Genomic DNA, 57671 nt, shown 5'->3' on the forward strand with positions numbered 1-57671 from the left:
GCTTTTATTGTAGGTTTTATAAAAAATAAATTTGAAGGAGACTTTCCAAATCATGACTGAACTCACTCTGAATCCTATGTTTGGGATTTTCCTATCTATTTTGGCTTATTATATTGGTTTATTACTATTTAGGCGTTTCCCACATCCTATAACAACCCCTCTTTTAGTTGCTACGGCTCTCGTTATTATTGGATTAAAGCTGCTTCATATTCCATATAAAAACTATTATGTTGGAGGAGCCTATCTCAATATGTTGATTGTTCCTTCGACCGTGGCTTTGGCTATTCCCTTGTATCGTAATTTCCATTTGATGCGACATCATTTTAGGAGTATCTTTTTGAGTATTACCCTTGCCACTATTATCAATACCCTCTACACTCTTTTAGTAGCAAAATATTTTGGAATGAAATACTTTTTAGCCATCTCTCTTATCCCAAAATCAGTGACAACCGCCATGGCAGTTGGAATGATTGATAAGATGCAAGGCATTACGACGGTGACCCTACTAGTTGTTGTCATCACAGGTATCCTAACCAGTGTGCTCGGTCCTGTTTTGCTCAAGTGGTTAAACATCAAAGACCCTATTGCTATTGGCGTTGCTTTAGGAGGAACAGGTCATGCCATCGGAACAGGGGCTGCTTTAAAATATGGACAAGTAGAGGGAGCAATTGCTGGCTTATCTATTGGAATTACGGGTATTCTTTATGTTATCGTCAGCCCTATCCTTGCTCAACTCATTTTATCCTAGCAAGTTGTAAATGTTGTCTCAAAGAATTATCTATCAAAAAACACAAAGTTTCAATGAAAGAAACTTTGTGTTTTTAGTAGCATTAATAATCAGCAAGTTGAATTCTATTTAAAATGACGTGTTCATTTTATCATTCGATTCTTAGCTACCAAGCAAGCCAATTATATTTGTGAAAGACTAAGATCAAAGACATTGATTTTGCTTGATTTCTTATAAAAATTTGTTCATCCAGACCTCATCACCAAAATGATACAGTGGTATAAAACTCAAACACTGTGGGATGATATATTCGATAGCTCTCAATTTGTTTTTTTATCTGTACTAGCTTTTAATCCCAATTGTACCATTTTACGACCTCCTTTAGATTCCATTACACCATTCCTTTTTCTTACATTTAGCAACCACTTTTCTTGCGACTTATTTGCTATTTTTGATACAATAAATCAGATCATTTTCAGAAAGGAATGACTTTTTTATGTCAAAAAACAAGCCAGCATCCCCTATATTGTTAGGAAGTAGTCTTTATCTCGTTCTTCTTTGGTTGATTGTTTTGTTCCAAACTTCTATTTTTCACAATTGGAGCATCAAACATTTTTACCTTGGGATTGACAGCATTCCAGCATTACTTGATGGCAATATCATAGACAACCTGTTATCCAAGGGAAAAAGCTGGCTCGTCATTAGCGCTATTTTCTTCTTACTTGAGATTATCCTTTACTTCTATCTGAATAACTTTTTCTTTAAAAAATTAAAAACGACGACTCAACGAGGTAGCCAAAGTTTGCGGTGGAGTTATCTGTTTTTAAATCTTGTCCCAATTTTTCTGTTGCTAGTTGGTGTAATCTCTAGTTTCCAAACGAGTCTAACCCTTTATCAAGACTACACTGCCTTTCGTAGTTTGGACTTAGACCAGGTGATAAAAGGGTTAAACCACGAAATCTCAACCATGCCACTCAACACTTTAAAAGATATTCAAGCCATCTTAGAAAGCCTGAAACGCTACATTCACGATAACAGTATCTTACTAAATATGTATAACTCCTTCTTTAAACAATATGATCTCGTTGCCAATCTTCTTGCTTGGTGGAACAATTGCTTCCTTCTCTTATTATCTTTGGCAAGTTTCTTACAGATACGTCTATTTTGGCGAAACAAAAGCTCCTTTAAACGTCTTAGCCTTACTATCACATATAAAAAAGACTAACCAAACTCTCTCAAATATAGAATTTGAGAGAGTTTTTCTTGTTTTCATCGTAAATAACTTCTATTTTTACTCAAAATTTATTATAATTTAACATTAGAGGTGAAAAAATGAAAAAACAAGCTTTTAGTTCCGAAAACTATTTAGATTTACAACGTGATCATATCCTTGAGCGCATTGAGCAATTCGGTGGAAAACTCTACCTTGAATTTGGTGGGAAGATGTTGGAAGACTTCCATGCCGCACGCGTCTTACCTGGATATGAGCCAAATAATAAAATCAAACTCCTTCACGAATTACGTGATCAAGTTGAAATTGTTATTGCCATCAATGCTAGTAATATTGAACATTCTAAAACTCGCGGTGACTTGGGGATTTCTTATGACCAGGAAGTATTTCGTCTGATTGACACTTTCAATGAACTCAACATTTTTGTTGGTTCTGTGGTCATTACGCAATATACTGGTCAGCCTGCAGCAGATGCTTTTCGTAAAGAGCTTGAAAAAAATGGCATCGCGTCTTACCTTCACTACCCAATCGCTGGTTACCCAACAGCTGTTGACCATATCATTTCACCAGAAGGCATGGGGAAAAACGACTACATCAAAACAAGTCGCAATCTAGTCGTTGTCACAGCGCCAGGACCAGGATCAGGTAAATTAGCAACCTGTCTATCCCAGCTCTACCATGATCAAGTGAATGGCGTGACCTCTGGTTATGCAAAATTTGAAACTTTCCCAGTTTGGAATTTACCACTCCATCACCCTGTCAACCTAGCTTATGAAGCTGCGACAGCAGACCTTGATGATGTTAATATGATTGACTCATTCCACCTAGAAGCTTACGGAGAAACAACTGTCAACTACAACCGTGACATTGAGATTTTCCCTGTAGTATCGCTCATGTTAGAGCGCATTCTAGGGAAATCACCCTACCAATCTCCAACAGATATGGGAGTCAATATGGTTGGCTTTGCGATCACAGATGATGAGGCTGCTCGTGACGCTTCTAAGCAAGAAATTATCCGTCGTTATTATCAGACTGTGGCAGACTACAAAGAAGATAAGGTGGCAAAATCTGCTATCACCAAGATTGAACTATTGATGAATAACCTTGGTATCACTCCACTTAATCGTCAAGTGACCGTCGTTGCTCGTCAAAAGGCTGAGGAAACTGGACAAGCTGCACTGGCTATGGAATTGCCTAATGGTCAAATTGTTACAGGTAAAACATCAGAACTCTTTGGTCCATCTGCTGCTGTCATCGTTAACGGGATTAAAGCTCTAGCAGGTATCGACAAGGACACACACCTCATCCAACCTGACTATGTCAAACCTATTCAAGATTTAAAAGTTGACCATCTCGGCAATCGCAACCCTCGTCTTCACTCAAGTGAACTGCTGATCGCTCTAGCCATCACTGCTATGACCGATAATAATGCCAAAAAAGCTATGGAAGAACTTGGAAATCTGAAAGGATCTGAAGTGCATTCCAGTGTTAGCTTACCTGAAGAAGACAAAAATGTTTTCCGTAAACTTGGTATCAATGTTACTGTTGATCCCAATAGACAAAGCGAGACACTTTATAAAAAGTAAACACATCACAAAAGAGCTGGGGGAATCAATTCTCTCTAGCTCTTTTGTTCTAAAACTATTAGCAACGAGGTTTTTATGAAAATCGTTACATTTTTAAAAAAGTCTATTTCTGTAGGTACTGCCGTCATGATGGCAATCTTGACTATTTCTTCTTTCCTTGTCCAAACGATTATTTATGTTGTTCGGTATGAATGGGCAGATATGATTAGTCCTAGACCCTGGGTCTATCTCTGCTTACTAGCTTTTTTCCCCTTAAGTATCATCATTAATAAGCTTCTTGACCACCTCACAAAAAAGCAACTCTTCATTTTGCTAGCGACACTCTTCAGCTTAGGTGGGCTACTTCTTATTGCCTTGACGACTGATATTACACGAGATGATGCAGCGACAGTCTTTCGTTCAGCTGTCAGTATCAATCAAGGTAACCTTTCCTCACTTAATGAAGGTGCCTACCTCTTTCGCTACCCTCACCAATTAGGGTTGGTTACATTTGAGCGTATTATCCTGACAATCATTCCGATTCCTAGTATGGTTGTTTTCTTCCTGCTTAATATCATTGCCATTCTTCTCACGAATGCTATGACTTGGAAAATAGCTGAACTCCTCTTTGATAATGACCGTGTCAGCAAGTGGACCATTTTTCTCAGCTTTACCTTTCTTCCTCAGTTTTTCAATATCCTATTTGTTTATGGTATTGTTTACAGTTTAGCCATAGCGAGCGTTGGCATTTATTTCTTTATCCGATACCTATCAAATCATCAGCGCAAAGATGCTCTAGTTAGCCTGTTGACTCTTGCAACTGCCTACTGGATAAGAAATAATAACATCATTCTCCTCATAACTGTTTCTGTTATTATCCTACTTGAAGCTGTTTATCAAAAGAATAAACGTTTGATTTGCTACCCCATTATTCTCTTTGGACTAGCGATCAGCTTTAACAAAGCAACTCTCAGCTACTATCAATATTTAGCTGGTCATGAATTAAAAGGTACGCCTAAAGTTGCTTGGCTAGCTATGGGGCTTCAGGATTTAAAAGATAATCACCGTCAACCTGGATGGTACACTTCTTATGTCAGAAATATTTATTTTGAAAAATCTGGAGACTACGATCAAATCAAAGAAGATGCTGATAAAATGGTTACCCATGAGATGCAAAAATTTTTTGAAAAACCAGCTTATGCTTGGACATTCTTTTCTACTAAATTTTTGACCACTTGGACAGAATCAACCTTCCAATCAATCTGGTCAGGACCTAGTAAACCTCAAAAGCAACCCCTTGATAATATTTATGCAGCCTCTATCTTTAATGGCAGATGGGGGTATCGTATCATTTACCAAGTGACACATGCTATGCTGATTCTTATCTACTTAGGGGCATTTCTCTATCTTATCTTTTCTAAAAATATGAATCTTATCATCCTCTATCCTTTCATCTACCTCGCAGGTGGCATTATATTCCACTTACTTTGGGAAACTAAGAGCCAATATGCAATCCCCTACGTGTATCTCTTAATTCCTTTTGTCGTAAAAGGTTGGGGAGAGACCTATCACTTCTTCAAACAAAAGAAAAACTTCAAGAACTAAGATGTCTTGAAGTTTTCTCTTTATTCTGATACTAGAAGCATGGATTTAATAGCTTTTCGGTCAGCCATATCTTGGTAAGCCTGATTGACATCATCTAGCTGATAGGTGTCTGTAAAGACTTTACCTGGATTGATATCGCCATTTAATACTGCTTGAAGAAGAACGGTTTTAACATAAGTCGTTACTGAAGCAGATCCGCCTCCAATGGTAAGGTTTTGCACAAAAGTTGAGCCAAGTGGACGGTTATTATAGTGCGGGACCCCAACGTAACCAATGCGACCACCATTATGAAGAACACCGATAGCTTGCTCGATAGCAGCCTCAGTTCCCACACATTCTAGGGCAGCATCTGCACCACCACCTAAAATCTCACGAACTTTGGCAATACCTTCTTCACCACGTTCAGCGACAACAGCTGTAGCACCAAGCTCTAAGGCTAATTTTTGACGATCTTCATGACGGCTCATCATGATGATTTGTGAAGCTCCTCGCATCTTAGCTGCAATGACAGCACATTGACCAACAGCACCGTCACCAATGACCACAACCTTATCCCCTTTTTCAACTTGAGCGACTCGTGCCGCATGGTAACCTGTTGGCATCACATCAGCTAGGGTTAAGAGGGATTTTAACATGCCTTCTGAATAATCTGATGGCTGACCAGGAACCTTAATCAAGGCCCAGTTTCCATAGTGGAAACGCAAATACTCTGCTTGGAAACCACCGCCCCAGTTCGTTGGTGCTGGGTGGTTGTCACAAGTCCCATCAAAACCTGCACGACAGGCCGCACACTCTCCACAACCATGTGTGAAAGGCGCAATCACAAAATCTCCTGGTACTAAGGTAGTGATGTCTGGACCGACCTCCTCAACAATGGCCAATGCCTCATGCCCTGAGTTATTAGTATGACTTTCCCGTGCATCTCCATGCGAATAGGACCATAAATCTGAGCCACACACACAAGCTCTCACAATGCGTAAAATCACATCATCACTGGCTTGAATCTTTGGCTTGTCAACTTCCTCAATAATCATTGACCCAGCTTTTTCAAAAATAGCAGTTTTCATTAGTTTCTATCCTTTCTATAGTGGCGCATCATTTGACAGCCCCTTTTGGTAAATGGCAATTTTATAATCTAAACGCTTAAGAGCAGCCTCCTGTTCCTTAAGACGTGCTTTCAGCTTGTCACGCTCGGTTTGTAAAATCTCCAAACGCTCAAGGCGTGTGCTATCTCCTTGACCATACAAGGTCATATAGGTTGTCAAAGAGTCAACAGACAAGCCCGCTGAACGAAAACATTTCACAAACTCTAAAGCCTCTAAATCCTTCTGCTGAAAATCACGAATACCTGATTTATTCCGTGTAATCGGTGGAACTAAGCCAATTTTTTCATAATAACGAATGGTGTCGGCAGATAAGCCCACCAGGTCAGCAGCAACTTTTATATTCATTCCCCACCTCCATCCTTGATAGCCCTATTATATACCCTAGAGTTAACTCTAAGTCAAGGAAAAAGATTATTTTAATTTTTTGACGATAAATTCAAAACTAAACAAGATCCCGACAGAAATCAAAATAGGTATCATATAAGATTCTTGAAATCCGATAAATGAGTAAACGATCATCCCAGCTGTAAAAGGAGCTCCCATTGTCACTCCTAAAAAACTACAGACAGAAATTATTATAAAAATCGGAGAATACTTTACCCAACCCAATACTCCCCCCAACAAAACAATAACCTCCCCAAAGACGGCACCAATTGAAATAGAAGGCGTCATCGTCCCACCATAAGAGCCAAATCGTAAGCAGAGTAAGACAATAATAAATTTTAATACAAATAGCGCCACTGCATCACTGAGTCGCATTCCATCCAAACTTGACTGAATCAAAAGAGAGCCATTTCCAAGTAAACTGGGGAAATAATAACTTAGTAGTGCTAGTAAAACAAAAACTATTGGTAATTGCCATAAAATTCGCCTATCTTTAGTTCGATGTTTACTGGCACTCTTACTGAGGCTAGTAAACACTTTAGCGGTAGGTATCGTTATCAACGTCATAAAACTACTGATAACAAGTATTGACCAATTTACTGGTTGACTGGCAACATGATACATGGGGGCATTACTAATTTCAATATTTGCAATAAATGTAGCACCATATGATGTGATAGCTATTATCAGGAAATTCAGAATCGTTAATGGAATACGGTATATCTCAAAAGCAAATAATATACTTGCAAATGGAATTTGATAAATCGCAGCCAAACCAGCAACCGTAGAAGCTGCTACCAATACTGACCGTTCTTCTGCTGTTATCGATACTTTTTTTGCTAAGTAAGCCGATAACAAACTCCCAAATTCTCTTGGAGCAACCTCTTTTCCTATAGGCGAACCCAAGCCTACTGTCACAATTTGTAAGAGAATATGTCCCATCTGTCTACCAAAATTGGGTAATTGTTCACTAGAGGTTTTAGGAAAAATCTGCTTCTTTAAAGAAATTATTCCATTGCTCTGTCTTTGAAGAAAATACCAGCCTACTGAACTAATAAGACCCGATACAATAACGAGTTGGCTACGCTGACCAGAAGTAGAGGTTTGCAAAATATCTGACCAGAAAAAATCAAAAACACAGTGTAGTATAATGGCACCCACTCCTACCATAATAGCTAGAGTAACAGTTAGTAACAGTAAACTTATATTGTTTTTACTCAAAAATGAGCGCATTGTATTTTACACCTTTCTAGAAAAGTTCCCTAATCCAAGTCAACGCCAAATACTTGTAAACTCTCTCGTTCTTGATTGGTTAAGGTTCTATATTCCCCTAATGCTAAGTTGGTATCTAAGCTTAGAGGTCCCATTGTTAAGCGCTTTAAATCAATAACCTCTTTGCCACAAGCTGCGACCATTCTTTTCACCTGATGGAATTTCCCTTCTTTTAAAGTAATATGCACTAAACTGGTTTCTTCCTCTTCATTACGTTCTAAAATATCAAGCTGAGCAGGTAGGCAAGTAAAATCTTTGAGGGCAATACCTCTTTCAAAAGCTGTTATATCTTCACTTGTCATAATACCTGCAACCTTAGCTTCATAACGCTTACTGACATGTTTTTTAGGTGATAGCATAGCATGAGCTAGTCCCCCATTATTTGTCAAAAGCAAAAGACCATGAGTATCAATATCAAGTCTCCCAACAGGAAAGACATCTTTATAGTGCGCCCGTTCATCTAGAAGATCTAGCACAGTTTTATGCTTACTATCTTCGGTTGCGGAAATCACGCCTTTGGGTTTGTTTAACATATAATACACAAAACGTTCATGATTCAGCACTTGTCCAGACACACTGATCTGATCCTGTTTAGGGTCAACTTGCCTTTTAGGAGAAGTCTCGACTACTTCATTAACTTTAACGGTTTTATTTTTTAAAATCTTTTTGACCTCAGTTCGTGACCCCACACCACAATCTACTAAAAATTTATCTAATCTCATATAACCTCTCTATGTTTTTCTAAGCGAAATAAACCTTCCTTGTCAGGATACTGCTCTCCTTTTTTGATGCTATAACCAAATTTTTGATAAAAGCCGACAGCCGTTATAGAAGATGGAATTTCAATTCGCTTACTTTTTATAAAATAGCTATCTTGTTCCAACGTTTTCATTATCAAAGAGCCCAATCCTTGTTTTTGATGGTCTGCCGCAACAAAAATCGTAAACAAACTCGCCTCATCTTCTTTATCCCAATAGGGACCTATTGCGCCACAAGCTACCAGAGTAGCATCTTTTTCAACCACATAAAAATGTGTCCATGAGGCACGTTTGATCAAAGCATCTGCAGATAAACTTTCTACAACCTGCTCAATATAAGCTGCCTCATAATCTTTTTGATTGATTTGGCGTAAACTTGCAGCAATCATTTTGGCTAATGGTTCCGCATCTTTTTCTTGAAATAATCGAATCATACTTACCCTCTCTTTTAATCATTATAGCACAGCTTTTACAAAAGAAAAAACGCTCAAAGAGCGTCAATTGTTAGCTATTAGAAATCTGAGATTGCTTTTTATAAGTGTAATCTTTTAGGATTTGATAGGCACTTGCTGAGACTGGAACCGCCACCAGCATCCCAAATACACCACCTAATGCGCCACCAAGAGTAATGGCAAGTAGGACCCACATCCCAGGTAGTCCGATTGAACCTCCGACAACACGTGGATAAATCAAGTTTCCTTCAAATTGTTGTAGTAACACGATAAAAATCAAAAAGATAAGGGCCTGTTTAAAATCTTGAGTTAAAATTAAGATCACTCCCACACTCGTTCCAATATAGGCACCGATCACAGGAATTAAGGCAGTAAAAGAAATCAGGACACCAATCGTTGCAGCATAGGGTAAACCAAGTAAGCTCATCCCAATAGCTGTCAAAGATCCTAAAATCATAGCTTCTAAAGTCTGACTAACAAAAAAACCGTGGAAACGTTGATTTAAAACGTCTAGGACATAATAAATCCCTTTGGCGTATGGTTTGAAAAAGGTATCGATTAAAAGTCGAAACTGACGCCCTAGAGTTTCCTTATTGACCAAAACATAAGCCGAGAAAATTAAGCTCACGACCAAATTTAGTAAGGTTGAAGCTATGGAGGTAACCGAGATTAAGATACTGGTTAGACTACTTAACAACTGGCTAAGAATCTGTTTGCTAAAATTGATCAAGGTATTCGTTACTTCTGCTTCTCCTCCAAGTGCATTGATAACGTTTGAGACGATCTCACTTTTTTGGATATGATTTAATAACTTCGCAATATCTTGAGGATTAATCGATAAAAGAGACTGTAAACTGGTAATCAAATCTGGTAATACAATAGTGAAAATCATATAAACGACAGCTGTAAAAGTCGCATAAGCTAATAATAAAGAAAAACTTCTTTTAAATTTTAAAATGTAATCAACCTTGATGAGTTTAACAAAAAGTTTTTCATAAGCACTCATCACAATATTGACAACAAAAGCCACTCCTGCCCCCACAATAAAGGGATGAGCTGCTTTGTAAATCGTTTGAAGTAAGGTAGCGCCGCTTGACCAATTACTTTGAATAAATAAACATGTCACAAAAATAAGAACTACTGAGCTAATCAGTCGTTTATCAAATTGCATGGTTGTCCTCGTTTCCAATCATCATTATCTATTTATTATACAGATAAAAATACTTTTTGTCACCTTTTCTAGCTACTGATCTCCTAAGTAGTTAATTCCTTGACATTATTTTATAAAAAACATATAATCTAGTTATCAATACTAGATAAAAGAGAGGTTGTGACATGATGAATACCATTCCCTACTGGGATGAGCTGCCAGATTTGGATTTATACCTTGATCAGATCTTACTGTATGTCAATCAATACACACAATATAGCCTAGATCCCAAGGATAAAGGTCTGACAGCCTCGATGATTAACAATTACGTTAAACACAAACACATTGATAAGCCCATCAAAAAAAAATATCAAAAACATCAACTTGCTCGTCTGATTGCTCTAAATAGCTTAAAGCATGTTTTTTCTATTCAAGAAATTAGCCATACTTTGAATCTATTGTCTGAAAAACAAGATTCAAAAACACTTTATAACCACTTTGTTGATTGTATGAGAAATCAGGAAAATAATGAGACACCAGAAATTATTAGGTGCGCCTGCCAAGCCCTCAAACTTTATTATAAAACCCGTCAATTAACCTTAGATTTAGAAGGAGAACACTCATGAATCACAGTCTAAAACTCAGTGCCCCACTCTCTTTTGGAGAAGAAGTCGCTAATAGTGTGACACATGCTATTGGGTCAGCTATCATGTTGAGCTTATTACCGATTACTGCTATCCATGCTTATCATGATTATAATAACACTGCAGTTGTAGGGATGTCTATTTTTGTCATCAGCCTATTTCTGATGTTTCTATCTTCAACCATCTACCACTCTATGCCTTATGATTCAACTCATAAATATGTCTTACGTATTATCGATCATAGTATGATTTATATTGCAATTGCAGGGAGTTATACACCTGTTGCTCTTTCTTTAGTTGGAGGATGGTTAGGTTATGCGATCATCACGCTACAATGGGGAATCACAATTTTTGGTATTCTTTATAAGATTTTTGCCAAACATATCAATGAAAAATTCAGCCTATTTCTTTATCTTTTTATGGGGTGGTTAGTCATTTTCATCATTCCAGCCATTTTGCAAAAGACTAGCATGACATTTGGACTTCTCATGCTAGCTGGTGGTTTATCTTACACAATAGGTGCTGTTTTCTACGCTAAAAAGAAACCCTATTTTCATATGATTTGGCATCTCTTCATTCTCTTAGCGTCGACTTTGCAATATATAGCCATTGTCTATTTTATGTTATAAAAGAACAACCGCAAGAATTTATCTTGCGGTTGTTCTTTTAGGTTAATTCATTAAAATCCCAAACATCATCTACCCAGCCTTGATAAAAATCTGGCTCATGGCAGACCATAAGGATAGAGCCTTTATAGGCTTTTAAAGCACGCTTTAATTCATCCTTTGCATCAACATCCAAATGATTGGTCGGCTCGTCTAACACTAAAACATTATTTTCGCGATTCATTAGTAAACAAAAACGAACTTTTGCCTGTTCTCCACCTGATAAAACCTGAATCTGACTTTCAATGTGTTTTGATGTTAAACCACATCTTGCTAGGGCTGCACGAACTTCAGCTTGATTTAAAGCAGGGAAAGCATCCCAAACTGCTTCAAGTGGCGTTTGGCGGTTACCCCCAGCTACTTCTTGCTCAAAATATCCCAACTCTAAATACTCACCTCGCTCAACTGAACCAGATAAGGGTGGGATGATGCCTAATAAACTCTTTAGAAGTGTTGATTTTCCGATACCATTGGCACCAACAATCGCAATCTTTTGGTTACGCTCAAATGTGAGATTGAGAGGTTTTCTGGTCAACACACGGTCATAGCCAATTTCTAAATCAGTTGTTTGAAAAATAAAACGGCTTGGTGTGCGTGCCATCTTAAAATCAAAAGATGGCTTAGGCTTTTCAGCTTGTAGCTCAATAATTTCCATTTTGTCCAACTTCTTTTGACGTGACATCGCCATATTACGCGTTGCCACACGTGCCTTGTTACGATTCACAAAATCTTGAAGGTCTGCAATTTCTTTTTGTTGGCGCTCATAAGCTGCTTCAAGTTGCGCTTTTTTCATAGCATGCACTTCTTGAAATTGATAATAATCTCCAGTATAACGCGTTAATAATTGATTTTCAACATGATATACAATATTAATCACATCGTTTAAAAATGGAATATCATGAGAGATTAGGACAAAGGCATTTTCATAATTTTGAAGGTAGCGTTTTAACCAGTCAATATGTTCGGCATCTAGATAGTTGGTTGGCTCATCCAATAACAAAATATCTGGCTTTTCTAAGAGAAGTTTAGCCAGTAGAACTTTAGTCCGCTGTCCTCCACTTAAAGCTGTGACGTCCTTATCCATCCCATAATCCATAACACCTAAAGCGCGTGCGACCTCATCGATCTTGGCATCTAGGGTATAAAAATCACGGCTTTCTAAGCGGTCTTGTAACTCACCAACCTCTTCCATAAGAGCATCCACATCAGCTCCCTCTTCTGCCATTGACATATAGATGTCATTGATGCGAGCTTCTGTTTTAAACAATTCATCAAAGGCTGTACGAAGAACATCTCTAACCGTTTGCCCCTCATTTAATACAGCATGTTGGTCCAAATAACCTGCTGTGACATACTTAGACCACTCCACCTTTCCTTCGTCTGGTTGCAATTGCCCTGTCACAATGCTCATAAAGGTAGATTTCCCTTCTCCATTTGCACCGACTAAGCCGATATGCTCTCCTTTCAACAAGCGAAAAGAGACATCCTCAAAAATAGCACGGTCCCCAAAACCATGACTAAGATTTTTTACTTCTAAAATACTCATACGCACTCCATCATATCAATTTTACTAAAAGTCAATAACTTCACTATTATAGCATAAAAAAGAGAGATTGGATAAACCAATCTCTCTTTTGATAGAGGAGAGACAATAATATTAAGATTGTTTCTGACCTGCTTTTCGTTTAGCTAGATAAAGTGCCGATCCCATGATAACACCACCTATCACCAAAAATAGAACAACCCCTTGTCCCCCTGTTGAAGGTAGCGTCGGAATTCGATGGTTTAAAACTTCTTTTTCAAGCACTTGACTAGCATTTTCTTTGGTATTGGTATGAATGGCTATCGGCTCTAGCAACTTGATATAGCCTTCCAATGCTTTGGTCTCAACAATCCAATAGTCTGCATCTACCTCAAGGTGACTAAAGCTGGCATAACCTTCCGAATCAGTTGTGACGTCATAATCACTAGCTTGGTCATAATCTGCCTCACCAGGCTTAATCACAGATAACACCTGACCACTAGCATCATATTTCACTCGAATAAAGCGATTGTTGTCGGCGTTCTCACGGCTATCTGCCAGTTTAAATTGGACACCTTCAAGAGCTTTCTGATTATTGGCATCTAATTTATGTAGTCTGATACTGGTTGTTGTCACATCGGAATAAAGGACAACACCTACGCGTTCTGGTTCTACCACTTGTAGATTATTAACAGTTCCCGCTACGGAGTTCCATGCCGCTTTATCAGCTTCTTCTGCTTGACTTGGATTTAACAAGTTTTTATCATCAATCCTTTCAGGTGCTTTCATAACAAAGTAAATGTCTTGACCTGACGAAACAGAGCTCACCCCATCTTTTAGTTTTAGCATGAAGCTATGGATGGCTTCCCAATTAGTGACTTGATCAGCTGTTCGCCAATTAGGCTCTTCTGCTCCTGCTGGATTTTCAGGTGCTGGGACACCAGATGGGTATTGTGCTTCTTGGTAAATTTGATCACGCTTAGGATTAGTGGACTCACTATAATAGACCTCTACCTTATCATCCCAAGCAACCGGGAGTGTAATGGGGCCTGTCATTAGCGGAGTAAAACGGCTTTGACGATCTTGGTTTGACAAAATAGTCAAATCTCCTACGGAAGGCAAGACGTCAATAAAGGCTAATTTGGTAAAATTGGTATGATCTGCATTTTCAACACGAATATGGTAACGAATCTCACCTCCAAGATCGGCATGCCCCATCTTGCTATACTCAGCATCTCTATTCCCTTTTACAGATTTTGTCAGCGTTAATAAATCATTTGAGACATAGTGATAGTTCGCACTACCCTTGACAATATTTTCCGAAGTATTTTGATTTCCATTAACATCATCAGCATCTAAAATGAGGTCATTTCCACTTGCAGCTTGCAATGGTGTAGAACTTGATCCATAGGCATCGACAGTAAGAAGTGATGGAATCTCCTGAGATAAGCTCACATCAACCTCAAAAGTCATGTATTTCCCTGGTTTTAATTGCTTATTACCATCTCCTTCCCATTGGTAACGAATCAATTGACGGTCTGTTCCATTAAAGTTATCAAGAATTTCAACCACTTGTCCACTAGATTGGCTGTAAGACCAGTTTGGTTGACTCTGGTTAACTGTTACTCCTTTTGGTAACAAAACAGAAGCCATTAGCGGACCATCTAGATTTTTTGTTGACGCATCAATATTAGAAAAGGTTACTCTTAAACGATTGCTTTCTGTAGAAGAGATGATATTGCCATCTCTTTGTAAAAATTCGGGAGTAATCTTAGCAATTGCTGGTGTGGTATCTTTTGCTGAAATCATCGCTGTACGTGGACCTAGTTCAGTATTGATAAGACCATTATCATCAGCTGCTCCAATAGGACGACGAACAAAAGGCTGGACGCGGGCACCTGTACCATTCAAATTAACGAGAGCTAACTCACCAAAAGTATGATTTTTATTCATGACCTTAACAGGCGAAGTGTTATTAAGATTGGGGTTAATTGTATAGTAATCTTCGACATAGGCTGTAAATCCAGCATTTAATATCTCTGATCGATCACGGCTACCATAAATAACATTAAATGAGTTAACATGCTCACCTGCTTCCAGACCCAATTGATCACGATTTAAACTGATGTAGGGATGATAGATAGTGTAATTTTGCCCATTAGGGTGAAATGGGCCACTTTGATGAACAGCATAATCCCCTGAGTTTAAGGTAATAGATTTATTTCCTTTAGAGGTATTCAACTCTATCGTAATAGTTGGGTAGTTCGCAGAGGTGCCATTGGCAATTTTTCCTCCAGGCAACTGATAATTTGCTCGGCCAAAAGCAAAGAAAGAACCAATAGATACATGGAGTTCATCCAATTCTAAATTTGCATCCACTTCACGATTTAATCCAACAAAATGGTAATCATTCTTAGTTGGATTATAATCCCCATAACCACTATTGTGACTCCAGCTAACATTCCAGTCTGGACCAATCCCTTCATGTGCATAAGAAAAATTGACACCATCATGGTTAGTGAGGTTGACATCAAAGGCTGGATGACGCGTACGTGTGCCGTTCCACTTGCCAGTATCATTAAAGAAATTTGTAGGAACAGTTAATTGAGCAGTTCCAAAATGCTGGCTTGCCCCATAAGTAATTTTTAAACCAGAACCATCAGTACTATTACCATTGTTATCAAATTGATAGGTTTTACTGGTTCCTTTATTAGTATCTTTTAAAATAACCTGACGGACACGACGTGGATGTGTTCCTTGATCCCATCCAATATCAACAGACAAGTTAAAAACTGTGCGACCATTATTTTGAATAGGACCAGTATAACCTGTTGATAAGGAATCATAAAAATCTCTAGAAATCAAAGGGGTGACATTGTAGTTCATGGTGAACCCTAGGCGCGTGTTGGGACTATTTGGCACTGTGGGATTTGGGTTGGCTTGACTCACAGCAGAAAAACCTGATGGTTTATTCCCATTTGCATCAGATGGGCCTAAATTTATGCTATAAGCCCATTGTCCCTTTGGCGCAGCAAGAGGATTATTTCCTTTACTAATACTACCACCAACTTGATTGGATTTTTGACTAATCTCTTCATCATTAATCGAGATAATATTTGCTGTAGCAGTATTTACAAACTCTCCTTCTGCACTAGGATCCATACTCTTGAAGGTAAGCTCCTTTGTCCAAATGATACCATTTTTACTCTCAGCCAAGGACTTTTGGTCTTCTATACTAGGTGCAGTAAAGCTCACACGACTATCACCGACCATCTGAAGATGAGATGGGTTATCATCTATAATGGTTATGGTAGATCCTGGTTTAAGATACTGCTTGGTAACAGATAAGCTTGGTTTAAAAGAGTGTACTTTAATCCCTATCTCACCACTATTGTAAACTGGACTGCCATCCACTAGAACAACAGCAGTCGCTAGCATATCAGATAAATTGGGAATAATGCCATTTGTGGAATTCACTTGAATCTGAGTTTGATACGTTTGACCTGTTACCATTTCAGGAATTTCCCAAGTCAAGAATTTTTCATCGGTACTCAAAGTAGGAGTGATCCCAGCGATTTTCATGCGACTTAAATCTGACGAAACCTTATAATAACTTTGGTTTTCAGGCAACTTTATCGTCACTTTCACGTTAGATACTTTATCAATCAGAGCGCCTGTTGACTTAATATAAAAATGATAAGTTCCTGTTTCTCCTGCCAAAATACTACTAGTGGCTTTATCAAAATAAGCGGACAACCCTTCCAAATTTTGTCCAGTGGCAGATCGTGCTGTAAAGAAGTCTGTCCACTTAGGAACCGAAGTGGCATCTGAAGAAGGTTTTTCAGTGTTTTTTACTGCATTCGCATCTGTCTCTAATTTCTCAGGAGTTTCAGATTCAGTAGAAGATACCTCTTTGGTATCTATGTTTTCCTCAGAGGTGATTGCTGATGCCTCTTCTTTATTCCCATCTAGCTCTGAACTATTAACCTTTGTTTCATCAACCACCTGATCCTCAACTACAGTAGCTTCTTCCATTACAGGTTCTGTTTTCGTTTCAATCTGAGAGTTAGGAACCTCTCCAGACTCCGATTGACTCATATCAGCTCTCTCATCTTGGTTTGAATCAACAGAAGTATCTGGGCTAGAAGTTTCGTTTTGTTGCTCTGAAACCTGTTCTTGATTAATTTGTTCTTCAGACGTTTGTTCTTGGCTAACTTCTTCCTCAGGTTTTTCAGAAACTTCTGTGACCTCCTGCTCATTTTCCTTTGGCTTAGCCAAAATCTTCATCGGATGGGTTTGAACTAAGTCATCTGCTACTGCCTCGTCTAAAGGCTTTTCTTTATCAGTAGAGGTATAAGCTAATAGTTGAAACTCCGCCTCTAAACTTGGCTTAAAAACTAAGACAAGTTGCATTTGATGCTCTTGAAAACTTAAACGTAAGCGCTTAGTTTGCCCATCATTTTCTAAATATTCTCTAACACTCGCATGAACATCTACCAATTCCTGTCCCTCAAACAATTGTTGTGACAGTAATTTTTGATTCGCCAAGAGTGTCTTATCGCTCAGATAGTCAAGACCTTGAGGGAATAAAACATCTACCTCTGTATGAAGTTTATCACTCCTTTCAACTATCAGCTCGATTTCATCATCCAAGAACGTCTCAAATACTCCTGCACTAGAAGTGGTCCATTCTATATTTTCATGTAAAATTTTCAGCTCTTGTGTGATAGGACTATCTGCAAAAACAATTTTTAGGCCTAACAAGGGCGTGACAAAGTTTGATAAGATTAAAACGAGCAATAAAAAGAGGCGCTGATTTAACCACTTTAATGTTTTAAACACATCTCTCCCCTCCTATCTTCTAAGTTCTTACGGATGGATTTCTTCCTAATTTTCTCTTTAAATACCTGATAGCTAATAGTAAGAAACTAAAAATAAAGAACGTTAGAATTATAGTTTTTGTAATCAAGTTTTCTTTAGCTTTTGACATGGATGACGTCGCTTTTGTTTTTGAATATGGGATTCTCTCTCCTGTCACTAATAAACGGTGACTATTTACCATATAAGGTGTACAGGTCAATAAGGTGACAAAATCTTTATTTTCTTTAATGGTTAAGGCAGAAATCTGTGTTGGTTCAATGACTTGAAGATGCGAGACTTGATAAGCTAGTGTTTCTTTCATATTCGTGACATAAAAGACATCCCCTTTTTTCAATTTATCCAAATCCGTAAATAACCGCGCTTTAGGTAATCCTCTATGCGCTGTTAAAACTGCTCTAGTATGTTCACCCCCAACTGGTAGAGAGGATCCCTCAAGATGTCCTACTCCTTTTTGTAAAACAGAATCACTTGTTCCAGCATAAATGGGAAGATCAATATTGATACTTGGAATACTAATATGCCCAATCATCTCCTTAACCTTAAGCATACGAGCATACTCTGCACGCCCTGCTTTTTGCAGATCGGTAAATGGATCTTGCAAACTATTTTCTTGGTAGCCAACCAAACTATCATTATAGGCTTGGGCTAATGCTATTCTTTTAGATATTAGCTCTGGCGTCATCTCTTTGAGCTCATTTTCATAGGTTTTTATTTTTTGATGAGATAGATAAAAGTGATAAACTTGAGCTCCTAAGGGATACAGAGTAAAACTAAGACCCAACACAAAGAGAAAAATAATAAAGATTGATTGGAAACAACTAGACACTATCAGTCTTCTTATTTTCCCCTTCATTCCTATTTCCTCCGTTTTTTCTTAAAGAGAATAAAAGTTAGCCCTAAAACAAGAACAACACTACTAATAACAATAATCCATAGAACCTGTCGGCCTTTTTCGACTGCAACCTTTTCTTCTTTCTCACTATAAGGAATACGGTAGCCTCGAACCAGTAAACGATGACTATTAATCATATACGGTGTACAGGTTATCAAGGTAACATAATCTTTTTGTTCTACAATTTTAATCTTTGATACATCTGTTGGCTCAACAACTACAATATCATCTATCTGATAAGCTAACACTTGATTTAAAATATGAAGATAGATTTTATCTCCTTTTTCAAGTTTATCTAAATCAGTAAAAAGGCGAGCCTTTGGTAAGCCTCTATGCCCCGTTAAAACAGTGTGGGTAAACTCACCTCCAACAGGAAGAGAACTCCCTTCCAAATGCCCGATCCCTTTTTGTAGAACATCTTCTGATACCCCTGCATAGATAGGGAGTTCTTGAGATATTTTAGGAATGGTCATGTAACCTAATTGTTCTTTAACCTCTAACATACGAGCATACTCAGCTTTTCCTTGATTTTTCATTTCTTCACTAAAAGGATCTTGATAAGTGACAGCTGAGCTAGCTGCTGTTACTAAAGAGGCATTGTAGGCTTGGGCTAATGCCATTTTTTTCTGAATGATTTCAGGTTCAAGTTGTGAAACAGCTTTTTCATAGGTCTTTATTTGTTGGTGTGATTGATAAAATGAAATAATTTGCCCTGATAAAGGATAGCTCAGTAGGGCAAATCCTATAAGAAAGAGAAATAAGAATCCCATATTAGACCGTTTTTGCTTTTTATCACCTACCCTCTTCATGACAACAATCGCCTCCTTTCTATCTTTTTTAGATAGAAATCTTATTGATGGCTTTCTTTATGATGCTGTTTTGTCCGATAATGTGATGTTAAGAAACCACAAATAGCAACAATAATCAACACAGCTCCTAGCCCTGTCGCTACCATTTGGATTTCACCGGCACTCGGTAAGCCTGGACGATTCGGTTTAGCAGGGATACTAGGTTTATTGGGAGGAGGAACTTGTGTGGTAGGAGGATCGTGAGGATCTTTAATATTTTTTACGACAAATTCCACCACCTTATCTCTAGAAACTTCCACAGCTAACTCTCTTGTTAGCAACTGGTATCCCGACAAGGTCTCTAATTCTTTAAAATAATATTGCCCTTCTTGCAAACCTTGCAGACTAATTTGTCCCTGCTGATCTGTTTTTAAGATTTGACTAGCTTGACTATCAGTCGTCAGTTGTCCCATCTCTGTAAATCGTAAAGGCTGTTGCTCACCTTCTCTAAACAGATGAAAAGTTACCCCTTCTAATAACTTTCCATCAGTATCTGACTCATTCTCAACCCCTAGCTTCTTCAACAAAATACCTCCAGTATTGGGGTATTGCTTGGTCATCACCAACTGAGGCATCCCATTTTCTCCAAAAGGAAAATTTAGTAAGATAGGTGCATAGCGACTATTTTCTTGATTAATATCTCTGATATAATAAATACCGTCTGCTAATCCTGATACTGTGACATTGCCATTTTCATCGGATACTGGAGATAACTGAGAAGTTGGAAAGCGACTATCTAGGTCAGCTACTGAGAGGTCTTTTAAATCATTACTTAACTTGATCATTTCATCCTGAGCTAGCGGGAATGACTGATCTGTAACGAACCAGATTTTATAAACCACTCCTGAAAGACCATCATAGCCCTTGATTTGAAGCGGTGATACTCCATCTTGAGCAATAACGGTTAACATTCCAATTGTAGAGACCATTAACAACCCTAAAACATAAAGTAGCCATCTCCAACTTTTATTAATGTGACACATCATGCTCTCTCCCTTCTAAAAGGTTATCATAATGAGCAGATAACCTTTTAGAGAAGAAAGAAACTTTCTTCTCTATTGACATTACTTCAAGTTATATCATGATGTCACTAGATAAATTATGCACGACGTGTTTTCATCTTGTAGCCTGCAAATGCCATCAACGCCAAACCAAATGCAACAAAAATGAGTGCACCGATACCACCAGTCATTGGTAATTCTGGAGTTTTATTGTTGAGGACTTGTTTAGCTTCTGCAACTGCTAAATCAACTGCTGTTGGATCTTGATAATAACTATTTTGATTAACAGTAAAATCAACCACTGAGTTAGCTGGTAAAGTATAACCCGTAGGAGCTTTTACTTCTTTCAAATAGTATGTGGAAGAGGCAGTCTCAGCAGTCTCACCTTTAGTACCATAAGAGAGCCCTTGGATTTCAAAAGCGCCATTTTCATCAGAAACAAGGATAACAGGACTACCCACTGCTACATCTTTAAATTTAGCAGCATTATCAGTTTGAGCCTTGTTGTCATCTATCAATTTTTGAGTCCATACAACAGCCGCTTTAATATCACTATCTGAATAAAGTTCAAATTCTGCACCAGCTAGTTTTTTTGTAGTAGTTGTGCCATCGACTTTTTCAAATCGCTTACCACCCTCATGAACTTTAGGTTCATCAGATTCTGGTGTTTCTTCAGGTCCACCATTTGGATCGTACGGATTTTCATAAATAATGGTTGTTTTGTTTCCAACTGGCTTACCTGGAACAGCTTTATCATTTAATACGGTATCTAATTCAACAGAAACAAACACTTTTGGTAGAGTCGCATCTTGAATGTCTGTGGAACTTGCATAATCCGCATTAGGGTTTTGATCACGATAATCAGCTAGTTTAGTAATCCCTGCAGCTGTCAATTTCACTAGTAAGGTACGAGTTGCTTCGGTGTATTCTACTGTATAATCAGTGGTTAGCGTTAAGGTTTCATTACCGACCTTCACACTCTTAACCTCTGAATAATCTAAAGCTTCGGAAAGAACATCTTTGAACCAGTAAGTTTTATAGTTACGGATATCAACTGGAACAGTTCCTTTTAAGAACCAAGTTACAGTATCACCAACACTCTGACCACTGGTATTATTTCCCTCTTCGACAACATCTTTACCAGTTGTAGGGGTCTCTGTTACGTTTTTTGGATAAACATGGACATTAGTACTGTATCCTGTTTCTGTCCCAAAAGGTAATGTGACTAACATAGGAACAGTACCTGTAACTTGCATAGCACCTGATGCTGCAACATCACCTGAAGCCAACTCTACAATCCAATATTTACCGTAATTAGCTTTATCAACTTGGATCGTTGCAATACCATCAGCATCTGTTGCTGCGGTTATACCAGTAGTGGTGTATGCCGCTTTTAACTGATCTAAGCTCATAGCAGATAAAGTGTCAACAGTATCATTATCACCTACTTTAAACCATTGGAATTTTACACCTTGCATTGGTGTGACGGTAAAGTCAAGTGAATTAATATCAATGGCTGAACCATCAGCGTTCGCTTGTAATTGATTTTCTTCAGGACGAGTAGCACCTGTGTTCAACTTATGAATGGTAATGGTCGTTGAATCTGGCACATTATCATTCGCAAGGACAAAAAGAGGTGCAAGGGCCATAAGAAAACTCACCACAAACGTGAAAAGTTTACTAAGCTTTTTCATTTTTCTCCTCCTATCTTCATGAAATAACTGAAGTAACCAAAAGTATGCGCTTTCAATTATTATGTTAATATTCTCAAAAAAACTTGTCAAATATTTATATTATATTTTATACTTTTATTATTAATCATTCATTTATTAAAAAACCTAAATGGTCAAATTAAGCTAGACATTTTCAAGTAACTCAGAAAAACTTTATATGATGTTTGATAATTCAAAGACTTTCTAGGAATCTTATTCCTCTTATCAACTATAGCTGATAAAAACTGCTGAGAAATATAGGTAAAGTCCATCTGTTTAGGCAATCCGTTTCATCTTAGTAAACCATTCGAGTGTTCATTGAGCCCTCGTTGTCCAGGACAACCTGGATCGGTAAAGAAAATATCGATGTCATGTGCATTCGAAATAGACTTCCAATTGGAAAATTCTTTCCCACAATCAAAAGTGCATCTTCATCTGTTACATCTACATTGTAAAGAAGAACTCCATAGTTTTGCAAATGCCATCCAGTGCCAACGTCAATTCATGAGGATGGTATTTTTTCCGCATTCGTTTATTCATCATTATTTTCCTTTCCATGTTTTTGAAACTTCCTTGATCAATCCTACGATAAAGACTACCCAAATCATCAAGATAAATGCAGCCAGCGCTGACAAAAATAAAAAGGAGATAAACTGCCATAACATCTCTAACATTTGTATCTCCTGTTTAAGAGTAACAAAAAAAGCACTTAGATTGCTCTAGGCGCTTGATTGTTTAGTAAGCAAAGTTTAGTTTTGATTTTATATCTTGATAAAGTTTTAAGATTTCAGGAGGAGTATCTTCACGGAAGATAAACTGTTTCTTTCCTGAAATAGTTTTATCGCCAACAATCCAGTGGCGGATTTGTTTTGTAAAAATCAAAACTTCTTTGCTCGGCATTGCCATTACTTCCATGATAATACCTCCTTAACTTTATTTAACAGATTTGGGTCTGTAGCTTTATCCCCCAATACCCCAACTTCAGCAACCAACTCATTGATGTTATCGTTGTAAAATGCAATAGCTGCATTATCGCTTATGTTATAAAGATAATTGTAGTCATGCTTCAATTGTTCTTTGACATACGACACCAAAGGGGAATTTAATTCAGACATTGCCTGTTCAACGTTATTATAACGTTTTTTATTTTCTTTGTAAAATGCTTTAGCAGAGTCCCAATGTTTTTTGTGAGTTAATTCATGTATCATGGTATCTTTAATGCTTTGAGCTGCAAAATAATTATCAGATAGAATTTTAGCAAATTCTTTTTCTGAATGAAGTGTATCGCTCACAAATAGAATATCTTGCTTGTAATCATAACCCGCAAAACCAGTTAATCTTGACTTTTTCAGAAAAACAATTGTCGGGACAGGATAATCTTTCAATTCGTTAAGACTAGACTGCACATTGAAAACAGTGTCCCTAATTTTCTTTGTATTGTCTTGTGCCCAAAAATCAAAATCAGTTCCATTCAATTTCTTTGTTTTGACTCTGATATCATTCCCAACTGTGAAAGAGCGCTGCTTAGCCATTAGGTCTATCATCGGAAAATCCTGATTATATATCCTGTTTTGAGATTTTTCAACAACTTTACCATCCTCACCATCAAACACCTCCGCAATTGCACATCGACAGTAAGGGTGAAAAGGGGGGCAGTTTCGCTAGTCATCATCGTATCGACGCGATACTTCTTTCCGGCTTTTGGCTTACAGACGCCACACGCTTTGGGCTCTGGCAGAACCTCATAATATTCAAAGCCATTCCGCAACATAGATTGTTTGGCAACTTCTATTTGCACTCTGGCATGTTCCGTAATAGCTAAACGCTTAGCGTCCGAAACATTAACGACAAAGTCTTTTCGTAAATTTCTAGCGATTACAAGACCGTTCTGGCCTCGAATAATAGCTTGATAGACTTCCTGAGCAACAATCGTACGCAACTTGTCTTGCCTATCCCAAATTGACTTAGACCAACTCGCTCCTTTAAAGTTAGCGTTGATAGTAGCTTCTGCAATATCACCAATTGCTTTAGGATTCGGTGAAGCTGGTGCTATCAAATTCGAAAACTACAATAAAGACAACCGTACCATCACTATCAACGGTACACTCGATCCAACTAAAAAAGGATCAGAAGGTGTAAAAACCACACCAAAGACAGCTGCATCTATCAGAACTGTAGATTTAACAAACAAAGAAATTGAAATCATTGAAGAATTCATCCAGCTACACGAACTCCGAAAAAACACCAACCCAAATTACAAAGATATGGGATTTATATTCGTATCAGACAACGGCATCCCCATAGGAAAGTCTTCAATTGGCAAGCTGATGAAAAATGCTAACGAGACCTTAAAAAAACCGATTCAAAAACCACTCCACCCTCACATTTTACGGCACACACTTATTAGCACACTAGCTGAACATAATATCCCCCTAAAAGCAATTACCCAACGTGTAGGACACAAAGATAACGGAAAAACAACCATGGAGATATACACCCATGTGACTAAAAATATTCAGTCACAAATTGTGAGTGTTCTAGATAATCTTTATCAATAGTTTGCCCCTTTTTTGCCCCTTTTCAGACAAAAAGAAAAACCGCTACTCCGAAGAATAGCGGTTTAATCATGTTTTTAAGCTACTTTAGTAGTTGCTCTATTATTTAAGAGTAACAATTACCTAATACCTACAAACGTTGATATAATTAGTATTATCTTGTCATATTTTAGTTTAGTGGGGTTTTGGTGGGGTTTGACGATACTCCAAACTTATGTAGTGCTTGGGTTATCTCTCTTCCACCACTGGCTTTTTGACTATCATACAAATGTGAATAAGTATTCAATGTTGTAGCTTTGTCAACCCTTCCTGAACGCTGAGAGACATACAGAACATCTTTTCCCATTACATTTATCAAAAAACTGTCGTGAGAATGTCGCAACCCTTTTCCAGTGATTACCTCTACTCCTGCTTTTTTAGCATGCCTCTTGAGAATACGACTCAAAGTACATTTACTTAATGGTTTTCCAAATCGTGCTAAAACATAACTATCGTTATTATTTTCCACTTGTACGGCTCTCCACTGTTGTAATACATCTACCGTTTCATCATCAAGTTCAATCCATCTCACACCAGCTTCTGTTTTAGTTTGATTTTTCCGAATGAAAATACCATTTCCCTCATATTCAAGCGTACTTTGGACATGAAGGAGCTTCCTCTCAAAATCAATATCAGACCAAATTAAGCTCAACCCCTCAGATACTCTAAGTCCAGTAAAGAAGTATAGCCAAATTGCAGTAAATCTATGCCTTTCTTCATAGTCCGATAGGTCAAAGGTTGCAATAACCTTTCTAAAGTCGTCCAGTGTCCAAAATTTTGTATTTGGTCGTGAACCTTTAGGGTTATCAAGTGATTTACAAGGAAAGTCATCAATGATTTGAAGACGTTCTGCATACCCCAAACATTGCTTAAAGCGAATCCACACACCTTTAGCATAATTAGGAGAGTATTTATCAATTAGATGAATTCTGAATTTCTCACACTCCCTAACCGTTATGGAAGATAATTTCTTTTGACCAAAAATTTCTATAAACATTTTATGGTGAGTCATAGCTGTCTTATACGTGACTGATTGGACTGTTTGTTTATAATATGGAAGATAAATCTCCTCCATATAATCAGCAAACGTCAAGTAATCACCATTCCTATTTTGTGATATTTGGAATTCTGCTCTTATCCGACATAACTCATCATATGCTTGTTTTTCACTCTTAAACGGATTTCCAAATTGGTCTTTATAACTTTTCTTCCGCTGACGCTTACCAGTTAAGTCATTTGCCTTAAACTCTGTTTGGTAGTATATTCTCCCTTTTTTATCACGAGATACTCCACGATATTTTTTACTTGCCATTTTCAGTTCCTTTCTATTCATCAAAAGGTAACTGAAAGCCTAGTAATTCTTCAACGATATACGTTGGTGCTAGGTCAAGTCTTGAATTTTCAAAGGGCGATTTCTTTAATTCTACCAAATTATCTGAAGAAGTTCTAGTTTTTTCAAATTTTGCTATTGCAATCATCTTTGCTTGATGAATAATATTCCTTGCCGTATGTTTTGGGAAACCTAATTCAACCAGTTTCTTATGATTTACCGTCTTACTCATAAACTATTACCTCACTTTATATTCATGTGATATAATAGAATCATCATAGGATAATTCCATTTCTTATGTTAACGCTCATCAGAATTGCTCGCCAAAGTATCTTCTGATGAGTTTTTTATTTTATCCAAAGACCATTTATTATTTAATGATACTTGAGCCAATAAAAATTCCAGTAACTCTTCTTTGGACATTTTCCCATTGTGTTTAAAATCGTAAATAAGAGATACTTCTACATCAGTTGATGGCACTTTTACTATACGATTCGCAACACTTTCCGATGAGGATTGAAGATACTCCACCGAACTCTTTGGAGTCTCTCTATACAGAGTAACTAAGCTATCTATTCGCCGAATGAATTGCGATAAATCCTCTTTTTCATTACCCTTGGTATGATAAAAGAATTCAAGGGGATGCTTGGTACTGGTGATAATAATGACTCTTGCAGATCCCATACGATTATGGTATCTTGCTGAAATCGGACTAATATTATAAGGGTCAAGTAATTTTAGCCAGTCAGATGCTGTTAAACTATCTCCTCTCACATCATCCAGCAATAGAATCTCTTCCCCATTAACCTCATCGAAAATATTAGTTCCAGCAGTTACAACGTCAGACCAACTATAGTTGTTAGTATTTGCTAGGCTGATAAGTTCTTTGACAAATGTTTTTGCAAAACGTGATTTTCCTACCCCACTATCCCCAGTTAAGAAAAAAATACTTTTCTGAAATTCTTCATTTTCAAGAGCCAGCTTTGTAGCGTTAGACTTAATTTCGCCAAGTGTCATAAAAGCCTCATTTATCTTTGTTTTGTTCAAAGCATAAAGAATTTGTAACTTAGGGTCTGATAATATTTCTTGCTTGGTTATTTGTTGGTTCAAAATTTGAAGGTAAATATCATCTAAAGAGGTATTGCTTTTAGAAATATCTTTCTTAGCCTTACCTTCCTTCCAACTCTTATACCTTTCTGTAACAACATCAAGGTAGTTTTTCCCGTGTAATGTAGTCACTTCATTAGGGTCGTACTGAAATTTATCACTGTCCTTGGCATGAATGAGATAGGCTAAAAAATTATCAAAAGCATATCTTCCTGATTTAGCCTTTTCAATGTACTGTGGCTCAATTCCAAGTTGCAAAGCGAGGCTAATCAGTGTCGCTCCTTTGGAAAATTTTAATAAAATGTGAGCATGGCTTTTTTCAGGTACCGTTTTGATTTCTCTAGTTTCCAAGTTATAAATCTCATTAACATCCTTGTCGTGAATAATCGCATAGGCATCTGATACCGTTGCAATTTCTGATACTTTATTTACCACCTCCTCAAGTAATGGGGACAAGTTCCCTTCTTTAGCACCATTGATTATGTCTTCATCCCAACCAAGCCAATATTCAGGTTCTAGTTGCTGTGTAATCATGATACAAGATAATTTCGCTTCTTTCTTACTCATGGAATAAATAGACCTCCTGTTTTAATTATTCTTTTAACTATTTAGGGTTAGACTCTGTTGACAAGCCCAGTCTAACCGCACGTAGAATAGTTAGAGTTGAAATGCAATATTTTTTCTTCTTGGGGCTTTGCCCCAAACCCCAGCCTCTCCTGCCCGATGAAACCTAAAATATCCAAAAATACGCTTGTCCACTGGACAAGGGACGGGGTAGTATTTTTCTTCGTTTCTCTCCCGCCTTAACGGCTCCGCTCCACTACGAAAAATCTCCACCCCTCAAGCCCTTGCAAGCCTCCATTTTCCTGCTAATCGAATCACGCCGACACTACACCGATGAAAAAACACCTAGATAGGTTACTGTCGTCAAAACTAGTGTAGCAGAAAAACCGCTCCCACTCACTCATAGCGAGAAAATAACTCTTGAATACGTTGATTTAATCGTTCTTCATCTTTAACTTGAATTGTCCGAAACAATTTAACTTCTTCACCCTCAAGCTGAAAATAACCATAACCTCTAGGTTTGACAATTACTTCATCTTTCTCCATATCAGGGAAAAGTAATTGGCGGTTATTAGCTGATTTTAAGAAAGTTGTTGATAGGGAAATGATACAGTTAAAATTGTAGCGACCAGGCAAGTCAGACATCAGGAAACGTTGACTGGATAGTATAATTCGTAAACCTAAGCTTCTTCCCATGCTGTTCATCATTAACATTTTGGATAAAATCTCTTTGTGCTTTTTCCTGTCTGTCTGCTCAAGATAAGCTAGAAAGGCTTGCCACTCATCAAAGATTAAGTAAACATTATGACTATTCGTTTCTGACTTGTTTAGCCTTGCTTCAAAGCGTTGAAATACCATTTCAAAGAGTTCGAGACAGTCAAATCCTCTTGCAATATGCCTACCAGTCATTGGAAACATTTCATCATCTGCTTTAAAGTCCATAAAATATGCTTCCGCAGTTGTATCATAAAATGAAATCAGACCGAGGCTTCTCCGAAGGAACCTTGATTTTCCAACTCCTGATGGACCTGCTATAATCCAAGCAAAGAATCGGTTTATATCAATAGAAACAGGGGTTGGTTGACCCCTGTTATTGATTTCAAAGACATTCTTAATCATGCTAAAAATCTTCCTCAACTTGATTTTTTTGCAAAAGCATTTCGTTTGCAGGCAATAACCGAACCTTAATAGCTAGGAAAGGTTCACGCTTAGAACGGCTAACAACACAGTCCGTGTAAGCATTAGAAATAAACTTGACTCTTTGTCGTACTTTAGTTTCAAAGTCCGAAAGTAGTTCATCAGAGATTTCTTTATCTAGATGAATGAAGAATACTCCTTGTTTATTATCAAAACACTCTACACCTTGCGAAAACTGCAAGGTAGAAACTGGTAGTTCTGCAACTCCAACTTCTGTGAGCCAATGGTAAACCGTTGTGACTAACGGATTTGCAGACGTTTGCTTACTCTTTTTATAACTTTCCCACATTGTTGAGAAGATTTCGCCGTCTGTGAAAACAAAGAGGAGGGATAAGATTGCTCCGATAAGTGGGACAATCCAAATTAAGAACCTGATAAGCAAGACAAGTAATAACAAAGCTACTAAGACAGATAAAACTTGATAGTACCACCTGAGTGAAAGAAAATATTGAAAAACTTCTTTAATTTTTTTCATATTAGATTTTTCCTATTTTACAGAAATATCAGCAAGGTCAAGAACTAGTGCCAAGCCTGTGGGCTGTTTATATTTGTCAAACAAAAATGCAACCTCATAATGATTGAATGAAATTTCCACATCTTGTAAATTGGACAAATCTTCTCCATGATAGTTGCGAAGTTTAACCTTGAAAGTAGGACAATGCTCTTCTTGACCTATACTTTCGAACCGTTCAAAAAGTTCAGTATCGACTCCAGTTAGATTAGCCTAATAGCGTTCATTTTCTTCGCCTTGGTTCAAAATACCTGTAGTGATACCAACGACCTTGATAAATTCAGAAACTTCCACTTCCGATGAGATTGCTTCTGTGAGTTTTTTGGGACTCCCAAAAAGTCCTAGTTTTAATGCCATTAGGCACCTCCTATAATTAAAAGCATGGTCAGAATTTCTATAAATGAAATGCTGACAAGTAAAAAAATCATATGCTCAATTTTCCTGCCGAGAGCTAGGCACTTATTAATGCATTGGTCTTCTCCTTTATTTTTATATTTTAAGTATACCTATCAATCAGTCAAAAAAACTCGCCAATTTTACTATATTTTTATCAAATCGGTTTGCAATTTTTTTTAATTTGTCAGGATTGTTCCAGAAATAATAGTTATACGCCTCTGTATAGAGTTTTTGAAAATTTTCATTCTCAATTATTCTATCTAAAAATTTGACATCTATCTTGTCACACCCAAAAATTCGTTGGAGAGTTCTTGAAGAAACTGACGCATAACCAGAAGCTTCCATAGGTATACCAAGTTCCCGACAATATTTTTCAGTGTTTGTAATAACATCATAAAATGACTGATGCTTTGGTATCCGCCCTTTTAACACCTTCTCCGAAAAATATTGAAAAGTCAGTGACACTTTGGTCAGCTTAGCAATGTAATCTGTGTTAAATGTTGACATTGTAAGCGGTACAATAACAGGTTTAAATCCCATTTGCTCAAATCTACTTTTAGTCATATGATTTTCCTCCAAATTTTAGTTCTTACATTCACTATATAGCAAGGGGAACATTCCTTATAGCAGGGGGAAAGTAAAAATGCATCCACTAATTGAGTCTAGTAAGGTTTAAATTAGTTCTAGTCAGGTAGCTAGCGCAATATCCAGGATAAGAGCTATATCCAGTGTTTATCATTTTAAGTAACGGAATATAGATCCAACACCAAGCTTTTTAGCAAGTTTAGTAGTAAGAATAGGATAATTTACAACGTATACCAGTTTTTAAACACAAAAAACCAAGTCATGTGACTTGGTTTTAATTATCTATGATTTATCTCTAACAGCTTTTATTAACAAGATAAAAGCATCTAGCAATTGCTTCTGACTAGACTCTGGTAACTCTTGGAGTTCTTCTAACATAAAATTTAGAGTATTATCTGAACTTTCAATCTTACTTTCAAAAAATTCTGACGAGGAAGTATCTAGCGCTAGTAATATTTTTTCCAGTGTATCAATCTTTATATTAGAACCCTTGTTTTCAAGGTTTGAAATATAATCAGTTCCTACTCCTGATACTTCACTCAATGCTTGCTGACTCATCCCTTTACTCTTGCGTAAAACTCTCACACGTTTTCCAACATATCTTTTTAGATTGTGTTCTTTCATCATAGTTACCGCCCTCATACAGTAACTATGATACAGAGATTTAAACTATAATATAACCAGTCTATAGACTAATTTTATTAAAATATTGGTTTATAGACTAAAAAATATGATAAAATAGTCTATAAGTAGGTATAGTCATAAAAAATATACTCTACAATATTTTTTTCAGGAGAAAGATAAAATGAAGAAAACAAAAGTTTTATCAGGTTTAGCTCTTGTTGCAGGGGCGGTCGCAATCAGCGCCAATGCCCAAGCAGAAGAGGTGACAGCACAAGTTACCACTGAAACACCTGTAACAACCGCTCAGGAAGCAACTGAGACAAAGGTGACGACAGAGGCGTTAGCGCAAGCCTCAGAGGTGGCGACAAGCACACAAGCAAATGCAGACAGTCAAGCAAGTGTGGTAGCGACAGCTTCATCAGAAGTTACCTCGCAATCAGTGGTGGTGTCTTCTCTTACCTCAGAAGTGGCAAAAGCCAATGTGACAGAGCAAGATTTGAGCAATGCTCAAGCTACTATTGAGAGCGCACAAGGACAGGTAACGGCAACCTCAGAAGCCTTAAAAACCGCTCAAGAGACAGAGACGACTGCACAAGCTAAGGTCTCTTCTCAAGAAAGCGTAGTAGCTGATGCTCAGACGAAGGCTAGCGAGACGGCTAGTGCGGTGGCTGAGGCTCAATCTAAGGTTGATGCTTTGAGTGGTTCTACGGATACTACGGCTCTTGAACAGAACGTTGCTGACCTTACAACTAAGGTAGCTAGCGACAAGGATGCGGTATCTTCTGCCCAGTCAGCTCTTGAGTCGGCTAAGTTGGCTGAGAGCAATAAGGCTGAAGCCGTATCTCAACAACAAAAGGTAGTAGCTGAGGCTGAACAAGCCGTAGATTCGTCTGCTAAGGCTCTTGTTGAGGCAACTTCTACTAAGGACAATGCCCAATCAGCTCTTTCAGAAGCTCAGTCAACCCTTGAAACTGCCAAAAAAGGTACTACGGTTACTGAAACTATTAAGACTGGCGAAACAACTAGCACTACAGGTGGTAAGACAACCATCAATGCAGATACTGTCCCTAGTGTAAAAGTAGGTAGAACTGAAACTGTAGAGGTGGACGGTATCTTCCTTACGGATGAGCTTATCTCTGCCTATAAAGCAGGTAGCGGGGTAGCTAGTGCAGCTAGCAGTTCTAAGTGGTTTGATGGGGATTTCTATCTATTTAGTCCTCAAAGAATGGCTTCACTAGTAAAATATCCTGACGGCAATACTTTATACGTTGATGATTTGTCTGATGCTACTATTACAGATTTGACTTTGTTTGCGGCAGCTCTTATTAACGATGCACGTGCTAAGGTTGGTACTGAACCACTTAAAGTTACTAGCGAGTCCGTGGCTAAAACTCGTCAGTGGTTAGATGCTTACTTTAAGGCTTATTACTCAGTTGGTGAGAACCAGTCTTGGAGCGAGGATGAACTAAAAAAAGTTGATTGGGGTTATCGTGATTTTACAACAATTTTTACAGTTTCTCAAGAAGAAGTTAGGAAACAGGCTAGTGATACGGTTTTAGGTTCTTCTGCTAAGGTTATTGAAGTTAACGAACAACTCCAAGGTAGCTACCTTACTGAATATGCGGGGTCTGGTAAGAAGCTTACTATTACTGAGGGTCAGCTTAAGGATACGGTTTTCCGTGCGGTTTCTAGTGCCTTATACTTTGATGGGGTATCTCTTGACTTGTTGGGTCTTACTAATTCTTCTAATAGTTTTGGGCTTGAGTTATTGCGTGAGGCTAGACATATTTATAAACGTGACGGATGGTTGACACCTTATTTAACCTTGATTAACTCTAGCGGGGAGGCCATTCCTAACCCTTACGAGACGGTTACTGGCGGTACTACGACGGTTACCCCTATCTATGAGACGGTTACTCGTACTGTCGTTGACCCTGTTCTTGTAGCTAATGCTCAATCTAGTCTTACTAAAGCTCAGGTAGATTTCGATAACGCCTTATCAGCTTATGAAACTGCCCGCACGGCTTACGAAACGGCTCAGGCTACGTTTACGTCTGCTCAGTCAACTTTAGCTGACCTTATCAATGGTACGGTTGATGTTGCATCTTTAGAAACAGCCCTTGCCGAAGCCCAAGCAACCCTATCTCAAGATGAGCAAGCTTTGCAGTCTGCTAAGGAAACCCTAGCTCTTGCTAAGGCTAGTGCTACTGATAAGGCTATTGCTCTTTCTAAGGCTCAGGCTAGTCTTACTTCTGCAAAAGAGGCTGATGTCCTTGCTCAATCAACTTTAGCTGAAGCTCAGGCTACTCTAGCTCAATTAAAAGCAGAACTCAGTCAAGCTCAAAGTGCTACCGCAGATGCTAAAACAGCTTACACCAATGCACAAGCTACTCTTGAGACAGCCAAAGCTCAACTAGAGGCTATGAAAACTGCTAAAGCTAACTTGCCAAGTCTAGTGGAACAACTCACTCAAGCACAGGCTAAATTAGAAGAGTTAGAGGCGCTCTTAGCTACAGAAGAGGCAAGTCTAGAAGACCTAGAAGCTATCGCAGATGAAGCACTTGCTATCTATGAAGCTCTGCTTGCTCAATACCAAACGCAAGAAGTCCAAGCTCAACGCGATGCCATCATCAAAAACGGTGGTCAACCAGTAGCTATCAAGGATGAAAACGGAGTTATTGTGGCTTATGTTGACGGCAGAGCGGACGAGAAACAAGCTATCCAAACAGCCTACAACAAAGCTGTCACGAAGCAAGTCTCAGCCAAAGTCCTAAAAGAAAAACCACAAGCAAACTATCAAGCTAAATCAGCTACCCTGCCAAACACAGGAGACGACCAAACTGCTATCTTCTCACTGATGGGACTGGCTATGCTAGGACTTGCAGGTGTGGGAGTTAAACGCAAGCTCTAAACCGTGAGCATAACGGAGGAAAGATAAATGACTAAATTAGCATTCAAATTAGGTTCTAGGTATGACAACATGAGCGCAAAAAGTGTCTATGATGCACACTTTTATCATGCTGATAATCATAACGGCAAGGTGTTATTCACAACACAAACAAAAATTGCTCAGGACATAGACAAACTAATACTTATGGAAGCACAAACTAATAATGCCTTTATTGCAAAAGTTAAACGTTTTGAAAGCTATTCAGAGGCTAGGGATAATGGGTATGAACTACCCTCACAATGGCATTTAGAATATAAGGCTAGCGAAAATGAACAAGAAACTTATCAAAAATTTGGTCTCAGTGAACTCCAAGTACTGAGTGAAAACGATTTAGCAAAATATATTAATATTAGGACAAAAAAACCTCTAATCAATAGTATATCTGGCGCTAATTCTAGAGTTTACGTCGATATTGATGACGTGGTCGATGTAAAATAAAACAAAAATCTTCTTACTTTTATAAGTAGGAAGATTTTTTTGATAAAAATTGATAAATTGATAAAAAATAAACCCCACTAGAATAAATCTTAGTGGGGTTTTGGTGGGGAATGAAACTATTTCCCACTCTATTAAATCGCCCTAAGCGACTTGAAAACCTTGATTTACTAGGCTTCCGCAATCAAATTGCAGTACTCTATTATTTAAGAGTAACAATTGCACAACCTGTTAAATGTGCAGTATCAAGGGGTTTGAGTTCATAAATTTGAAGTTTGGCAGGAATTTTGGCATAAAATTGAATCCAGTCCTGCACTTTTAATATTTTGTGTGATTTCTTCAGAAACTGTTTTATCTAAAGCATTAAACCAATGACTATATGTGTTCAAAGTTGTTGATTTATCAGCATGTCCCATTCGTCTTGCCACATATAAAATATCTTTTTTCAGAACATTTATTAGATAAGAAGCATGACTATGTCTAAGACCTTTACCTGTAATAACAGGAACTCCTACTTGTTGTGCCTTACGTTTGATGATGCGACAAATGGTTGATTTACAAAAAGGATCTCCAAATCTTGAAATGATAAAATCTGTATCTTGATTTGCAAACTGATTTTTTCGCCAAACTTGAAGTACTTCAATAGTTATATCATCCAATTCAATAAGTCGTTCACCTGCTGGAGTCTTTGTTTGGTCTTTACGATACCAATTTCCATTTTCATCTTTCTCCAAGGTTGTATGCACCTTTAGAAATTTTTTATCAAAATCAATATCCTCCCAACATAAAGATAAACCTTCACTCACTCGTACACCTGTCATATAATATAACCAGATGGCAGTAAATCGTTGTAATTCTTCATAATCATGTAAGTCAAATGATTTGATAAATGTCTGAAACTCCGCATAGGTCCAAAATGGAGTTTCTGGATGCTTACCTCTAGGATTATCTAATGCTTTACAAGGCATATCTGAAATATAGCCAAGTCTTTCTGCATAACCCATACAAGCTTTAAACCTTGACCATAAATTTTTCGCATAGTTTTCAGAATAATTTTCTATGATATGCAATCTAAAAGCCTCGCAATCTCTAGGAGTTATTGCTTTTAATGGCTTTGAACCAAAATATTGAATAAAAAGTTTATGATGAGGAAGAGCCGTCTTATATGTCACAGACTGAACTTTTTGCTTATACGCTCTTAAATAAATTTTGTTCATATAGTTTTCAAAAGTCATATTGTAATTTTCTAAACTGACTTTGTTGGCAAATTCATATTTTATACGAACTAATTCGTCATATGCTTCTTTCATTGTTTCAAAGGTTTTACCATATTGATTTTTTCTAGCTTTCTTTTGTACCCTTTTGCCAGTTACTGGGTCGATTCCAAGATCAATCTGATAAAATATCTTTCCCTTATTATCACAATAAACACCTTTGTATTTTTTACTACTTTTTGTTACCATTTGGATTCTCACTTTCTAAATGTTATTTAGATAGTGGAATCCCTATTAATTGTTCCACAATTTCTGCTGGTGCGATACCTAGTCTTCGATTGTCAAAGGGCGATTTACTTAATTGTACCGCATTATGGTCAACTTTGCGAGCTTCTTCAAACTTTTTTACAGCAATTCTTTTAGCTTCTCGAATAATGTCTCTAGAGGTATGTTCAGGAAATCCTAAATTCATTAAATCTTTATATGTAGCAGTTCTCATACACTTTTCTCCTCAAATCACTAAGTTTTTTTACACGCTAGATGAGATTTGAATGGTTAGTTCAATCATGGGAATTTCACCCGCTGTCCTTTTACGATGGCAGCCTGAACGGTCAGAAGTATCATTATCATTATTTGTGTCATGGCAGATAGGTTACCATCCTATTTTTGAATAAATGATTTTCGCTCATTTCCTGGCGCATTACATTCTATTGCTCAACAAATAAATAAAGTCCCACCTAGAATTATTCAATTGTCAATGAACAAATCAGGAGGGACTATTTTAAATTATTCTTTATTCGGTGGGGAAAGTCAGTTTGCCCCAACAAATAATCTGTACTGACGTTGTAAAGATTCGAGAGTTGTATTAGCACTTCAGCCGATAATGTATGTTCACCTCGCTCAATCTTTGCGTATGCTGAACGTGTAATACTAAGATAATCGGATACATTCTGCTGAGTTAAGTCATGATCCTCTCGTATATCTCTTATTCGCCGATACATTAAGCTTTCTCCTAAGAAAAAGTATACTGTACAAATTATAAAAAGACGGAAAATGGTCCAGCTTGGACCAAACAGATTATTAAAAAAGAGGAGTACCTCTCCTCTTTTTTAACTCCTATAAAAGCCTAGTGACTTGTATGTTATATAGAAGCGATTTATTTAAAACTAATTATTTTTTTCCAAAACATCTACTGTTAATTTATAAAAAAGGATAGAAAATATACTATTTACTACCAGAAAAATAGATAAATTACCAAAAGACATATCTGTTAATGCTCTACTTCGGAGTGCAACCATTGGCTGAGAATAAGGGAAAAATTTTGTTAAATCTTCATTGATAAAGATAAGTACAAAATTCAATACACTTCCAACTGTCGCAATTCCAATACTTTTACTGAAATTTCTTGTTTTCACTGTTATATACGATTGAAGAATAATTATTGGAACAGATGCTAAAAGTGACAATAATAGCCATTTAATATACGTCTGTAAACTCAAATCCAGAATAATTCCATCAGCATGAATTGCTATAATAAAAATAATTAATAATACTAGTTGAACTGGAAGAATAATGAAAAAACTACACAATAATTTACCAAAATACAATTTCCACATTGAGACTTGGTTTGCTTTCAACATTTCAAGGTTTTTTCGTTCAAATTCAGGTATAATCAGTAAACCAGCAATAATAGCAAGCATCGGAGGATAGAGCAAGGTGCTATTATAAAATGTTAATTGTCCCCATAAAACCAGTGATTGTGTTCCTTCAACTAAAACATCCCTATTAGAAAAATATATTCCTAACCCAATAAAACTAGAAAAAGTCAGAAAAGCCATTCCAATCAACAAAAGTTGGATTTTTCTAGCTTTTTTCCATTCTGCCTTAAAATAACTTCCCATCTTTATTCCCTCTCTTTCTCAAAACGAGATTGGCTATAGCATACAACAATAAACAATAAACAGAATAAATTATCAACTTCCAAAATAATTGACTATCAAAAATGTATGCAAACTCCCCGCCACCAAGAGACTGATATTTATAGGGTGCTAAGCTACCAAATCCTGTTATAGGATTAATCAAACTACTGAAGCCATAACTTCTTGGAGTCAAAACAATGCCTAAAAAACCACCTAACAAACCTAATGCCAATAATAGACCCTGTTTTTCTACTACTATAGCTAAGAATAAATAGATACAAATCAAAGAATATACTGAAAGAAATTGGGCAAAAAGTTGAAATAAAATAACTGAGAACGGGATTCTGATGCCTACTTGTTGACCAAAAATACAAATAGCAATGACTTCTAGAATTGACATGAAGCTAAAGATAATAACCATAAATAAGAATTTATTGGCAAAAATAGTTAGAAGATTATGACCATTTGAAAATTGCAACTTAAAAGTCTGACCCTCACGCTCATTCCATACAATGCGAGCAGCAAATACACAAACTGCTATAGGAAGCATGAGGAGGTTGACATTTTGATTGCTAAATAAAATTTCTACCCCTTTTAATTCTGGATGGGAAGAGAATGCAGAATTAAACGTAACGATATTCCATAGTGTCGCAACAATAATCAAAATAGTTACTATTGAAAAAGATTTTGTTCGTTTACTTTTTAACCATTCAATGTATATACCTCTCATGCTACACCTCCTTGGTTAACTCTAGAAAAATATCTTCTAGTGTTTCACTCTCTCTGACCACTCTAAAAATGCGATAACCACTCTTGGTTAAATAACTTACTACATCTGCTAATTTATCATTATCAATATCGCTTATTTTGACATAACTTGCAGTTGCACCTAATACTTCTACTGAACCGAACTCAACCAAACTCTGAACTATATTATTCTGAGAAAAATCTCCACCAATCTCCACCCACCTATTAGCTTTAATAGCTTCGATTTCTCCTTCATAAACCAAACGTCCGTGATTGATAATTCCAACTCTGTCTGCAATATACTCAATCTCTGTAAGAATATGACTAGAAATAAATACTGTCAATCCCTCTTCTTTAGCTAATTTAACAATTAATTCTCGAATTTCATGAATGCCGGCTGGATCAAGACCATTGGTCGGCTCATCAAGTAAAAGAATTTTGGGTTTCTTAACCAACGCAAAAGCAAGTGCTAGTCTTTGTTTCATACCAAGTGAATAATCCCTCACAAGTTTTTTCCGATTTTTTTCTTCTGACAATCCCACTAACTCTAATGTTGGCCAAATATTTTCTTTTGCGAATCCTACCATCTTCTGAAAGACCATTAAATTTTCATAACCTGTAAGATTAGGATAATAAGAAGGTTCCTCAATCATTGACCCAATTTGTTTTAGATAGCCTTTGCCATTTTGTATATTAGAGCCAGTTACTATGATTTCTCCCGAAGTAGGACTAATCAGAGACAATATCATTTTCATAGTTGTTGTTTTACCTGCCCCATTTGGTCCAAGAAAACCGTAAATTTCACCCTCTCGGACGGTAATCTTTTCTAAGTCTACCGTGGTAATATCTTTATACACTTTTGATAGTCTACGCAATTCAATTACATTTTTCATCTCTACATACCTAATATAAGCCTACTCTTAGGGCTCTTCCTCTCTTTTTTATTTCACTACTATTGTACTGTCACAAGTTAAAGATAACATTAAGAGAACTGGGGTTTACTTAAAAACTAGAACAAATAAATTTTCCATAATTTACATTTGTTTCCATGAGATTCTTATGACTATCTTTAATCACTTCACCAGACTCCTCATCAATGAATATAACATTGTCAACAAAATTCACAATATCTAAATGGTGACTTACAATCAGCATTGTTTTATCCGAATACCTAGAAGACTGTAATACATTTTCATAAATTCTATTTTTACTGTGTTCATCCAAATTACTAAACGCCTCATCCCAAAAAACAATGCCGTTATCTTTTATCAATGATTTTGCTATAAGTAATTTCTGAATTTGTCCACCTGATAAATTTTTCCCCTGTTTTAACAATTTAGAATATATTTTGTTAGGTAGCTGAGAGATTACTTCATCCGCTGCCGTATCTTTCAATATTTGATAAAGAGGAGATAAATCATTAGAAGTCCATTCAAGATTTTCTAAAATACTTCCTTTTCTAAGCGTCATATTCTGTAAAACCACACTTATATAATCCTCAAATCCTACGATTCCATATCTAATAGAGCCATTATAACGAAGCATGCCTGCTAGAAGTAACAGTAATGTAGATTTACCACTCCCCGATTTTCCTACAATAGCAATTTTTTCTCCTTTTTTGACTGTAAGATTAATATTTTTATAGATTGGTTTATTACCATAAGAAAAGTTTAAGTTATCAGTCTGTATTAAATAATCGTTTGATTCTGAACTCGGTACAGTAATTGGTGCTGAGTCTTTCAACAAATCACTTTGCTTTTCAGCGTAAATCTCCAATCGAAGTATTTCGAAAATTGCTCCTTTCACCTGTTCAATTGCCGAAATCAATAATGAAATGCTAGTTTGATATACAAGTAAGTCCGAAAGTGATACTTCTATATAGTTATTGTAATAAACTGATATAACTATAATAGAAGATAAACTGATGTAGTTAAATATAGTTCCAATCAATTGAGATAGATTTTCAATTCTCAAAATTTGAGAGTATTTTGTTGTGACTTTATTATTGACTGTCACCCAAGAATTGAAAATTTTATCTTCTTTTCTCATTATCTTTATATAGTCAATATCGTCCAAATCGGTTTGTAATTCCGAATTAAAATCGATAAGATATTGCAAATACGTTTGATTGTATTCGCTTTGTTTATAATATAACAGTATCGAAAATATACTATAGACAGAGATCATCACAACTAAAATCACTGTTAATTTTACAGAGATTGTCATTAAATAGATAAAAATTACCAAGGCTGAAATTAAACTTATAAACGACGGTATAATTTTTAATGTAACATTATCTCTTAATATTGATTTTAGATTAATCTTTTCAGAAACCCCACCACTTAAATGATTGCGAAAATATAACAAAGGCTTCTTTAAAAGCCTTATAAATAACTCTTTACTATAATATTTGTCAAAATCCCTATTATACTTATTCAGCGCCCTATTTTTTACAAAATATCCAAGCAGTTGAAAAACAAGAACAAAACTTAGTAAAAATAAATTTGCACTGAATTTGAACTCATCTGTTAGCATTTGTCTTAAATTTATTGAAAACAATAGTACACTTGCTTGAATAAATAACAAAGATAAAATAAATAAGGAAATGGGTTTGACCTGAAGTGTCTTCTTAAAATAACTCCAAAAAATGGGGTTATATCTTTCTGGCTTAAACTCGTTACCTTTATTTACCATAATCATCGTTCCAGAATAATGTTCCATAAACTCACTTTTATGGTATCTAATTCGGCCAATTGCAGGATCTACAATTAGGACTCGGTCAGTTTTAATTTTTTCTAGAACTACAAAATGATCGTTATTCCAGTGAATAATCATTCTTCTTTTGGTTTCTTCGTAAATTTTCAATAAATCATCAAATGAAGTTCGATAAGCATTTATAGTCACTCCAAATCTATCATTTAAAGTTAGTAGATAAGATAAACTTAGACCATCTGCTGGTAATGAATCTTTATTACAGACTTCATGTAAAGGGATTCGGTGTCCAAGGTCATTCAACATCATAGTATAACAAGCTAGAAGACAATCTTCTTCATTGTTTTGCAAAATAATCTTCATCGTCTTTCTTCCTTTCTGTAACTCATACGCTAGGAATAAGAATATCAAGCGATTTATCTTCTTTTAGATATTTAGCTGTAGAAAACAAAATTCCTGGAATCCCAGTCATTAAGCCATAAACATTATATTTTGTATTAAAGCTGCACATCCAGCCTTTTTCTAAACCAAATGAATGTAACTTTTTGTATTCTCGATCTACAATACCTTTGAGTTTTTTGGACTGGCAATTCTCCATATAATTTAAATAATAACTGAGAGCTAATAAATTTCCACTGGTACCATGGCACAGCGAAAAATTAGTCATATCAAAACCAATTTCAATAATTTGTTTTACAGCATGCTCTACATCTCTTCTCAATTCTTCTACCTCAGAATCAGATAAAATATTATATTTATCATTTAATTGCAGCTGTGCCAACCTTGCAACTAATACCCCTGTAGAACCGTGGCACCAATTCGCACTTGTTTCACCATTCCTTTTATCAATCCAGCCTTCACCTAGTTTTTGTTGATTTTCAAAAGTTCTAGCCTTATTAAATAGATCTAAGGCCTCTGAACGATTAGATTTATATGCTAAAAACAACAAGGCTACTTCTACTCCTAAATTCCCATGGGCAAGGCTGACATTATTTGCTTCTAATCGATTCCAACATATATAATCATTGTTATTGACACCTAATTCTTTAAGTTTAACTAGTGATTGAGCTAGATTCTCTATATTTGTGTCTGTATTCCTGAATGCAACAATTTCATTCGGAAAACTTGATAAAAAATCAGCTTGCGATGTATTTAAATTTAAACAATATTGATCTCTAATTTTAAATATATCATCTGGAAGTCTCTGACCTGTAATCAAGCTAATTCTAGAAATAGCAGAAAAAACTCCTAATTTTCCAACGAAGTATGTTGGATTTTCTATTTTAGTATATAAATTTAATAAAGTTGATAGTATTCGCTTCAAACAATCCATAATTCTCTCTTGTCTAGAAGGATCAACTAAATCATAAGCTTCAGATAAAGCAATAGCCATGCCAGCGATTCCTTCGTATACTGAATTATCCATTGGAACTAATTCAAAAGCGTCGTGATCATTAACTTTTAAAGTTAACCAATTTGTACTATCATCTTCCAATGAATATTTCTCATCATCCAAGATGATATCTACTAACGCATTAATACCTTCATTTAATATACCGTCATCAACACTAGTACAGTCATATTTTCTATATTCTTCTTGAAGCTCTGTACTATACAAAGCTTGTGTAGTTTTTAGTGAAAATTCTATCAAATCAATCTGTTCCTCAATTAATTCATCACTAAGCCTCTCTAACTTTTTAAGAGCCGTATTTAACGCTGAGATTTTTAATTTCCAAATTTTTCTCTCTCCATCTGTAATATCACAGCTATTAATGCTTGTGCTAAAATATGGAATATCCATGTTTAATAGCTGATTTTTTTCTGACTGGATTAACATATCACAGTCATATTCATTTAGTTTATTTGACATTTTTTCAAATAGCACTTTCGACTTATCGCAGTATACGGGAGATATTAGTAATTGTCGTATTAAACTATAATCCTTAGTGTTTCGAAATAAAATTCTAGTCTGAATATCGCTATGATTTAAATAAAGATTTTTAAGGTATTGTTTTTCCTTGACAAAAAAATTCCCCAATTCTCGGAATCCCTCTTTAATGAATTCAATATATTCTACCGCATTAAGATAATGCTTCTCTCCTCCTGAATTAAGAAAATAGGGTAAATGTTCTTGATTTTTTATCTGATATTTTTTCTTTTCGATACGGATGTCATCCCGATTATGATTAACAACAACTTTTACTTCCCCAAAGAATGTTCCCCCAAGAACTCCACTAGTATCCCCGCCAAAAACATCATCTGAGTCAGCAATTGGAAGAAGACCAGTGGAAAGTACGGAGTCTCTACTTTTTTCTATAATATGAAATGTTGCTTTATTACCAACCAACGTATCAAATGGTGAGATAGAAAAAATTGTTTCGACATCAACCAAAATAGGTGTAAGATTTGAAGAGATTAAATTTTCAAAATGTAAGTCTGAAATATTTAAAATGTAGGAATATCCTAATAAATAACCGATTCTACGATAAAATTCCTCAGCTTCATTTTTTGAATTAATAGGCTTACTAATTACGAATTTTTCCCAAAAATAATTTCCTTTATTCAAAAAACTAGGAATAAAATGAATTTCTTTATCTAGATAAGCACTGACTCTAGAATCTAATCGAGCCAAAAGTATGTTTGGTTTAGCTGATTTCTTTTTTAATACAACCTTTTGTCCTCGGTAAGATACAATACATACTCCGTCACCATTGTGAATATCTCCAGTAACATTAAGTTTGATATCACTTATGTTAGGAGTCACGCACGTACTATTAATGTACTTTTTTGCTACTAATTCTGAAAAGTCAGAAATAAATGTATTTTTTACAAATTCAACCAAACTTAAATATTTTTGAATACTGAGTACAACGCGATGATTTATTTCTGGGAAACGTTGCTCAATCTCATCCAATATTATACCTTTCCTACATAAGACATTATTAAAAAAGTCATAACGAATCTCTGGTGTAGACCCTACTAGACTTCCTTCAATCCGCTTCTCATTTATTAAATAAATTAGCGTCGGACGATAATAATCTAAAATCTTTTTCCCAATCTCATCAATGATATCACCATCCTCCAGTAATAGTTCTGGAAAGTATCTTTCAAGAACTACTTTTTGAAAAGTATTAAATTGGTTGTACAAAATTTCGCTACCCACCATACTGTTCCCCTCCAAAAACTAACAACATGTGAAGATTGCCTGTAAACTATTCCAACGACATTCCGCAGAAATAGTATTAACACCATGACCTGCTCCTCCTAAAAGAATATCCAGATCATCGATTTTTACTTCTTGTAGTGTAGCAACTGCTTCATAATTTATTTCTTTATTAGTTTTCGCATTCATAATTTTTTACCTTCTTTTTAATATTAGTTTAGTCAGTGCACTTCTCTATATGATAATTTTAGTACTCTTACTTAAAGATAAGTTTAAGAAATAATAAATTTTAAATAAATTTATACATTACAAAATATTCGTCACTTCTATGGCAACGATCAACTTCACATGAGACCTCTAGGGATAAGTCCTGCATCTTTCCTCGTTTACACAAGATATGAGCTCCCTAACTCTCACATTGCTAGGTAGGTTTCTAGGTATTTAGAATTTTTGGTCTTCTCATCCTCCATATATACCTTACATAACATTTCTGTTCAGAGAACCACCATTTCACTATTCCTCCCTATCCTTGCCACCTCATAATAGTCAGCATTTTGAGTCCTATTGGGTTACTCGCTAGCAGGTGTCCCCAGAGTACTTTCATCTTAAATGTAGCCATGCCCAGCGTTATCAAAAAAAGACAGACCAAAATAATTTTGAGTCTGTCTGTAAATTGTCAGAGGAAATCCTCCATTACGTAACTTCAAAGATATCTAAATGTATATATTTATGAACAACACGTAAATAGGAATTGCCATGAATTCATATGACATTCATGCGAAATAGTTTTAAAAACCCCATTTTTTCCAGCACCAATAATTTGATCCAACTCTTCAAGACTTACTTCTTGAATCGTACTCATTAATTCAATATCTTTTTTCATTTTAGTCGCCTCTCTTTGAAAAATTTTTTTACGAGCAACATGTGAATAAAAACTGCCATGAATTCATGTGACATTCATGTGAGATAGTTTTAAAAACTCCATTTTTTCCAGCACCAATAATCTGATCCAACTCTTCAAGACTTACTTCTTGAATCGTATTCATTAATTCATAGTTATCTTTCATAACATTTTCCTCTTTCTATTTTTTATTACCGACAATATCGATATCTTCTTTGTTACAAGTTCATCTTACAGGAGTATCTTAAAGTCTGTATAAAGAAAACATAAATTTAACTTTAAGATTTTTAATCTCCAAATATTTTAATTTAGTTAGTGAGGCCCTTGAAATAATATATTTTTATCTATAACTTGTTTTATTTTTCGAATTACAACATTAAATATTATTTCAATCTTTATTATATGATTGTCAAGTCATAAAATATTTGTATGCTTATTATATTTTCATTCTGAGTAAGGCTAAATAAACCCGATAACTTTATTGTATGATATAATTTATATAAACATTGGAGGTAAAAGTATGGGTTTTGAAATACAATTGTTGAATAAACATATACTAATTGTGGATGATGACATCGCATTAAGCGAATCAATCAAAGAAGTGCTCATGAGTCGTGGCTTCAAAAATATTAGTTTTGCTTATAGTATTAGCGAAGGTATTGATATTTTTTCAGTATCTCAAATTGATTTAATTATTCTAGATGTCATGTTACCAGATGGTGAAGGCTATTTACTTTCCAAATATGTAAGAAAGACATCTGATGTCCCAATTCTATTCTTAACTGCTAAAAATAATCCTGATGATGAAATAAATGGGCTTGACTCAGGAGGAGATGACTATGTTACAAAGCCATTTTTACCTAAATCTTTAACTTACCGTATAATGGCATTGTTGAGAAGAGCTTACCGAGATGAATCTGAACTCATTGAATTAACAGATTGCACAATTGACTTGAATAATGCAAGCGTAAAAAAAAGTAATCAAAATTTTTCACTGACCCCTACTGAAATTCAAATTCTTAGAAAGCTATTTACCAACAAAAATTACATCGTTTCCACAGAGACAATATGTGATACTATTTGGGGATTAGATAGCTTTGGATATGAAAAATCCTTAATGGTCCATATACGCAATATTCGAGAAAAAATCGAAATTATACCTTCCAAGCCAAAGCATCTAATTACCGTTAAAGGGCTTGGATATAAACTTGCTATTTAAACAATAAGAGATCTTATGAATATTTTCAAAAAGAATATATTAAAATTTATTTTATCGTTTATTTTCATCATAATGGTTGATATAGTACTTCTAACTGTAGCAGCAAACTATATACGTAGCCAACAGTCTGCCTCCAACATTATAGAAACAGTATCATCAGAAATTGTTTTATCTGATGGTAATTATACTGTCAGTCAAAAAGCCAAAGAATTAATCGATAATAATAACTTATGGATTATGATTATTGACAAAAATAGTGGAAAAGAAAAATTTAATATTGATAAACCTAAAGATATAGCTAATCAATTTGATTTTGCAGATGTTATTCGTTTCTCCAGATTTTATTTAAAAGACTATCCTGTATTTACTCAAATAAAAGAAAATGATCAGGATATATATATTATTGCATTCCCGAAAGATAGTATTATTCGCTATAGTAATAATTATTTTGATTTGAGCAGGATTCAAATTTTTCCCATCATTATCCTATCAATTATTTTTGCTAACATATTATTTTGCTTAATTTTATACATTTATAGTATTACTTTTCTAGATAGAAATATCAAGCCAATTATTTCTGCAATTGTAAAATTACCGAACGGTGTAAATACACAAGTTAAATCAGTAAAAGAACTAGATAAATTAACATTCGCCATTAATTCTGCCAATCAGAAACTTCGTGAAAATGAAGAGTTTAAAGAAGATTGGATTTCTGGAATTGCACACGACATAAAAACTCCTCTTTCAGTTATTGTATCCAACATATCTTTAGCCATTGAGAAAACTGATAACGACACTCTACTCAAATATTTAACTCCTACTTTAGTTGAAAGTCATTATATCCAGAACCTTCTCAATGACCTAAATATATTTGCTAGATTAACAAACGGAAATCTGATATTGAAACAAGAAATTATTTATATTATTCCATTTTTTAAAGATATAATCATTCAAATTATTAATCAAGAAATTTGGCACGATTTCAATTTTGAATTTACTGCCGATGAAAATTTATATAACAAAAAAATGTATGTCGAAAAATCTCTTGTTTCTAGGATAATCCATAATTTGATTTACAATTCTGTTTTACATAACCCCTCTGGATGTGATATTCAGATTATTCTTAAATCTCTGACCAATGACAGATTTTCAATTACTATACTAGATAATGGAGTGGGAACATCTGTGGATAGACTTAACAATATCAATAAAATTGAAGAATTTAATTTTGATATTTCTGGAGTTCGTAGGAGTGGTATAGGCTTAAAAATTACTAAGCAAATTGTTGATTTGCATGGTGGTGATATGTTTATATCTAGTCAACAGGGAGAATACTTCCAAACTACTATTACTTTAGATAGTATTGGTTGAAGATATTTTTGAGGATACCTTTATCAATCGCCCAATTATCAATTCTTTCGATAGATTTCTTCCTTATTTTTTATAGCAAAAACTCTCCTTGATTTTTATTAATTAAACCTATAGGTAATAGTTTATTCTAGTGAGACATTCTCTTGGAATTTCAAGTCTATATCTGTATTAAGAATTTTTACAAACCTTTCTATTCTACTTACCAGCCCTTCATACTCATCCAGATATAAGCTAAATTTTTCTTGTAATAGCTTAATTTCTTCAGTCACTTGTTCTAGTGTAATTGATTCTGTCAAATTTAGTTTTGAAAAGTCATACCTTGCTAGTTTTCGACTATTCGGATCATCACTCTTTAGGTTGATAAGCACTTCCGCCATCTTATTCAAGGTGGCGATTTTTTCATTGGTTTGATTTAGTTTGACATCTAGCTCTGCTATTTCTGCGACCAGTTCGTCTTTAACGTCTTGGTATCTTTTGTCTGTCTCTGTTAACTCAATCAAGAGGTTAATCTCAGTAATCTTTTCTTGAAGTCTTTCAACAGTCGGTCGTCTGTATGGTATTGCTCGACTATCGTTGGTTAGCTGTCTAATCAAGGTTCGTCCTTTTATATACTGATTCTTATCCGAATGTTCTTTGTTATAGATAAAGTATGAGGTTGTCTCACGGATATAGACTTTATATTTTGTCTGATTCTCTTCTTCAAGAATATCTAATTGATAGTTAGGAATGAAAATAAAACCGCTCTGCTTTACACCAAAAGACACCTTGATATAAACGCCCTCATCAACTAACTTCTCTATTTGGTGTCCTGCAAGTTCCACTTCAAATTCGTGAACGGCATCTCGTGTTTCCTTAAATGTCTCAAAGGCTTCCTCAATCTCTTTAGTGGATACCTTATCCTTATCTCGTTCTTCTTGAAAAGCATGGTACTGCTCCTTTAAATTCTCTAATCCTCCTGAATCACCTACTTCCTTATTTTTAAAGTAATCTTGAAAAAAATTGACATCATATAATTTCTTGTCACTTATTTTTTTATGATTCAGACATATCTGCTTTCCATTTTTTTCAAGTATGAAGGTTACATTCTTTTGTTTTAAGTCAATGGTTAGATTCAATTCTTTCGCTTTTGTCAGTAACTTTTCCAAAGAATTAACACGGTTCAACAAAAATTCTAATCGATTTTCAATCTCTAGCTTGGCAAAATATGTACGGAAAAAGTCTTCATCATATAGCTCTCGTTTACTGAGTTGGCGTCCTCGAATTGGCTTTGTCATGGATCTATCTGTCATCATGAATCGACTATGCTTCTGACTAAAATCAATATGAACATGTAGCTGCTCTGCTTTTTCTAAAAAATCATCAAAGGACTTTGACTGTTGCATCAAAAAATAAAGGCGCTGCTTCAATTCAAATTTATGACTAATCTTCCTATATTTTTGGTAGTCACGGTAAGAGAAACGCTTCTCAATAATTTTCGCTCCAGCCATTTTAGAAATGCGATCTGAAATCATGCGAAGGTTTCGTTCCAAGGCATAATTCCATATCAACTTTTTATCTGAATTGCGGTCAATAGCATTGATTAGGATGTGATTATGAACATGATCTTTGTCTGTATGAGTCGCTACGATGAAACGAAAACGACCTCCTGTTAATTCCATCATGGTCTCATAACCAATGCGGTTAATTTCTTCAGGTGTCAGATTATCCTCGGGAGAAAATGATTGTATGAGGTGATGGGCATGAATATTTTGTTGGTGTTTTTCTTGTCGGTCATTTCTAGATTCGTACAACTTGTCGTTATTGGTAAAGTTGACATTGTACATTTCTACCATTTCTTCATAGCTAGGAAAGTCTAAGTAATTGCTCATGCCAAAATCAGATACCAATTTCAAATTGTCTGTTTTACCGGGATTGAGGATATACTTAATCAGACGCCTACGGTATTTTTTCCCGTGCGTTGCAAAGTGTTTAGTGACTACCATGAAACTCCCTCAGTCTCTTCACTTCCACTTGAAATTCTTTCTCCACTCCAGTAATCAACTCACTAACTCCTTTACTTAATTCTTGTAACTGTTCTTGAGAAATCAGATGACTTTGATTAATCGCACGCGCAATTTGATTAATGTTATTTCCAATCCGTCTCAATTCAAATACTAACTGGTCATAGGTATCCGTGTTAATGGTGACAAATGACATATTGGGATTCAGCAACACTTTTCTAGCATATACTGAGAAATTTTGACAATGACTCTTAGCAATCCGTTCATTCAATTGATGTAATTCTGAATCTGTTAGAAATACTTTTTTGAGATTGGTACGATAACGATAAACCATAGTAGCCCCCTATCTCATATATTTTTCACGAAACTCACGACTGAGTGGCTGTACTTGATTGACTTCCGCAATCAATTCTTGAACGCAGGTCAATAAGATTGAAACGTGTTCTTGAGTCACTTGGTGATTTTCTCTTGCGACAACTAGAACTTCATGCACATCTCGACTAATTTGTTCAAACTTTTGAGACTGCCAAAGGGAAAACCAACTTTCAAAAATTCTATCCTGATAATTCTTTTTCAACAAATTTTGACGAAGAAATTCTGAGAAACTACCCACTTTTTGTTCCCTCATCATTTCTTTTATCTGTTTTTCTTCTTGTCTCGTGATTCTAAATTGCTTACGGATTAACTTAATTTCTTGTCCCATCCTACTATCCTTTCAACATGATATTTGTCTGACAATGTAAGGCTGCCTCACATTGTCAGTACGCTTCCTAAAGACTTCACTCTCTCCTTGTTCGGTCTTTGCGAGCTCAGATATTGTGTCCACAATATCCCCAAAATCATATCGCCAGCTGACCAAAACCTTTGAGTTTTGATAGCTGACGATAAGATAACTTGGTGGCTTCGCCCCCAAACCCCCAGTAGAAAATCAACACTTGATTTTCTTAGGAATGATATTAGGATAATAGAGGTGATTTGGAAAAAGTATCACAAAACAAAAAGTAGGATATTTCTAACCTACTTTTCATTTCCTTATATTATTCAGAAAGAGCTGTCTCATATATGGACATCTTATGTTTAAATGAGTCTCTTCCACCTTCCAATTGATTGATAATATGGTTTTTTATAAATTTTTCACTAACATATCCCTGTGATTCAATCCAAGCATGAGCCCCATCTGATTCCATAATTACCACTTGATCGGTCATGGAATTTGTTACAATTGTCGCATTATGGGTTGCTAAAATAATTTGTCGTTGAGCTTTCACGTCTCTAAACTGTTGAACTAAATGTCTGTATATATAGCGGTTATCCAAATTATCTTCAGGTTGATCAATAATTAATGGTCTGAAATCCTTTGAATAATCACTATATGCTAGTAAAAAATCTAACATCGCTACAACTTTTTGACCCAAACTTAATACACTAACTTCTTTATAAAGAATGTCAAGATGTTGTGATGTTTCTTTTGAGTTAATGTTAAACTCCAAAAAAAGTCTTTCATTGGCTACATGTTCTTTTAGCACTCTCTTTAACTCATCTAGTAAACTACTATTTGCGATTAAAGAATAAATACTAGTTTTTAAATAGGGTATGTTAGAATCATTAATCTCGGAATTATTTCTCCACTTATTCTCATGTTTTGCAAAATTCTCCTCAGAAATATTTTTTAATAATATAAAATACCTATTAGGAATATTTTGTTTCAAAATAACGTTAACAAATCCTTTTATTCCTAACTCCTGATAAACAAGGTATAGAATATCTGCAACATCCCGCTTACTAATTCTATAATTTTCAAATGAGAAATTGAGAGTTGAATTACTTTTGAAAAGAGTGCTTTCAAAATCTGGTACTTCCCATCTATCAATTTGCTCATAACAGATTCTTAACTTACCAACTTGAGTTTGATTGAAATCATCAATTATTTTGAGTATTGAATCCTTACGAACTCTCCTATATTTATCAAGTTCCTGTAGTTTAGCTTCGAATGATTCTAGAGTCTGAGTTCTTAAACCATAGTTTGGTCTCGGTAAATTTTTATTTTTTAGCATTAAGTCGGAAATAAATTCTGTAATTTTTTCTCCATCCGCTGTTCTAACCAACTCATTAACAGAATATCTCCTATCAAACATTTTTTCTAATATTCTAGTTTTATCAACTAATTTGAAAAATTTTCCCTCAACTTTGTATACTTTCGTATATTGAGAGCGTGTCCACTCTTTGATAGAGTCAGAATTGTAGTTATAAGGATATCCATACCTATTCTCACGATTTTGCCCATAATATTGTAAGATATTGTCCTTATTTTCCTGCAAGACATCTGGCAAACTAACCTCAATGATATATTCAGCATCCTCTAAAACATAGAGTACAAAAGCATTTGCATGGTTACATAGGAATTCTAATTTACTCTGCTTGTCGCAATCCTGAGAAAGTACAAATTGTAACATATCTATTAGTGTACTTTTCCCTGTACCTCTCCCTCCAATTAAACAGTTCATAGATGGTGAGAATGTTAAAAAGAAGTCTCTATCTTTTTCTAACTTATCACCTGTAAGAAAACTTCTATCGCCTCCACGACTTTGAATGTATAAACCTTTTATGTAAGACTTTTGTTCAAAATTTGGTTCAAATAAACTTACTGATACAGTGTAATCAAGCAAAGCTTCTTGGAACATTTTAAAAGAAATCTTTCCACCTTTTATCCACATATTATTCTTTCCGACTGAATCAATATCATGTGAATCATTATCTAATAAAAAATTTGGTTCACAATTAAAATCTGTCAATAAACGATTTTTCGATCCTTCAACAGAATTTATATTTTTTACACCAATAAATCGTGTATTTTCTTTTGTAAAAACTTGTCTCTTATATGCACCCGACAAGTGAGAACCTTTTTTCAAAATATTATAACTATTGAAATGAGCAATGTAGTTAATTATGTTTTGATTATTAAAATCTTTCATGATAGTCAACGAATGCTGATAACTTCCATCTTTTTCACTTATAATATTTTCACATAACCATTGATTAACCCAAGATTCTTTTTCATGATCGTATATACAAACAATATGTAACTTATCTGCTGCACTAATTTCTACTCCATGTAAAATATGAGGATGTATATTATAAGTCGGATAGGTTCTCGTTATAATTGAAACTGCTGTTTGAAGTTTTTTAATACCTTTGGTAGTATTATGATCAGTTACTACAACTATTTCTATTTCATTTTTTAAGATAGCTTCTGCTAACAAAAGAAAACTAATGTACTCTTTTGGGCTAGAAAAGACAACTTTATCAAAGCTACTAAAAAATTTTGTTTTATCAACTTTGATTTTCTTATTTTTGAAAAATATATCAAATAATTCATCTTCTGTACTTTTTCTATATTTCGTTGAAGTCCAGCTCGAAAATAGCTTATAATCATAAGAAACAGGTGTATGTAAATGAATCAAGGTCTTATGAAAACTACCGAATTTCTCTTTGGTATTTGTTAATTCTCGATAAACAGATTTTATCTTATTATTAAATCCTCGCAATTCTAACCCCCAAAAAATATTATCTTTAAAATCAATTATTTATTTTTCTCAAGTAATTCATTAAGTAGGAGTTCACTCTCCTTCACCATCTCCTCCTCTACCTTGCTCCATTTTCCAAAGAGACACTCTTGTAACACTTCTGCTGCGGAGCCTTCATCAATTGCAGAATCATAAATGCAAGTCCTGTCTCTTTGATAAATCTGAATCTGGTCAAAGAGTTGCTCTCTTTCTAACTCCCTTAGGTTATCAACCAAGTTCTCTACAATCCCATCATGGTGTTCTTTTGGCGTTGCTCTGGCCTGATTGGGATCGATGGCATAAAGCTCTTCGTAACGAATCAAAGTACTGAGATAGGACAATTCTGGTTTGGTGCCAATCACAGCTAAGGAAACCTGGTAGCCTTTTGATACTAATAATTGAGCAGTCTGACGAGGAACTTGAGTGGTTCGCAAAGTTCCCTCAATCAGCAAGTGATACCCCTGCGTGCTGAGTCCGTCAACCAGATGCTCTACCATTTTTCCTGCAAATCCCTTGGTATAGTCCACGCTGTCCTTGCCATACTTTTCTTGCAGGGCTAAGTAGTTGGGATGCTGAGAACGGTAGCTATCACCATCGATGATAATGATATTGCCTTGAAATTCTTTTTGCTTGATACGATGAATAGTCGTCTTACCTGCTCCGCTTTGTCCACCAAGCAAGATAGCTTTCGGTTGACCTGGAATCGTCTTTCCTCGGGTTAAGGCCCGAATGGTTCGCTGTAAGGCCTTCTGAAACTCAGCCTCACTGAATTCTTCCAACCTCATTAAGCCACCACCCGATGATGCACCATGTCTAACATCCGCTCGATACCGTCTAAATAGCCATTGTAACGCTCTATTTCATCGAAAGTATCGACAAGGTAAATTTTTGTGTTAATCAATTCGGCCAAGTCATCACTCATCAAAATCCAAGGGTTGGATTCATCATCAAAAGCAATATCTTGACTATCCTGGTATCTATAAAGCTGTGATAAAATGGCAGCTCCACGTTCTTTTATCACTTCTACTTTTAAAGTCAGTTGGTAATCTTCAACAGGTGTTAACATCTTATCCTCCCCTACAATATCGACATAAGAAACGTTAAATTTCTGACAAATACGGTCGATGAGTTCAGTTGAAACTGTACTAGTCCCATTTTCATAACGACTTAAGCTATTGCGTGAAATACCAACCATTTTCGCAAATTCTGGTTGTGTTAAATCATGTGTTCGGCGTAGCGACTTGATATTGTCTCCAATCATAGATAAAGACCTCCTCATATTTGCTTTCATTATACCATAAAAAACGGATAACGCACCAAATATGGTGCGTTATCCGTTTTTAGGTTTCTTCGCCTGCTTAAACTGTTCGATTCGTTTCTCCAGTTGTTCCGTCTTAAGTTTATTTTTCGCTTCTTGGATCGACTTATCAAGACTTTGTTCCTCATCGGTTATAACGCTTTGAGATAATTCAACGTTCTTATCAGGCTTAAAATTTGTATCAAAAACCACATCTAGGAGTTGTTCTACTTTGGTTAGTTCAGTATCTGACATCTCAGATAGTCGATGAATCAGTCGTTTAAATTGATCCTGGTTCTGTTTTTTCTTTTGAAAAAATTTCATTATCTTCTCCTTCAATTGTAAAAAGGTAGCCTTCATAGGACTACCTGACTTATAAATCATCAATGGCTACTGAAATAGCCTGCAACTTTTTATTTTGGATTTTCTTTTCATCAATCAATTGATGAAGTTCTTCAATTTGCTTCTGACAGGCGGAAATATCCTTGTTGTTTTGTGCAATGGTATCAGCCAAGTGTTGTTTATAGTCACTTGTGATATTTACCTTCTTCGGCTGACTTTGTTTAACGGTTGATGCGAGCGTTTGTACATCTTTAGATTCTGACTCCTTTTGTTGCTGTTCAAAAGCAGCCACATAATCTACTTCTTCAATTGGTTTTTCATCCTGTTTATGGAAAAGTGCTGCAATTTTTGCTCGTTCTTCATGGGAAGATGTTGGTTTCACATCATCTAGTGGCTGATCAAAATTCCAAGTTTTACTCATTTTATATCCTCATTTCTGTAATCTGAGTGTAGTGTGGTTTCTTTACCAAAGGCTTGCTCTAGTGCTTCATGAAATGACAACTGACTAGATTGTTGCCGTTTGATAAAGGTACTGTACATAGCTGTTTGTAGTTGGTCTCGATAGTGTTCCAATTTCTCAGTCTCACGTGAGACTTTTTCTTCTTGTCTAGCTACTTTTTCAGCCAGACGTTCAATCACACTCATAGGGTGTCCTCCTTGTCACTTTCTAGATTATGATAGTGGACTTGATTTTGTTATCACAATTCCATAGCACGCTCTCGTTTAGGTGGAGGATGATTCTTATTAACTTGTGCTTGGGCTGTTTGGATACAATCACTTAAGGATAGTTCACTCTGCTGTTTCACAATATCATTCCAATCTGACTTTGTTTCAAGTCCTTGCAATGGTGGTAAATCTTGAGAAAGCGGAAGTCCTTTATCTGACAGTTTCTGACAAAATTCTCTTCCTGCCTCATCGTTATCAACAGCCAATGTTAATGCATTTGAATGAGTTTGGTAGAAGGTTGTCGTCTCTTGTATTGCCTGAAGATAATGACTAAGTCTGCTTGGATTTACTGTATCTAGAAATGCCAATTTCCCCTGTTCCTCTGCTGCTAGACGCAAGGTCTGATAAGCAATCACAGAAAGTTTTAAACCTTCCATTGAAATCAGGCGAACATCGGATAATTGCTTTTGGTAAAGCTGATAATAACTCATCATATCGATAACTGATTCACAAAAAATGAGTCGCTTAGGATCCCCAATATCGAAACTAATACCGACATGGCCATGAGATCCTTTCATGATTTTTTTGAGATAACCTCGATCGTGCTTTTCTTCATTTTTGACGAGACCTTGAAGGCTTGCGGCCTGTAAGATCCCATTATGGTCAAAGCTTTTAAACACTAATGCTGACTCCGAATGATAAGTAGCTTGAGCAAGCAATCCTTGTCTACCAAAGGTATTTATAGTCTCATCACTTAGGCCACGAACTTCATTCAAGTAAGTAAGTGCTTGCTGAAAGGGTTCTTCATGCAAATAATATTGAAACGGTTGATAAGTTTCTTCTATCAACTTAGCTTGTTCAAAATCCCCAGTTTCAAGATAGGATACAGCCTCTTTGAAAGTAACGCCTGCCACTAATTGAACAAAGTCTATCACATCCCCTTGTATATCTCTTGAAAACCATTTGAAAGTATTGGTATCCGCAAAAATCCGAAAGGAATCATGGTCTGGGTGTTCATAAATGTGTCCTGATAAACGTCTGAAGGAATAACCCAGACTTTCAGCCACATTTAAAATGGCCTTTTGTTTTACTGCTTTAATTCGTGTCATCTTGTCTCCCTATAAAAAAAGCAGAAGAATGTCTCCTGCTAGTTGTTCTCACTTGTTGTAGTTCAGTCGGTCATTTTTTGCGGACAGTTCATACATGCTATCCTTTTCTGTTCTCTGCTCCTGCGTTTGCTCTCGTTTGATTTCTCCCTCCGTATCTTCTTGGCACAAGCAGGACAATACCTTGATGCACCAGAGCCCGGGACATATTCAACGCCGCACACCGTACAATTTTTAGCGGGCATTGCTGCCCACCGTTTTGTAGGTATGATATCATCTGCACTGGTGCTTTTGGCACGATACGCTTTCTCTTTTTATCTGCTTTCTTATCCTCGCCCATACTTAAATCTTCCTTTCCAGACAGGGCAGGGAAGAGTTTGGAAATGTCCCCGCCCTGCCAATCAGATACCATTAATCCTCGCTGTTTAATTCTTTCTGTAATGCTTTAAGGAGTGCCGCCGCTTCATCAGCGTTCAGCGTGATTCCCTTGCCGCACTTTTCACGGTTCGGGGAAAAGCTGCGGATGTCATACTTCGGCTCTTTCCCATTCCATGAAATGAGATTGATTTCCTTTGTGTAGCCACTGTCGCCCGTAGACAATACTGCGATTTCCTTTACGATTTCATACTGGATTTCTCTCATTCTCCATACCTCAACTCTCTGTATTTACTTCCCGAAAAAAGAAGATTAGCGGCTGTCACGGTTGCGTTTCCTCTGCAACTCACGCTCCAAAAGTTTGATGA

60 protein-coding genes and 2 pseudogenes (2 of these 62 only partly in view) are annotated in these 57671 nt (G+C 36.0%); 12 read left to right on the top strand and 50 right to left on the bottom strand.

Going from position 1 to position 57671, the window contains the following annotated elements; translation table 11 throughout:
• The 5 genes from ACEE75_RS05620 to ACEE75_RS05640 all read left to right on the top strand — a co-directional run.
• Positions 1–60, top strand: the final stretch of a protein-coding gene (locus tag ACEE75_RS05620) for a CidA/LrgA family protein (RefSeq protein WP_427895398.1). 309 nt of this gene lie to the left of the window's left edge; 60 of the gene's 369 nt are visible here — the last part of the coding sequence; its start codon lies off the left edge, out of view; it ends in the stop codon at positions 58–60.
• Positions 53–748 (top strand): LrgB family protein, encoded by a 696-nt coding sequence (locus ACEE75_RS05625; protein ID WP_447575013.1) that lies wholly within the window; start codon positions 53–55, stop codon positions 746–748. The genes ACEE75_RS05620 and ACEE75_RS05625 overlap by 8 nt, the downstream gene beginning before the upstream one ends.
• Before the next feature lie 475 nt (positions 749–1223).
• Entirely contained in the window at positions 1224–1952 is a 729-nt protein-coding gene (locus ACEE75_RS05630) for a hypothetical protein (RefSeq protein ID WP_447575015.1), read from the top strand.
• 107 nt (positions 1953–2059) lie between these two features.
• The gene (locus ACEE75_RS05635; protein ID WP_447575017.1) at positions 2060–3544 is read left to right on the top strand and encodes a DUF1846 domain-containing protein; all 1485 of its coding nucleotides are present in this window, start codon (positions 2060–2062) and stop codon (positions 3542–3544) included.
• A 75-nt stretch (positions 3545–3619) separates the two neighbouring features.
• Positions 3620–5128 (top strand): hypothetical protein, encoded by a 1509-nt coding sequence (locus tag ACEE75_RS05640; RefSeq protein WP_447575018.1) that lies wholly within the window; start codon positions 3620–3622, stop codon positions 5126–5128.
• A gap of 20 nt (positions 5129–5148) precedes the next feature.
• Here the strand turns inward: ACEE75_RS05640 and ACEE75_RS05645 are convergent, their stop codons facing one another.
• The 6 genes from ACEE75_RS05645 to ACEE75_RS05670 all read right to left on the bottom strand — a co-directional run bounded on the left by ACEE75_RS05645 (position 5149) and on the right by ACEE75_RS05670 (position 10271).
• Entirely contained in the window at positions 5149–6195 is a 1047-nt protein-coding gene (locus tag ACEE75_RS05645) for a zinc-binding dehydrogenase (protein WP_427895408.1), read from the bottom strand.
• 15 nt (positions 6196–6210) lie between these two features.
• On the bottom strand, positions 6211–6579 hold the full coding sequence (gene nmlR / locus ACEE75_RS05650; protein WP_427895410.1) for a stress response transcriptional regulator NmlR: 369 nt from the start codon (positions 6577–6579) through the stop codon (positions 6211–6213).
• Positions 6580–6645: 66 nt separating this feature from the next.
• Complete coding sequence (locus ACEE75_RS05655; RefSeq protein ID WP_449164863.1) at positions 6646–7851, bottom strand: chloride channel protein; 1206 nt, start codon at positions 7849–7851, stop codon at positions 6646–6648.
• A gap of 29 nt (positions 7852–7880) precedes the next feature.
• On the bottom strand, positions 7881–8612 hold the full coding sequence (locus ACEE75_RS05660; protein ID WP_447575023.1) for a pseudouridine synthase: 732 nt from the start codon (positions 8610–8612) through the stop codon (positions 7881–7883).
• On the bottom strand, positions 8609–9082 hold the full coding sequence (locus ACEE75_RS05665; protein WP_447575024.1) for a GNAT family N-acetyltransferase: 474 nt from the start codon (positions 9080–9082) through the stop codon (positions 8609–8611). The genes ACEE75_RS05660 and ACEE75_RS05665 overlap by 4 nt, the downstream gene beginning before the upstream one ends.
• Before the next feature lie 70 nt (positions 9083–9152).
• Positions 9153–10271 carry an AI-2E family transporter gene (locus ACEE75_RS05670; RefSeq protein ID WP_447575026.1) on the bottom strand — a complete coding sequence of 373 codons (1119 nt, stop codon included), beginning with the start codon at positions 10269–10271 and terminating at the stop codon, positions 9153–9155.
• Positions 10272–10435: 164 nt separating this feature from the next.
• Here ACEE75_RS05670 and ACEE75_RS05675 point away from each other — a divergent pair, with 164 nt between their 5' ends.
• Positions 10436–10876 (top strand): DUF1836 domain-containing protein, encoded by a 441-nt coding sequence (locus tag ACEE75_RS05675; protein ID WP_447575028.1) that lies wholly within the window; start codon positions 10436–10438, stop codon positions 10874–10876.
• Entirely contained in the window at positions 10873–11523 is a 651-nt protein-coding gene (gene trhA, locus ACEE75_RS05680; protein ID WP_447575030.1) for a PAQR family membrane homeostasis protein TrhA, read from the top strand. The genes ACEE75_RS05675 and trhA overlap by 4 nt, the downstream gene beginning before the upstream one ends.
• 37 nt (positions 11524–11560) lie before the next feature.
• Here the strand turns inward: trhA and ACEE75_RS05685 are convergent, their stop codons facing one another.
• The 11 genes and pseudogenes from ACEE75_RS05685 to ACEE75_RS05735 all read right to left on the bottom strand — a co-directional run bounded on the left by ACEE75_RS05685 (position 11561) and on the right by ACEE75_RS05735 (position 24354).
• Entirely contained in the window at positions 11561–13105 is a 1545-nt protein-coding gene (locus ACEE75_RS05685; protein ID WP_447575032.1) for an ABC-F family ATP-binding cassette domain-containing protein, read from the bottom strand.
• A gap of 111 nt (positions 13106–13216) precedes the next feature.
• Positions 13217–17923: a SpaA isopeptide-forming pilin-related protein gene (locus ACEE75_RS05690; protein WP_447575034.1), complete on the bottom strand. Its 4707-nt coding sequence runs from the start codon at positions 17921–17923 to the stop codon at positions 13217–13219.
• Between the two features lie 19 nt (positions 17924–17942).
• Positions 17943–18815, bottom strand: a complete 873-nt coding sequence (locus ACEE75_RS05695; RefSeq protein ID WP_447575036.1) for a class C sortase — start codon at positions 18813–18815, stop codon at positions 17943–17945.
• 2 nt (positions 18816–18817) lie between these two features.
• The gene (locus ACEE75_RS05700) at positions 18818–19663 is read right to left on the bottom strand and encodes a class C sortase (RefSeq protein ID WP_447575038.1); all 846 of its coding nucleotides are present in this window, start codon (positions 19661–19663) and stop codon (positions 18818–18820) included.
• Positions 19664–19704: 41 nt separating this feature from the next.
• Positions 19705–20688: an MSCRAMM family protein gene (locus ACEE75_RS05705; RefSeq protein ID WP_447575040.1), complete on the bottom strand. Its 984-nt coding sequence runs from the start codon at positions 20686–20688 to the stop codon at positions 19705–19707.
• Between the two features lie 113 nt (positions 20689–20801).
• Complete coding sequence (locus ACEE75_RS05710) at positions 20802–22397, bottom strand: SpaH/EbpB family LPXTG-anchored major pilin (RefSeq protein WP_447575042.1); 1596 nt, start codon at positions 22395–22397, stop codon at positions 20802–20804.
• Positions 22398–22549: 152 nt separating this feature from the next.
• A pseudogene (locus ACEE75_RS05715) lies at positions 22550–22840 on the bottom strand (IS30 family transposase); the annotation flags it as partial.
• A gap of 117 nt (positions 22841–22957) precedes the next feature.
• A complete protein-coding gene (locus tag ACEE75_RS05720; protein ID WP_447575043.1) occupies positions 22958–23089 on the bottom strand; it encodes a hypothetical protein in 132 nt (43 codons plus the stop codon).
• A gap of 61 nt (positions 23090–23150) precedes the next feature.
• Positions 23151–23330 (bottom strand): hypothetical protein, encoded by a 180-nt coding sequence (locus ACEE75_RS05725; protein ID WP_024398001.1) that lies wholly within the window; start codon positions 23328–23330, stop codon positions 23151–23153.
• Positions 23321–23959: a hypothetical protein gene (locus ACEE75_RS05730; RefSeq protein WP_449164864.1), complete on the bottom strand. Its 639-nt coding sequence runs from the start codon at positions 23957–23959 to the stop codon at positions 23321–23323. Before ACEE75_RS05730 ends, ACEE75_RS05725 begins: the two co-directional genes overlap by 10 nt.
• A complete protein-coding gene (locus ACEE75_RS05735; protein ID WP_447575047.1) occupies positions 23956–24354 on the bottom strand; it encodes a phage minor head protein in 399 nt (132 codons plus the stop codon). The genes ACEE75_RS05730 and ACEE75_RS05735 overlap by 4 nt, the downstream gene beginning before the upstream one ends.
• A gap of 55 nt (positions 24355–24409) precedes the next feature.
• On the opposite strand from ACEE75_RS05735, the gene ACEE75_RS05740 reads away from it, so the two are divergent.
• A complete protein-coding gene (locus ACEE75_RS05740) occupies positions 24410–24973 on the top strand; it encodes a site-specific integrase (RefSeq protein WP_449164865.1) in 564 nt (187 codons plus the stop codon).
• A gap of 166 nt (positions 24974–25139) precedes the next feature.
• On the opposite strand, the gene ACEE75_RS05745 is transcribed toward ACEE75_RS05740, so the two are convergent.
• The 9 genes from ACEE75_RS05745 to ACEE75_RS05785 all read right to left on the bottom strand — a co-directional run bounded on the left by ACEE75_RS05745 (position 25140) and on the right by ACEE75_RS05785 (position 31326).
• The gene (locus ACEE75_RS05745) at positions 25140–26321 is read right to left on the bottom strand and encodes a tyrosine-type recombinase/integrase (protein WP_447575051.1); all 1182 of its coding nucleotides are present in this window, start codon (positions 26319–26321) and stop codon (positions 25140–25142) included.
• Positions 26322–26334: 13 nt separating this feature from the next.
• Positions 26335–26571, bottom strand: a complete 237-nt coding sequence (locus ACEE75_RS05750) for a DUF3173 family protein (RefSeq protein WP_447575053.1) — start codon at positions 26569–26571, stop codon at positions 26335–26337.
• 68 nt (positions 26572–26639) lie between these two features.
• Positions 26640–28013, bottom strand: coding sequence for a Rep family protein (locus ACEE75_RS05755; protein WP_447575055.1), 1374 nt, complete (start codon positions 28011–28013; stop codon positions 26640–26642).
• A 393-nt stretch (positions 28014–28406) separates the two neighbouring features.
• Entirely contained in the window at positions 28407–29129 is a 723-nt protein-coding gene (locus ACEE75_RS05760; RefSeq protein WP_447575057.1) for a hypothetical protein, read from the bottom strand.
• A gap of 1 nt (position 29130) precedes the next feature.
• The gene (locus ACEE75_RS05765) at positions 29131–29682 is read right to left on the bottom strand and encodes a hypothetical protein (RefSeq protein WP_447575059.1); all 552 of its coding nucleotides are present in this window, start codon (positions 29680–29682) and stop codon (positions 29131–29133) included.
• 12 nt (positions 29683–29694) lie between these two features.
• Positions 29695–29820: a hypothetical protein gene (locus ACEE75_RS05770; protein WP_447575061.1), complete on the bottom strand. Its 126-nt coding sequence runs from the start codon at positions 29818–29820 to the stop codon at positions 29695–29697.
• A 111-nt stretch (positions 29821–29931) separates the two neighbouring features.
• Positions 29932–30075 (bottom strand): hypothetical protein, encoded by a 144-nt coding sequence (locus tag ACEE75_RS05775; protein ID WP_447575063.1) that lies wholly within the window; start codon positions 30073–30075, stop codon positions 29932–29934.
• A gap of 156 nt (positions 30076–30231) precedes the next feature.
• Positions 30232–30678, bottom strand: a complete 447-nt coding sequence (locus ACEE75_RS05780) for a hypothetical protein (RefSeq protein ID WP_447575064.1) — start codon at positions 30676–30678, stop codon at positions 30232–30234.
• Positions 30679–30981: 303 nt separating this feature from the next.
• Complete coding sequence (locus tag ACEE75_RS05785; protein ID WP_447575065.1) at positions 30982–31326, bottom strand: helix-turn-helix domain-containing protein; 345 nt, start codon at positions 31324–31326, stop codon at positions 30982–30984.
• A 178-nt stretch (positions 31327–31504) separates the two neighbouring features.
• Between ACEE75_RS05785 and ACEE75_RS05790 the strand changes: the two genes are divergently transcribed.
• Together ACEE75_RS05790 and ACEE75_RS05795 are read left to right on the top strand one after the other, a co-directional pair.
• Entirely contained in the window at positions 31505–34234 is a 2730-nt protein-coding gene (locus tag ACEE75_RS05790) for an SEC10/PgrA surface exclusion domain-containing protein (RefSeq protein ID WP_449164866.1), read from the top strand.
• Positions 34235–34261: 27 nt separating this feature from the next.
• Complete coding sequence (locus tag ACEE75_RS05795; RefSeq protein ID WP_449173584.1) at positions 34262–34711, top strand: hypothetical protein; 450 nt, start codon at positions 34262–34264, stop codon at positions 34709–34711.
• A 257-nt stretch (positions 34712–34968) separates the two neighbouring features.
• Here ACEE75_RS05795 and ACEE75_RS05800 read toward each other — a convergent pair whose 3' ends face one another.
• From ACEE75_RS05800 to ACEE75_RS05850, 11 genes are all read right to left on the bottom strand, one after another.
• Positions 34969–36171, bottom strand: coding sequence for a tyrosine-type recombinase/integrase (locus ACEE75_RS05800; protein WP_024401217.1), 1203 nt, complete (start codon positions 36169–36171; stop codon positions 34969–34971).
• A gap of 22 nt (positions 36172–36193) precedes the next feature.
• Complete coding sequence (locus ACEE75_RS05805) at positions 36194–36421, bottom strand: DUF3173 family protein (RefSeq protein ID WP_001258320.1); 228 nt, start codon at positions 36419–36421, stop codon at positions 36194–36196.
• A gap of 277 nt (positions 36422–36698) precedes the next feature.
• Positions 36699–36923, bottom strand: a complete 225-nt coding sequence (locus ACEE75_RS05810) for a helix-turn-helix domain-containing protein (protein WP_002935042.1) — start codon at positions 36921–36923, stop codon at positions 36699–36701.
• Between the two features lie 165 nt (positions 36924–37088).
• Entirely contained in the window at positions 37089–37823 is a 735-nt protein-coding gene (locus ACEE75_RS05815; RefSeq protein WP_002935043.1) for an ABC transporter permease, read from the bottom strand.
• Complete coding sequence (locus ACEE75_RS05820) at positions 37807–38571, bottom strand: ABC transporter permease (RefSeq protein ID WP_024394868.1); 765 nt, start codon at positions 38569–38571, stop codon at positions 37807–37809. The genes ACEE75_RS05815 and ACEE75_RS05820 overlap by 17 nt, the downstream gene beginning before the upstream one ends.
• Position 38572: 1 nt before the next feature.
• Positions 38573–39481, bottom strand: coding sequence for an ABC transporter ATP-binding protein (locus ACEE75_RS05825; protein ID WP_024401216.1), 909 nt, complete (start codon positions 39479–39481; stop codon positions 38573–38575).
• A 109-nt stretch (positions 39482–39590) separates the two neighbouring features.
• Positions 39591–41663: a cysteine peptidase family C39 domain-containing protein gene (locus ACEE75_RS05830; RefSeq protein WP_024401215.1), complete on the bottom strand. Its 2073-nt coding sequence runs from the start codon at positions 41661–41663 to the stop codon at positions 39591–39593.
• A gap of 22 nt (positions 41664–41685) precedes the next feature.
• A complete protein-coding gene (locus ACEE75_RS05835; protein ID WP_024394871.1) occupies positions 41686–44466 on the bottom strand; it encodes a type 2 lanthipeptide synthetase LanM family protein in 2781 nt (926 codons plus the stop codon).
• A gap of 18 nt (positions 44467–44484) precedes the next feature.
• Entirely contained in the window at positions 44485–44652 is a 168-nt protein-coding gene (locus ACEE75_RS05840; RefSeq protein ID WP_074391117.1) for a lacticin 481 family lantibiotic, read from the bottom strand.
• A 538-nt stretch (positions 44653–45190) separates the two neighbouring features.
• Positions 45191–45346, bottom strand: a complete 156-nt coding sequence (locus ACEE75_RS05845; RefSeq protein WP_002935048.1) for a lacticin 481 family lantibiotic — start codon at positions 45344–45346, stop codon at positions 45191–45193.
• Between the two features lie 28 nt (positions 45347–45374).
• Positions 45375–45530: a lacticin 481 family lantibiotic gene (locus ACEE75_RS05850; RefSeq protein WP_002935049.1), complete on the bottom strand. Its 156-nt coding sequence runs from the start codon at positions 45528–45530 to the stop codon at positions 45375–45377.
• Positions 45531–45884: 354 nt separating this feature from the next.
• On the opposite strand from ACEE75_RS05850, the gene ACEE75_RS05855 reads away from it, so the two are divergent.
• Both ACEE75_RS05855 and ACEE75_RS05860 read left to right on the top strand, forming a co-directional pair.
• Positions 45885–46583, top strand: a complete 699-nt coding sequence (locus tag ACEE75_RS05855) for a response regulator transcription factor (RefSeq protein ID WP_002935052.1) — start codon at positions 45885–45887, stop codon at positions 46581–46583.
• Positions 46584–46598: 15 nt separating this feature from the next.
• Positions 46599–47954 carry a sensor histidine kinase gene (locus tag ACEE75_RS05860; RefSeq protein WP_002935054.1) on the top strand — a complete coding sequence of 452 codons (1356 nt, stop codon included), beginning with the start codon at positions 46599–46601 and terminating at the stop codon, positions 47952–47954.
• A gap of 122 nt (positions 47955–48076) precedes the next feature.
• Here ACEE75_RS05860 and ACEE75_RS05865 read toward each other — a convergent pair whose 3' ends face one another.
• From ACEE75_RS05865 to ACEE75_RS05925, 13 genes and pseudogenes are all read right to left on the bottom strand, one after another.
• Complete coding sequence (locus ACEE75_RS05865) at positions 48077–49936, bottom strand: SAG1250 family conjugative relaxase (RefSeq protein ID WP_024394872.1); 1860 nt, start codon at positions 49934–49936, stop codon at positions 48077–48079.
• The gene (gene mobC, locus ACEE75_RS05870; protein ID WP_018163914.1) at positions 49923–50288 is read right to left on the bottom strand and encodes a plasmid mobilization relaxosome protein MobC; all 366 of its coding nucleotides are present in this window, start codon (positions 50286–50288) and stop codon (positions 49923–49925) included. The genes ACEE75_RS05865 and mobC overlap by 14 nt, the downstream gene beginning before the upstream one ends.
• Before the next feature lie 9 nt (positions 50289–50297).
• On the bottom strand, positions 50298–50657 hold the full coding sequence (locus ACEE75_RS05875; protein WP_002935059.1) for an SAG1252 family conjugative relaxosome accessory protein: 360 nt from the start codon (positions 50655–50657) through the stop codon (positions 50298–50300).
• A 334-nt stretch (positions 50658–50991) separates the two neighbouring features.
• On the bottom strand, positions 50992–53499 hold the full coding sequence (locus ACEE75_RS05880) for a Spaf_1101 family AAA-like ATPase (protein WP_002935064.1): 2508 nt from the start codon (positions 53497–53499) through the stop codon (positions 50992–50994).
• 35 nt (positions 53500–53534) lie between these two features.
• Positions 53535–54302: a type II toxin-antitoxin system toxin PezT gene (pezT, locus tag ACEE75_RS05885; RefSeq protein ID WP_002935066.1), complete on the bottom strand. Its 768-nt coding sequence runs from the start codon at positions 54300–54302 to the stop codon at positions 53535–53537.
• Positions 54302–54778: a type II toxin-antitoxin system antitoxin PezA gene (pezA, locus tag ACEE75_RS05890; RefSeq protein WP_002935067.1), complete on the bottom strand. Its 477-nt coding sequence runs from the start codon at positions 54776–54778 to the stop codon at positions 54302–54304. Before pezA ends, pezT begins: the two co-directional genes overlap by 1 nt.
• Positions 54779–54847: 69 nt before the next feature.
• Positions 54848–55138 (bottom strand): hypothetical protein, encoded by a 291-nt coding sequence (locus ACEE75_RS05895; protein WP_002935069.1) that lies wholly within the window; start codon positions 55136–55138, stop codon positions 54848–54850.
• Positions 55139–55187: 49 nt separating this feature from the next.
• Positions 55188–55577 carry a DUF5945 family protein gene (locus ACEE75_RS05900; protein ID WP_002935071.1) on the bottom strand — a complete coding sequence of 130 codons (390 nt, stop codon included), beginning with the start codon at positions 55575–55577 and terminating at the stop codon, positions 55188–55190.
• Positions 55574–55801, bottom strand: coding sequence for a DUF5965 family protein (locus tag ACEE75_RS05905; protein ID WP_002935073.1), 228 nt, complete (start codon positions 55799–55801; stop codon positions 55574–55576). The genes ACEE75_RS05900 and ACEE75_RS05905 overlap by 4 nt, the downstream gene beginning before the upstream one ends.
• 53 nt (positions 55802–55854) lie before the next feature.
• The gene (locus ACEE75_RS05910; protein WP_449164868.1) at positions 55855–56931 is read right to left on the bottom strand and encodes a DUF3991 domain-containing protein; all 1077 of its coding nucleotides are present in this window, start codon (positions 56929–56931) and stop codon (positions 55855–55857) included.
• Positions 56932–56979: 48 nt separating this feature from the next.
• Positions 56980–57200 (bottom strand): annotated as a pseudogene (locus ACEE75_RS05915) (recombinase family protein); the annotation flags it as partial.
• A gap of 139 nt (positions 57201–57339) precedes the next feature.
• A complete protein-coding gene (locus ACEE75_RS05920; protein WP_001206986.1) occupies positions 57340–57570 on the bottom strand; it encodes a YdbC family protein in 231 nt (76 codons plus the stop codon).
• Positions 57571–57615: 45 nt separating this feature from the next.
• Positions 57616–57671 carry the final stretch of a ParB/RepB/Spo0J family partition protein gene (locus tag ACEE75_RS05925; RefSeq protein ID WP_000743700.1) on the bottom strand. 799 nt of this gene lie beyond the right edge of the window, so 56 of the gene's 855 nt are visible here — the last part of the coding sequence; its start codon lies off the right edge, out of view; its stop codon occupies positions 57616–57618.

It is taken from the genome of Streptococcus sp. 11273D007BT, assembly GCF_053547195.1.

Coding starts and splice junctions, on each gene's coding strand:
- ACEE75_RS05625 (WP_447575013.1), top strand. CDS start 53: ATGACTGAACTCACTCTGAATCCTATGTTTGGGATTTTCCTATCTATT.
- ACEE75_RS05630 (WP_447575015.1), top strand. CDS start 1,224: ATGTCAAAAAACAAGCCAGCATCCCCTATATTGTTAGGAAGTAGTCTT.
- ACEE75_RS05635 (WP_447575017.1), top strand. CDS start 2,060: ATGAAAAAACAAGCTTTTAGTTCCGAAAACTATTTAGATTTACAACGT.
- ACEE75_RS05640 (WP_447575018.1), top strand. CDS start 3,620: ATGAAAATCGTTACATTTTTAAAAAAGTCTATTTCTGTAGGTACTGCC.
- ACEE75_RS05645 (WP_427895408.1), bottom strand. CDS start 6,195: ATGAAAACTGCTATTTTTGAAAAAGCTGGGTCAATGATTATTGAGGAA.
- nmlR (WP_427895410.1), bottom strand. CDS start 6,579: ATGAATATAAAAGTTGCTGCTGACCTGGTGGGCTTATCTGCCGACACC.
- ACEE75_RS05655 (WP_449164863.1), bottom strand. CDS start 7,851: ATGCGCTCATTTTTGAGTAAAAACAATATAAGTTTACTGTTACTAACT.
- ACEE75_RS05660 (WP_447575023.1), bottom strand. CDS start 8,612: ATGAGATTAGATAAATTTTTAGTAGATTGTGGTGTGGGGTCACGAACT.
- ACEE75_RS05665 (WP_447575024.1), bottom strand. CDS start 9,082: ATGATTCGATTATTTCAAGAAAAAGATGCGGAACCATTAGCCAAAATG.
- ACEE75_RS05670 (WP_447575026.1), bottom strand. CDS start 10,271: ATGCAATTTGATAAACGACTGATTAGCTCAGTAGTTCTTATTTTTGTG.
- ACEE75_RS05675 (WP_447575028.1), top strand. CDS start 10,436: ATGATGAATACCATTCCCTACTGGGATGAGCTGCCAGATTTGGATTTA.
- trhA (WP_447575030.1), top strand. CDS start 10,873: ATGAATCACAGTCTAAAACTCAGTGCCCCACTCTCTTTTGGAGAAGAA.
- ACEE75_RS05685 (WP_447575032.1), bottom strand. CDS start 13,105: ATGAGTATTTTAGAAGTAAAAAATCTTAGTCATGGTTTTGGGGACCGT.
- ACEE75_RS05695 (WP_447575036.1), bottom strand. CDS start 18,815: ATGAAGGGGAAAATAAGAAGACTGATAGTGTCTAGTTGTTTCCAATCA.
- ACEE75_RS05700 (WP_447575038.1), bottom strand. CDS start 19,663: ATGAAGAGGGTAGGTGATAAAAAGCAAAAACGGTCTAATATGGGATTC.
- ACEE75_RS05705 (WP_447575040.1), bottom strand. CDS start 20,688: ATGATGTGTCACATTAATAAAAGTTGGAGATGGCTACTTTATGTTTTA.
- ACEE75_RS05710 (WP_447575042.1), bottom strand. CDS start 22,397: ATGAAAAAGCTTAGTAAACTTTTCACGTTTGTGGTGAGTTTTCTTATG.
- ACEE75_RS05720 (WP_447575043.1), bottom strand. CDS start 23,089: ATGTTAGAGATGTTATGGCAGTTTATCTCCTTTTTATTTTTGTCAGCG.
- ACEE75_RS05725 (WP_024398001.1), bottom strand. CDS start 23,330: ATGGAAGTAATGGCAATGCCGAGCAAAGAAGTTTTGATTTTTACAAAA.
- ACEE75_RS05730 (WP_449164864.1), bottom strand. CDS start 23,959: ATGATAGACCTAATGGCTAAGCAGCGCTCTTTCACAGTTGGGAATGAT.
- ACEE75_RS05745 (WP_447575051.1), bottom strand. CDS start 26,321: ATGGCAAGTAAAAAATATCGTGGAGTATCTCGTGATAAAAAAGGGAGA.
- ACEE75_RS05750 (WP_447575053.1), bottom strand. CDS start 26,571: ATGAGTAAGACGGTAAATCATAAGAAACTGGTTGAATTAGGTTTCCCA.
- ACEE75_RS05755 (WP_447575055.1), bottom strand. CDS start 28,013: ATGAGTAAGAAAGAAGCGAAATTATCTTGTATCATGATTACACAGCAA.
- ACEE75_RS05760 (WP_447575057.1), bottom strand. CDS start 29,129: ATGATTAAGAATGTCTTTGAAATCAATAACAGGGGTCAACCAACCCCT.
- ACEE75_RS05765 (WP_447575059.1), bottom strand. CDS start 29,682: ATGAAAAAAATTAAAGAAGTTTTTCAATATTTTCTTTCACTCAGGTGG.
- ACEE75_RS05775 (WP_447575063.1), bottom strand. CDS start 30,075: ATGGCATTAAAACTAGGACTTTTTGGGAGTCCCAAAAAACTCACAGAA.
- ACEE75_RS05780 (WP_447575064.1), bottom strand. CDS start 30,678: ATGACTAAAAGTAGATTTGAGCAAATGGGATTTAAACCTGTTATTGTA.
- ACEE75_RS05785 (WP_447575065.1), bottom strand. CDS start 31,326: ATGATGAAAGAACACAATCTAAAAAGATATGTTGGAAAACGTGTGAGA.
- ACEE75_RS05790 (WP_449164866.1), top strand. CDS start 31,505: ATGAAGAAAACAAAAGTTTTATCAGGTTTAGCTCTTGTTGCAGGGGCG.
- ACEE75_RS05795 (WP_449173584.1), top strand. CDS start 34,262: ATGACTAAATTAGCATTCAAATTAGGTTCTAGGTATGACAACATGAGC.
- ACEE75_RS05800 (WP_024401217.1), bottom strand. CDS start 36,171: ATGGTAACAAAAAGTAGTAAAAAATACAAAGGTGTTTATTGTGATAAT.
- ACEE75_RS05805 (WP_001258320.1), bottom strand. CDS start 36,421: ATGAGAACTGCTACATATAAAGATTTAATGAATTTAGGATTTCCTGAA.
- ACEE75_RS05810 (WP_002935042.1), bottom strand. CDS start 36,923: ATGTATCGGCGAATAAGAGATATACGAGAGGATCATGACTTAACTCAG.
- ACEE75_RS05815 (WP_002935043.1), bottom strand. CDS start 37,823: ATGGGAAGTTATTTTAAGGCAGAATGGAAAAAAGCTAGAAAAATCCAA.
- ACEE75_RS05820 (WP_024394868.1), bottom strand. CDS start 38,571: ATGAGAGGTATATACATTGAATGGTTAAAAAGTAAACGAACAAAATCT.
- ACEE75_RS05825 (WP_024401216.1), bottom strand. CDS start 39,481: ATGAAAAATGTAATTGAATTGCGTAGACTATCAAAAGTGTATAAAGAT.
- ACEE75_RS05830 (WP_024401215.1), bottom strand. CDS start 41,663: ATGAAGATTATTTTGCAAAACAATGAAGAAGATTGTCTTCTAGCTTGT.
- ACEE75_RS05835 (WP_024394871.1), bottom strand. CDS start 44,466: ATGGTGGGTAGCGAAATTTTGTACAACCAATTTAATACTTTTCAAAAA.
- ACEE75_RS05840 (WP_074391117.1), bottom strand. CDS start 44,652: ATGAATGCGAAAACTAATAAAGAAATAAATTATGAAGCAGTTGCTACA.
- ACEE75_RS05845 (WP_002935048.1), bottom strand. CDS start 45,346: ATGAAAAAAGATATTGAATTAATGAGTACGATTCAAGAAGTAAGTCTT.
- ACEE75_RS05850 (WP_002935049.1), bottom strand. CDS start 45,530: ATGAAAGATAACTATGAATTAATGAATACGATTCAAGAAGTAAGTCTT.
- ACEE75_RS05855 (WP_002935052.1), top strand. CDS start 45,885: ATGGGTTTTGAAATACAATTGTTGAATAAACATATACTAATTGTGGAT.
- ACEE75_RS05860 (WP_002935054.1), top strand. CDS start 46,599: ATGAATATTTTCAAAAAGAATATATTAAAATTTATTTTATCGTTTATT.
- ACEE75_RS05865 (WP_024394872.1), bottom strand. CDS start 49,936: ATGGTAGTCACTAAACACTTTGCAACGCACGGGAAAAAATACCGTAGG.
- mobC (WP_018163914.1), bottom strand. CDS start 50,288: ATGGTTTATCGTTATCGTACCAATCTCAAAAAAGTATTTCTAACAGAT.
- ACEE75_RS05875 (WP_002935059.1), bottom strand. CDS start 50,657: ATGGGACAAGAAATTAAGTTAATCCGTAAGCAATTTAGAATCACGAGA.
- pezT (WP_002935066.1), bottom strand. CDS start 54,302: ATGAGGTTGGAAGAATTCAGTGAGGCTGAGTTTCAGAAGGCCTTACAG.
- pezA (WP_002935067.1), bottom strand. CDS start 54,778: ATGATTGGAGACAATATCAAGTCGCTACGCCGAACACATGATTTAACA.
- ACEE75_RS05895 (WP_002935069.1), bottom strand. CDS start 55,138: ATGAAATTTTTTCAAAAGAAAAAACAGAACCAGGATCAATTTAAACGA.
- ACEE75_RS05900 (WP_002935071.1), bottom strand. CDS start 55,577: ATGAGTAAAACTTGGAATTTTGATCAGCCACTAGATGATGTGAAACCA.
- ACEE75_RS05905 (WP_002935073.1), bottom strand. CDS start 55,801: ATGAGTGTGATTGAACGTCTGGCTGAAAAAGTAGCTAGACAAGAAGAA.
- ACEE75_RS05910 (WP_449164868.1), bottom strand. CDS start 56,931: ATGACACGAATTAAAGCAGTAAAACAAAAGGCCATTTTAAATGTGGCT.
- ACEE75_RS05920 (WP_001206986.1), bottom strand. CDS start 57,570: ATGAGAGAAATCCAGTATGAAATCGTAAAGGAAATCGCAGTATTGTCT.